Origin of the sequence: Streptomyces sp. NPDC057963 (assembly GCF_042887155.1) — a bacterium.
In the GTDB taxonomy this organism is placed as follows: Bacteria; Actinomycetota; Actinomycetes; order Streptomycetales; family Streptomycetaceae; genus Streptomyces.
Genome location: NZ_JBHVPX010000013.1, coordinates 225,867 through 267,764 on the forward strand (window position 1 = coordinate 225,867; position 41,898 = coordinate 267,764).

At 72.2% G+C, this 41,898-nt stretch carries 39 protein-coding genes and 1 pseudogene (1 of these 40 cut by a window edge); 15 read left to right on the forward strand and 25 right to left on the reverse strand.

Going from position 1 to position 41,898, the window contains the following annotated elements; all coding sequences use genetic code 11:
- A protein-coding gene (locus ACFVT1_RS28555; protein WP_362210111.1) for a 3-hydroxybutyryl-CoA dehydrogenase crosses the window boundary here: on the forward strand, positions 1–297 show its final stretch. Its footprint begins 564 nt before the window's first position; only the last 297 of its 861 coding nucleotides appear in the window; the start codon falls outside the window, past its left edge; its stop codon occupies positions 295–297.
- A 96-nt stretch (positions 298–393) separates the two neighbouring features.
- Here ACFVT1_RS28555 and ACFVT1_RS28560 read toward each other — a convergent pair whose 3' ends face one another.
- The 10 genes from ACFVT1_RS28560 to infC form a co-directional block, all read right to left on the reverse strand.
- Complete coding sequence (locus ACFVT1_RS28560; protein ID WP_362210114.1) at positions 394–924, reverse strand: NUDIX domain-containing protein; 531 nt, start codon at positions 922–924, stop codon at positions 394–396.
- 104 nt (positions 925–1,028) lie between these two features.
- The gene (locus tag ACFVT1_RS28565) at positions 1,029–2,378 is read right to left on the reverse strand and encodes a transcriptional regulator (RefSeq protein ID WP_389800483.1); all 1,350 of its coding nucleotides are present in this window, start codon (positions 2,376–2,378) and stop codon (positions 1,029–1,031) included.
- A 345-nt stretch (positions 2,379–2,723) separates the two neighbouring features.
- Positions 2,724–5,237, reverse strand: coding sequence for a phenylalanine--tRNA ligase subunit beta (gene pheT / locus ACFVT1_RS28570; RefSeq protein WP_389800485.1), 2,514 nt, complete (start codon positions 5,235–5,237; stop codon positions 2,724–2,726).
- A complete protein-coding gene (gene pheS / locus ACFVT1_RS28575; protein ID WP_362210123.1) occupies positions 5,237–6,364 on the reverse strand; it encodes a phenylalanine--tRNA ligase subunit alpha in 1,128 nt (375 codons plus the stop codon). The genes pheT and pheS overlap by 1 nt, the downstream gene beginning before the upstream one ends.
- 145 nt (positions 6,365–6,509) lie before the next feature.
- Positions 6,510–7,679, reverse strand: coding sequence for an ATP-binding protein (locus ACFVT1_RS28580; protein ID WP_389800488.1), 1,170 nt, complete (start codon positions 7,677–7,679; stop codon positions 6,510–6,512).
- A gap of 55 nt (positions 7,680–7,734) precedes the next feature.
- Entirely contained in the window at positions 7,735–7,959 is a 225-nt protein-coding gene (locus ACFVT1_RS28585; protein WP_389800490.1) for a hypothetical protein, read from the reverse strand.
- Between the two features lie 62 nt (positions 7,960–8,021).
- Positions 8,022–8,855, reverse strand: a complete 834-nt coding sequence (locus ACFVT1_RS28590) for a TrmH family RNA methyltransferase (RefSeq protein ID WP_389800492.1) — start codon at positions 8,853–8,855, stop codon at positions 8,022–8,024.
- Positions 8,856–8,980: 125 nt separating this feature from the next.
- On the reverse strand, positions 8,981–9,364 hold the full coding sequence (gene rplT, locus ACFVT1_RS28595) for a 50S ribosomal protein L20 (protein ID WP_018103794.1): 384 nt from the start codon (positions 9,362–9,364) through the stop codon (positions 8,981–8,983).
- Between the two features lie 109 nt (positions 9,365–9,473).
- Positions 9,474–9,668, reverse strand: a complete 195-nt coding sequence (rpmI, locus tag ACFVT1_RS28600) for a 50S ribosomal protein L35 (protein ID WP_072484441.1) — start codon at positions 9,666–9,668, stop codon at positions 9,474–9,476.
- A gap of 121 nt (positions 9,669–9,789) precedes the next feature.
- The gene (gene infC / locus ACFVT1_RS28605) at positions 9,790–10,488 is read right to left on the reverse strand and encodes a translation initiation factor IF-3 (protein WP_389800494.1); all 699 of its coding nucleotides are present in this window, start codon (positions 10,486–10,488) and stop codon (positions 9,790–9,792) included.
- Between the two features lie 345 nt (positions 10,489–10,833).
- On the opposite strand from infC, the gene ACFVT1_RS28610 reads away from it, so the two are divergent.
- Positions 10,834–11,196: a DUF1844 domain-containing protein gene (locus ACFVT1_RS28610; RefSeq protein ID WP_362210136.1), complete on the forward strand. Its 363-nt coding sequence runs from the start codon at positions 10,834–10,836 to the stop codon at positions 11,194–11,196.
- A gap of 118 nt (positions 11,197–11,314) precedes the next feature.
- On the opposite strand, the pseudogene ACFVT1_RS28615 reads toward ACFVT1_RS28610, so the two are convergent.
- Together ACFVT1_RS28615 and ACFVT1_RS28620 are read right to left on the reverse strand one after the other, a co-directional pair.
- Positions 11,315–11,647: pseudogene (locus ACFVT1_RS28615) on the reverse strand (aquaporin); the annotation flags it as partial.
- 7 nt (positions 11,648–11,654) lie between these two features.
- Entirely contained in the window at positions 11,655–12,383 is a 729-nt protein-coding gene (locus ACFVT1_RS28620; RefSeq protein WP_389800496.1) for an SseB family protein, read from the reverse strand.
- Between the two features lie 86 nt (positions 12,384–12,469).
- Between ACFVT1_RS28620 and ACFVT1_RS28625 the strand changes: the two genes are divergently transcribed.
- Positions 12,470–13,381 (forward strand): serine hydrolase, encoded by a 912-nt coding sequence (locus tag ACFVT1_RS28625; protein ID WP_389800497.1) that lies wholly within the window; start codon positions 12,470–12,472, stop codon positions 13,379–13,381.
- Between the two features lie 24 nt (positions 13,382–13,405).
- On the opposite strand, the gene mycP is transcribed toward ACFVT1_RS28625, so the two are convergent.
- Both mycP and ACFVT1_RS28635 read right to left on the reverse strand, forming a co-directional pair.
- Positions 13,406–14,611 (reverse strand): type VII secretion-associated serine protease mycosin, encoded by a 1,206-nt coding sequence (gene mycP / locus ACFVT1_RS28630; RefSeq protein ID WP_389800499.1) that lies wholly within the window; start codon positions 14,609–14,611, stop codon positions 13,406–13,408.
- The gene (locus ACFVT1_RS28635) at positions 14,608–15,522 is read right to left on the reverse strand and encodes a hypothetical protein (protein ID WP_389800597.1); all 915 of its coding nucleotides are present in this window, start codon (positions 15,520–15,522) and stop codon (positions 14,608–14,610) included. The genes mycP and ACFVT1_RS28635 overlap by 4 nt, the downstream gene beginning before the upstream one ends.
- A gap of 657 nt (positions 15,523–16,179) precedes the next feature.
- Between ACFVT1_RS28635 and ACFVT1_RS28640 the strand changes: the two genes are divergently transcribed.
- Positions 16,180–17,382 carry an amino acid deaminase/aldolase gene (locus ACFVT1_RS28640; protein WP_389800501.1) on the forward strand — a complete coding sequence of 401 codons (1,203 nt, stop codon included), beginning with the start codon at positions 16,180–16,182 and terminating at the stop codon, positions 17,380–17,382.
- Positions 17,383–17,679: 297 nt separating this feature from the next.
- Here ACFVT1_RS28640 and ACFVT1_RS28645 read toward each other — a convergent pair whose 3' ends face one another.
- Genes ACFVT1_RS28645 through ACFVT1_RS28655 form a run of 3 tightly spaced genes read right to left on the reverse strand, consistent with a single transcriptional unit; the run spans position 17,680 to position 21,236 of the window.
- The gene (locus ACFVT1_RS28645) at positions 17,680–18,471 is read right to left on the reverse strand and encodes a 3-oxoacyl-ACP reductase (protein ID WP_389800502.1); all 792 of its coding nucleotides are present in this window, start codon (positions 18,469–18,471) and stop codon (positions 17,680–17,682) included.
- A 6-nt stretch (positions 18,472–18,477) separates the two neighbouring features.
- Positions 18,478–19,860 (reverse strand): aldehyde dehydrogenase family protein, encoded by a 1,383-nt coding sequence (locus ACFVT1_RS28650; protein WP_389800504.1) that lies wholly within the window; start codon positions 19,858–19,860, stop codon positions 18,478–18,480.
- Between the two features lie 8 nt (positions 19,861–19,868).
- Positions 19,869–21,236: a glutamine synthetase family protein gene (locus ACFVT1_RS28655; protein WP_389800506.1), complete on the reverse strand. Its 1,368-nt coding sequence runs from the start codon at positions 21,234–21,236 to the stop codon at positions 19,869–19,871.
- 76 nt (positions 21,237–21,312) lie between these two features.
- Between ACFVT1_RS28655 and ACFVT1_RS28660 the strand changes: the two genes are divergently transcribed.
- On the forward strand, positions 21,313–22,041 hold the full coding sequence (locus ACFVT1_RS28660) for a FadR/GntR family transcriptional regulator (protein ID WP_389800507.1): 729 nt from the start codon (positions 21,313–21,315) through the stop codon (positions 22,039–22,041).
- Positions 22,042–22,161: 120 nt separating this feature from the next.
- Complete coding sequence (locus ACFVT1_RS28665; protein WP_389800509.1) at positions 22,162–22,932, forward strand: gamma-glutamyl-gamma-aminobutyrate hydrolase family protein; 771 nt, start codon at positions 22,162–22,164, stop codon at positions 22,930–22,932.
- Positions 22,933–23,081: 149 nt separating this feature from the next.
- On the opposite strand, the gene ACFVT1_RS28670 is transcribed toward ACFVT1_RS28665, so the two are convergent.
- A complete protein-coding gene (locus ACFVT1_RS28670) occupies positions 23,082–24,005 on the reverse strand; it encodes a LysR family transcriptional regulator (protein WP_389800511.1) in 924 nt (307 codons plus the stop codon).
- A 70-nt stretch (positions 24,006–24,075) separates the two neighbouring features.
- On the opposite strand from ACFVT1_RS28670, the gene ACFVT1_RS28675 reads away from it, so the two are divergent.
- Positions 24,076–25,227: a TDT family transporter gene (locus tag ACFVT1_RS28675; RefSeq protein WP_389800513.1), complete on the forward strand. Its 1,152-nt coding sequence runs from the start codon at positions 24,076–24,078 to the stop codon at positions 25,225–25,227.
- Here ACFVT1_RS28675 and ACFVT1_RS28680 read toward each other — a convergent pair.
- The 4 genes from ACFVT1_RS28680 to ACFVT1_RS28695 all read right to left on the reverse strand — a co-directional run bounded on the left by ACFVT1_RS28680 (position 25,166) and on the right by ACFVT1_RS28695 (position 30,296).
- Positions 25,166–25,873, reverse strand: coding sequence for a helical backbone metal receptor (locus ACFVT1_RS28680; RefSeq protein WP_389800515.1), 708 nt, complete (start codon positions 25,871–25,873; stop codon positions 25,166–25,168). The genes ACFVT1_RS28675 and ACFVT1_RS28680 overlap by 62 nt on opposite strands.
- A 15-nt stretch (positions 25,874–25,888) precedes the next feature.
- On the reverse strand, positions 25,889–26,434 hold the full coding sequence (locus tag ACFVT1_RS28685) for a helix-turn-helix domain-containing protein (protein ID WP_389800516.1): 546 nt from the start codon (positions 26,432–26,434) through the stop codon (positions 25,889–25,891).
- 162 nt (positions 26,435–26,596) lie between these two features.
- Positions 26,597–29,230: an ABC transporter permease/substrate binding protein gene (locus ACFVT1_RS28690; RefSeq protein WP_389800518.1), complete on the reverse strand. Its 2,634-nt coding sequence runs from the start codon at positions 29,228–29,230 to the stop codon at positions 26,597–26,599.
- Complete coding sequence (locus ACFVT1_RS28695; RefSeq protein ID WP_389800520.1) at positions 29,223–30,296, reverse strand: glycine betaine/L-proline ABC transporter ATP-binding protein; 1,074 nt, start codon at positions 30,294–30,296, stop codon at positions 29,223–29,225. The genes ACFVT1_RS28690 and ACFVT1_RS28695 overlap by 8 nt, the downstream gene beginning before the upstream one ends.
- Before the next feature lie 470 nt (positions 30,297–30,766).
- Between ACFVT1_RS28695 and ACFVT1_RS28700 the strand changes: the two genes are divergently transcribed.
- Positions 30,767–31,675 (forward strand): 5'-3' exonuclease H3TH domain-containing protein, encoded by a 909-nt coding sequence (locus tag ACFVT1_RS28700; protein ID WP_389800599.1) that lies wholly within the window; start codon positions 30,767–30,769, stop codon positions 31,673–31,675.
- A gap of 73 nt (positions 31,676–31,748) precedes the next feature.
- Positions 31,749–32,591 carry a siderophore-interacting protein gene (locus ACFVT1_RS28705; RefSeq protein WP_389800521.1) on the forward strand — a complete coding sequence of 281 codons (843 nt, stop codon included), beginning with the start codon at positions 31,749–31,751 and terminating at the stop codon, positions 32,589–32,591.
- A 76-nt stretch (positions 32,592–32,667) separates the two neighbouring features.
- Here the strand turns inward: ACFVT1_RS28705 and ACFVT1_RS28710 are convergent, their stop codons facing one another.
- The 3 genes from ACFVT1_RS28710 to ACFVT1_RS28720 all read right to left on the reverse strand — a co-directional run bounded on the left by ACFVT1_RS28710 (position 32,668) and on the right by ACFVT1_RS28720 (position 35,334).
- Positions 32,668–33,447, reverse strand: a complete 780-nt coding sequence (locus tag ACFVT1_RS28710) for an ABC transporter permease (protein ID WP_389800523.1) — start codon at positions 33,445–33,447, stop codon at positions 32,668–32,670.
- Positions 33,444–34,457, reverse strand: coding sequence for an ATP-binding cassette domain-containing protein (locus tag ACFVT1_RS28715; RefSeq protein WP_389800525.1), 1,014 nt, complete (start codon positions 34,455–34,457; stop codon positions 33,444–33,446). Before ACFVT1_RS28715 ends, ACFVT1_RS28710 begins: the two co-directional genes overlap by 4 nt.
- Positions 34,458–34,671: 214 nt before the next feature.
- Positions 34,672–35,334 (reverse strand): PadR family transcriptional regulator, encoded by a 663-nt coding sequence (locus tag ACFVT1_RS28720; protein WP_389800601.1) that lies wholly within the window; start codon positions 35,332–35,334, stop codon positions 34,672–34,674.
- Between the two features lie 191 nt (positions 35,335–35,525).
- Here ACFVT1_RS28720 and ACFVT1_RS28725 point away from each other — a divergent pair, with 191 nt between their 5' ends.
- The 6 genes from ACFVT1_RS28725 (at position 35,526) to ACFVT1_RS28750 (ending at position 41,799) form a co-directional block, all read left to right on the forward strand.
- Positions 35,526–36,110 carry a sigma-70 family RNA polymerase sigma factor gene (locus ACFVT1_RS28725; protein ID WP_389800527.1) on the forward strand — a complete coding sequence of 195 codons (585 nt, stop codon included), beginning with the start codon at positions 35,526–35,528 and terminating at the stop codon, positions 36,108–36,110.
- On the forward strand, positions 36,107–36,871 hold the full coding sequence (locus ACFVT1_RS28730; RefSeq protein ID WP_389800529.1) for an anti-sigma factor domain-containing protein: 765 nt from the start codon (positions 36,107–36,109) through the stop codon (positions 36,869–36,871). Before ACFVT1_RS28725 ends, ACFVT1_RS28730 begins: the two co-directional genes overlap by 4 nt.
- 138 nt (positions 36,872–37,009) lie before the next feature.
- Positions 37,010–38,374 carry a cryptochrome/photolyase family protein gene (locus ACFVT1_RS28735; RefSeq protein WP_389800531.1) on the forward strand — a complete coding sequence of 455 codons (1,365 nt, stop codon included), beginning with the start codon at positions 37,010–37,012 and terminating at the stop codon, positions 38,372–38,374.
- A gap of 161 nt (positions 38,375–38,535) precedes the next feature.
- Entirely contained in the window at positions 38,536–40,071 is a 1,536-nt protein-coding gene (locus ACFVT1_RS28740; protein ID WP_389800603.1) for a molybdopterin-dependent oxidoreductase, read from the forward strand.
- 188 nt (positions 40,072–40,259) lie between these two features.
- Complete coding sequence (locus tag ACFVT1_RS28745) at positions 40,260–41,240, forward strand: ADP-ribosylglycohydrolase family protein (RefSeq protein WP_389800533.1); 981 nt, start codon at positions 40,260–40,262, stop codon at positions 41,238–41,240.
- 115 nt (positions 41,241–41,355) lie between these two features.
- Positions 41,356–41,799: an SPW repeat protein gene (locus ACFVT1_RS28750; RefSeq protein ID WP_389800534.1), complete on the forward strand. Its 444-nt coding sequence runs from the start codon at positions 41,356–41,358 to the stop codon at positions 41,797–41,799.
- The last annotated feature ends 99 nt before the right edge of the window (positions 41,800–41,898 follow it).

A 41,898-nucleotide genomic window follows, 5' to 3' on the forward strand; every position in this document is an offset into this window, starting at 1 on the left:
GGCTTCGTCGTCAACGCGCTGCTCATTCCGTATCTGCTCTCCGCGATCCGGATGTTCGAATCGGGAATCGCCAGCCGCGAGGACATCGACAACGGCATGGAGCTCGGCTGCGCCCACCCGATGGGCCCGCTGAAGCTCTCCGACCTGATCGGTCTGGACACCGTGGCCTCGGTCGCCGATTCGATGTACGCGGAGTTCAAGGAGCCGCTGTACGCCGCTCCCCCGCTGCTCCAGCGGATGGTGGACGCGGGCCGGCTCGGGCGGAAGACGGGGTCGGGGTTCTACCCCTACTCCTGATCCGTCCGCGTGTGCCCGTACGGGGCCGACCGGGGCACCCCCGGTCGGCCCCGTACGCGCTTCAAGCGGTGTCACCCCAGCCGCGAGCGCGCGGTGTCACCCCAGCCGCAAGTGATGGAGCATCATCAGCCCGGCCACCATGCCGGCGGCCGGAACCTCGCCGCGGGCGATCATGTCGGGCACCAGTTTGAGCGGTATCCACTCGCGGCGCGAGGATTCGAAGTCGTCGCCGGGGTGGCCGGTCCAGGTCGCCTCCTCGGACCAGTAGAGGTGGTGCCGGGCGTCGGTGAGACCGTTCGACGGCTCCACGGTCAGCAACGGGCGCAGCGGGCCGGGGCGCCAGCCGGTCTCCTCCTCCATTTCCCGGGCCGCGGCGGCCGCGATGTCCTCGCCGTCCTCGACGACGCCCGCGGCGAGTTCCCAGCCCCAGCTGTCGGTGATGAACCGGTGCCGCCACAGCAGCAGCACCTCGTTGGCCTCGTTGACGACGGTGGCCGCCGCGACGGGGCGGAGCCGGATGAGGTAGTGGTCGAGATGGCGGCCGTCGGGGAGGACCACATCCGCCAGATTGACCCGGAACCAGCGGTTCTCATACACAGTTTGTTCGTTCAGGTTCGCCCATTGCACAGTTCTGCCACCTTCCGACAAGTAGGTGGCAACATCGCAGCAGGAGCGGGACTGGAGGGGAACGTACCGGTACCCGTGGGCCGCGCATGGGCGGGGGTACTCACTCACAGCGGTACGCGCAACGCCCCGTCGATCAGCTCGGCAGCCCGCCCCGCCTCGGCGCAGCCGCTCGCGAGCAGATCCTCGCGCACCGCGCGCAGCCGGTCGCGCAGCCGCTGCGACTCCATGCCCCTGGCCCGCTCCGCCATCTCCACGGCGGTGGCCGCCGCCCGGTCCGCCTCGCCCTGACGCAGCTCGATGCGGGTCAGCATGGCCAGCCGGTGCACCCGGCCCCGGTCGTGCGCCGGGGCCCGTACCGCCGTCGCCGCGTGTTCCCTGGCCCCCGGGAGATCGCCGAGGCTGAGCAGCGCCTCGGCCACCTGCACGTCGACCAGGCCCGGCTGGACGTACCCCGTCTCGTCCGGTTCATGGCCCGGACGGATGCGTTCCGCCTCCGATTCGGCGCGGCGGATGCACTCCAGGGCGCCGGCGGCGTCGCCGATGTGGGCGTACGCCTTGGCCTGCATCGCGTACAGATCGGCGGCCAGGGCGGGAGTGATGTGGTCGCCGGCGGCCCGCAGCGCCGCCTGCGCGAAGGCCACCGACTGCCGGTATTCGGCGAGGAACAGCGACTGGTTGACCAGCAGGGCGATCACATAGCCGCCGAGCCCCCGGTCCCCGCTCGCCTTGGCCAGCCGCAGCGCCTGGTGGAAGTAGCGCTGGGCGAGTCCGTGCGCGTCGGAGTCATAGGCGCAGATGCCCGCGACGGCCACCAACCCGCCCGTCGCGCGGTGCAGTTGGCGCCCCGTGGCGTCGCTGTAGCCACCGCGCAGCAGCGGGGCGGTCTCCGCGTTGAGGAAGCCGACGATGCGGGATCGGGTGGCGATTCCGCCCGCCCTGCGGTACATCAGTTCGTAGTGGGCGCGGGCCGCGCGCAAGGTCACTATGTCGGCGGTGCCGACGCGGATGGTGCCGCTGCGGGAGACGTCGAGGTCCTCGGGCGGGTTCTCCCATTCCCAGACGGGCATCACCGCCGTGGTGCCCGTGACGGCGGCCGAGGCGAGTATGCGCGGGCGCCGCAGTTCGTCGGAGCGCCACAGCGCGGTGGCCCGCTCGACGAATCCGGTGAGCGTGGAGACGGGCACGGCCGCGGTGGTACCGGGTGCCGCCATGCCGATGTCGTCCAGCGAAAGCGGCCTGCTCAGCCGGTTCCCGAGCACTTCGCAGACCAGGTCCGGCACCTGGCCGCGCGGGCGCTGCCCCTTCAACCAGCGGGCCACCGCGGTGTGTTCGTACCGCAGGCGCAGTCCGCGGGAGCGGCCGGCCCGGTTGATGTGCGCGGCGAGGCCGGCCCGGGAGACGCCCGCCTCCTCGATCAGGGCCGCCAGCAGAATGTTGGGCTCCGTTGCCCGCATGTGCCCCTCCGGTGGTTCGGCACGCCGAGGCGTGTCGCACCAGTGGAGCACGATTCACACGGGGTGTGAACGGAATGCCCGAAGCGTCCCGCCGCGCGCTCTGTCGCCGCGGGACGCGGATCGGTTGAATCAGTCGTCTCGCAAGAGGCGGCCGGGTCGTCTGCTCCCCCTCGTACAGTCGGCGACCCGCACCCGCGCCCTGCGTTCCGCCGACCTGCCCGGCACCCCGCGGCGGCGCGAACGGCGCGGGCAACGCCCGGGTGCGGTTCTGTACCGCCCGGCGAGCACGGAGGGGCGTATCCGGAATCGGATACGCCCCTCTTTCACGCGGTGCCGCGCGGGGTGCTACGCGCCCCGCAGCACCGCGCCCGTCCGTTCGGCGGCCAGGGCCACCGCGGCGTCGCGGGCCGCCGACGCCTCGTCGACCGTCAGCGTGCGGTCCGCCGCGCGGAAGCGCAGCGCGTACGCCAGGGACTTGCGGCCCGCACCGATCTGGTCGCCGGTGAAGACGTCGAACAGCCGCAGCGATTCGAGGAGTTCACCCGCGCCCGCGCGCAGCGCCTGCTCCACCTCGGCGGCCGGGACGTTCTCCGCAACGATCAGCGCGACGTCCTGGGTCGCCACCGGGAAGGCGGAGATCCGGGGCGCCCGGAGCGGGCCGTCGACGGCCTGCTCCAGGATGTCGAGCTCGACCTCCATGGCGCAGGTGCGCTCCGGCAGGTGGAGCTCCTTGACGACGCGCGGGTGCAGCTCACCGGCGTGCCCGAAGAGGGTCTCCGCGCCGTTCACCGTGACGTACAGCGCGGCGCAGCGGCCCGGGTGCCAGGGCGCGTGCCGGTCGCTGCGGACGGTCACCTCGACACCCGCCTCGTGGGCGATCGTCCGAGCGGCCTCGATGGAGTCCGCCCAGTCGGCCGGGCGGCCCTTGCCCCACCAGCCGGCCTGCTCGCGGGCGCCCGCGAGGACGACCGCGGCGCGGCGCGGCTGGCGCGGCAGCGTGGTGTCGAGCCCGGCGATCTCCTCGTCGGTGGGACGGCGGTCGACGGGCAGCCGTACGGCCTTCGTCTCGCTGCCGGTCGGCCGGAAGACCAGGCCGGTCTCGAAGAGCGCGAGGTCGTGGCTGCCACGGCCGTCGTTGCGCCGCAGTGCGCCGAGCAGGCCCGGCAGCAGCGTGGTGCGCAGCGCCGGCTCCTCGTCGGAGAGCGGGTTGACGAGATCGACCGTGCGGCGGCGGGCGTCGTCGGCGTCGAGCCCGAGCTGGTCGAGCACGGCGTCGCCGATGAACGGGTAGTTCAGCGCCTCGACGTAGCCGGCCCCGGCGAGCGCCCGGCCGACCCTGCGGTGCAGCCGCTGGCGGTCGGTGAGCCCGCGGCCGGACGGCGGGGTCGGGAGGGTGGACGGGAGGTTCTCGTAACCCTCCAGCCGGATGACCTCTTCGGCGAGGTCGTTCGGCTCGCTGAGGTCGGGGCGCCAGGACGGCACGGTGACGATCAGTTCATCCTGCCCGTAGACGTCGCAGCCGACCTCCTGGAGGCGGCGTACGACGGTCTCGCGGCCGTAGACGACACCGGCCACCCGGTCGGGGTGGTCGGCGGGCATCGCGATGGTACGGGGCGCGGACGGGGCGCTGACCACGGTGACACCGGCCTCGGCGGTGCCTCCGGCGAGCAGGACCAGCAGGTCGACGGTGCGCTGCGCGGCGGCGGCCGCGGCCTGCGGGTCGGAGCCGCGCTCGAAGCGCTTGGACGCCTCGGAGGACAGCTTGTGGCGGCGCGCGGTCCGGGCGATCGAGATCGCGTCGAAGTGCGCGGCCTCGATGACGACCTCGGTGGTGCCGTGCACGCCTTCCTGGACGTCCGCGATCTCGGTGTTGGCCCCGCCCATGACGCCCGCCAGGCCGATCGGCCCGCGGTTGTCGGTGATGACCAGGTCCTCGGCGTCCAGGACGCGGGCCGTGCCGTCGAGGGTGGTGAGCTTCTCGCCCTGCTCGGCGCGGCGCACCCCGATCGCCCCGTCGAGACGGGAGCGGTCGTAGGCGTGCAGCGGCTGGCCGAGCTCCAGCATCACGTAGTTGGTGACGTCGACGGCGAGCGAGATCGGGCGCATCCCGGCCTTCTGCAGCCTGCGCTGCAGCCAGATCGGGGAGCGCGCCTCGGGCTGGAGGCCGACGACGGTGCGCGCGGTGAACCGGTCGCAGCCGATCGGGTCGGCGACCTTGACCGGGTAGCCGTACGCGTTCGGCGCGGGCACGTCGAGGAGCGCCGGGTCGCGCAGCGGCAGCCCGTACGCGATGGCGGTCTCGCGGGCGACGCCGCGCATGGACAGGCAGTAGCCGCGGTCCGGCGTGACGGCGATGTCGAGGACCTCGTCGACGAGCTGGAGCAGCTCGATCGCGTCGGTGCCGGCCTCGTGCTCCGGCGGCAGCACGATGATGCCGTGCGTGCCGTCGTCGCCCATGCCGAGCTCGTCGGTGGAGCAGATCATGCCGTGCGAGGTCTTGCCGTACGTCTTGCGCGCGGCGATCGCGAAGTCGCCGGGCAGGACGGCGCCCGGGAGGACCACGACGACCTTGTCGCCGACGGAGAAGTTGCGCGCTCCGCAGACGATCTCCTGCGGCTCGCCGGTGCCGTTGGCACGGCCGACGTCGACGGTGCAGAAGCGGATGGGCTTCTTGAAGCCCTCCAGTTCCTCGATGGTCAGTACCTGTCCGACGACCAGCGGGCCCTGGAGGCCGGCGCCGATCTGCTCGACGGTCTCGACCTCCAGACCCACGGCGACGAGCTTGGCCTGTACGTCACGGCCGGTCTCCGTCGCCGGCAGGTCGACGTACTCCCGCAGCCAGGAAAGCGGGACGCGCATCAGATCTCCATCCCGAACGGCCGGGTGAACCGGACGTCACCCTCGACCATGTCTCGCATGTCTTCGACGTTGTGGCGGAACATAAGCATCCGTTCGATGCCGAACCCGAAGGCGAATCCGCTGTACTTCTGGGGATCGACGCCGCAGGCGACGAGCACCTTGGGGTTGACCATGCCGCAGCCGCCGAGCTCGATCCAGCCCTCGCTGCCGCAGGTGCGGCAGGGGCGGTCCGGGTTGCCGACGGAGGCGCCGCGGCAGACGTAGCAGACCATGTCCATCTCGGCGGACGGCTCGGTGAACGGGAAGAAGTTCGGCCGGAGCCGGGTCTTCATGTCCGGGCCGAAGAGCGCCTGGACCATGTGGTCGAGGGTGCCCTTGAGGTCGGCCATGGTGAGGCCCTCGTCGACGGCGAGCAGCTCGATCTGGTGGAAGACCGGGGTGTGCGTCGCGTCGAGCTCGTCGGTGCGGTAGACGCGGCCGGGGCAGACGACGTAGACGGGGGGCTCGCGGTCGAGCAGGGTGCGGGCCTGGACCGGCGAGGTGTGCGTACGCAGCACGACACCCGACTCGTCGTTCCCGGCGCCGTCGGCGCCCCGGACGAAGAAGGTGTCCTGCATCTGCCGGGCCGGGTGGTCGGGCACGAAGTTCAGGGCGTCGAAGTTGAACCACTCCGCCTCGGCCTCGGGGCCCTCCGCGACCTCGTAGCCCATGGCCACGAAGACGTCCGCGACGCGCTCCATGAAGGTCGTCAGCGGGTGGCGGGCGCCGGCCGGGGTGCGGTCGTAGGGCAGCGTGACGTCCACCGCCTCCTCGACCAGCACGCGGGCGTCGCGCTCGGCCTCCAGCTCCGCCTGACGGGCGGCGAGGGCCTTGCCCACGGCGCCGCGGGCCTGGCCCACGCGCTTGCCGGCCTCGGCCTTGGCCTGCGGCGGCAGTGCGCCGATCTCCCGGTTGGCGAGCGACAGGGGCGAGGTACCACCGGTGTGCGCGGTCTTCGCCTGGGCGAGCGCGTCGAGGTCTCCCGCGGCGGCGAAGGCGGCGAACGCCTCGTCCCGCATGCGCTCGATCTCTTCCGGTTTCAGTGCCTCGACCTCGACTGGGTCGTACGACTTGTTCGGTGCCGACATCTCTTCCCGTGCTTCCGATTGGCTGATTACTGCTCTGAACCGGGGACACCCCGGACCCCGCGGCCCCGCTCGACGGCTGGAGGACGCAAAGGTGCCAAAGGTCGAGTCTAAGGGTCGCCGGATGTATGGAAGGCCCGCGGGCCGCTCAGACCAGGTAGGCCGGCGCGCTCACGGGCAGGATAAATCGGAATTCCGCGCCGCCGCCGGGGCCGCGACCGACCGTGATCGTACCGCCGTGCGCCTCGACGATGCCCTTGACGATGTAGAGGCCCAGGCCCGTGCCACCGCGCTTGCTCCCCCGCCAGAAACGGGTGAAGACGCGGCCCATCGACTCCTCGGGGATGCCGGGGCCTTCGTCGCTCACGGTGACGGCCGTTCCCTTCTCGTCGCTCTTCGCGGGTACGGATGCGGGTGCGACTTCGATGGTGACGGTTCCCTCGCCGTGGCGCACCGCGTTTTCCAGCAGGTTGCCGAGCACCTGGTCGACCTTGTCCGGGTCGGCCCAGACCGCGGGCAGCGGCTGGCAGGTGCGGACGAGGAAGCGGTCGGGGGTCTGGCCGTTCGCGGTGAGGGCCTGGATGTGGCGTTCGACCGCGGCGGAGAGGTCCACGGGCTGCCGTCGCAGCTCCAGCCGGTCCGAGTCGATCCGGGAGATGTCGAGCAGTTCCGCGATGAGCCGGGTGACGCGGCCCGCGTCGGCGTCCACGGTCTCCAGCATCAGGCGCTTCTGGTCGTCGGTGAACCGCTCCCACTTGGCGAGGAGGGTCGCGGTGAAGCCCTTGACTGAGGTCAGCGGGGAGCGCAGTTCGTGGGCGACGGTGGCGATCAGCTCGGCATGGCTGCGTTCGGTGCGGCGGCGGGCCTCGGTACCGCGCAGCGAGACCACCACCCGGCGTACCGGACCGGTCGGGTGCTCGCGTACGTACCGTGCGGAGACCAGGACCTCGCGGCCGCCGGGCAGCAGCAGATTGCGCTCGGGCTGGCCGACCCGGGTGGCGAGGCCGCCGTACGGATCGGTCAGCGCCCACCAGCGGCGGCCCTTGAGGTCCTCCAGCGGCAGGGCGTGCTCCAGGGGGCGGCCGAGAGCGGCGGCGCGGGGCACTGCGGTGATCCGGGCCGCGGCGGAGTTGAAGCAGATGACCCGGCCGGTCTCGTCGGCGACGACCAGGCCGTCGGGGAGGTCGTCGGCATCGACGGCCGCGTCGACGGCTCCGCCGTCCCGGACGTCGTCCGGTTCGCCCTCCGTGCCGGGGCCCTCACAGGCGCGCACGACGGCCGTGTGCGTCCCGCGCGGCCTGCTCATGCCGACAGCCATATCCCGTACCCCACCTCTCGAACCGGTGCAGTGGGCCCCCGAGTTCGTCACCCTACTAGTCGCCGGTGACGGAGCGACACCCTGCGGGGGCGCACTGCACGCGGTGCGCCGTCCGGCGGGGTACGGACACGGCGTCGGTCGGACGGCGGCCTCGACGCGGTCCCCGGCCGGCCGGGATGCCCTGCAGGAAGCGGAGCAGCGCGAGGAGGGCGGGGGCCCGGATGCCGATGGTGGCGTAAGCGGGCAGCAGGCCGATGCAGCCGGTGGTGACGCCCGTCATTCACGGCGGTGGTGCCTGTCCCGCGACGCCTGGCACGCCCGCCGGGGACTACGGGACAGCTCTCAGGGGCGAGTGCGCTGGGCGCGGGCGGAGGCGTACAGGCACACGGCCGCCGCCGTCGCCAGGTTGAGGCTCTCCGCCTTGCCGTGGATCGGCACCCGCACGACGGCGTCGGCCAGCGCGCGGGTCTCCTCCGGCAGGCCCCAGGCCTCGTTGCCGAAGACCCAGGCGGTCGGCCCGCCCATGGTTCCGGCGTCGAGCTCGTCGTCGAGGTCGTCCTCGCCCGCGCCGTCTGCGGCGAGGATCCGTACGCCCGCGTCCCTCAGCCCCTGCACGGCCTGCTCGACCGGGACACCGACGGCGACCGGCAGGTGGAAGAGCGAGCCGACGGAGGCCCGGACGGACTTGGGGTTGTAGAGGTCCACCGAGGCATCGGTGAGCACGACGGCGTCGGCGCCCGCCGCGTCGGCGCAGCGCAGCACCGTACCGGCGTTCCCGGGGTCGCGTACATGGGCGAGGACGGCGACCAGTTTCGGCTTCGCGGCGAGGATCGCGTCGAACGGCGAGTCGAGGAAGCGGCAGACACCGATCAGTCCCTGCGGGGTGACGGTCTGCGACACATCGGCGAGCACACCGCTGTCCGCGAGGTGCACTCCCGCGCCCGCCGCGTGGGCGGCGTCGACGATGTCGGCGTAGCGCTCGGCCGCCTCGACGGTGGCGAACAGTTCGATCAGCGTCGGCTCTCCGTCGCTGCCGCGGTGTTCGGCGGCCTCGCGCACGGCCTGCGGCCCCTCGGCGATGAACCTGCGCTCCTTGCCGCGGAAGTTGCGCTTGGCCAGCCGCCGGGCGGCGGTGACGCGCGGCGATCGCGGGGAGATCAGTTCGGGGGTGCCCATGGTCGGCGGCGAGCCTCTCTGCGTACGGAGGTGGCGGACGTACGGAACATGTCGTGCAACGCACCGGACCCGCAGACGGCGAGCGCCTGCGGGTCCGGCTCACAAGACACGAAGTGCGACCTGGATCAGGCGGCCTTCGGGGCGTTGACGTCGCTCGGGAGGGCCTTCTGGGCAACCTCGACGAGGGCGGCGAACGCGTTGGCGTCGTTGACCGCGAGCTCGGCCAGGATCTTGCGGTCCACCTCGATGTTGGCGGCCTTCAGACCCTGGATGAGGCGGTTGTACGTCATGCCGTTCTGGCGGGCAGCGGCGTTGATGCGCTGGATCCACAGCTGACGGAAGTCGCCCTTGCGCTTCTTGCGGTCGTTGTAGTTGTAGACGAGGGAGTGGGTGACCTGCTCCTTCGCCTTCCGGTACAGGCGGGAGCGCTGGCCCCGGTAACCGCTGGCCTGCTCGAGGATTGCCCGGCGCTTCTTGTGAGCGTTTACTGCCCGCTTGACGCGTGCCACTTTTTAACTCCTTGTAGCGGGGCCGTGGTTGGACTCACACGGCCCGGAAACGAATTGGTCCCGGTCTGAGTCGAGGTCGCCGCCCACGGGTTCACCGCGGGCCGCTGCCTCACTTGCCGAGAAGCTTCTTGATCTTCTTGGCGTCGGACGGAGCCACTACGACCGTGCCGGTCAGCGAGCGGGTCTTCTTGGACGACTTGTGCTCAAGAAGGTGGCGCTTGCCTGCGCGCTCACGGAGCACCTTGCCGGAGCCGGTGATCTTGAAGCGCTTGCTGGCACCGCTGTGCGTCTTGTTCTTCGGCATCGCGCCGTTCTCTCCTCGTCAGTGGCGCCCCTCCCGGTGCGGGCACCGGGCAGCAGGGGCGTCAGATCTTGGTGGGAATTCCGTGCAGACCCGGGGCCGCCTGGATGGCGGCCCCCTGAGGTCACGCCTCGGAAGGTGTGTCTCCCGGAGCCTCGGGCTGCGCTTCGGCAACCTCGCCCGCGGCTTCGGCGTCGGGGGTGGAACCCTGGCGCCCCGCCTTGCGGGCGGCCTGGGCCTCGCGGGCCTCGGCCATGGCTTCGGTCTTCTTCTTGTGCGGGCCCAGAACCATGATCATGTTCCGGCCGTCCTGCTTCGGGTTGGACTCGATGAAGCCGAGTTCCTCCACGTCCGAAGCGAGACGCTGGAGCAGTCGGAAGCCCAGCTCGGGGCGGGACTGCTCACGACCACGGAACATGATCGTGATCTTGACCTTGTCGCCCTGCTTGAGGAACCGGACGACGTGACCCTTCTTGGTGTCATAGTCGTGCGGGTCGATCTTCGGCCGGAGCTTCATCTCCTTGATGACCGTGTGCGCCTGGTTCTTGCGCGCCTCACGGGCCTTCATGGCCGACTCGTACTTGAACTTCCCGTAGTCCATGAGCTTGCACACGGGCGGACGGGCGGTCGCCGCCACCTCGACCAGGTCGAGGTCGTACTCCTGTGCGAGTTCCAGGGCCTTGGCAAGCGGAACAATCCCGACCTGCTCGCCGCTGGGACCGACAAGTCGCACCTCGGGAACGCGAATCCGGTCGTTGATGCGGGGCTCGGCGCTGATGGATCCTCCTCGGTAGCACCACGCGGCCGCCTGGCGGACAGCCACGTAACGTCTGTTTTCGTCAGACCAACCGCACCGAGCCAAGAAAAATGCCCCGGACGGGACACAGGCGGGGCTCCTGGAACAACCGGAACACCGCCGCGGTCAACCGCGGGGCGTATCGGGCGGCCCCATCGTCCGTACGGAACGATGGTCGCCGCCTGACCGGTGACCCGCTGTCCGTACGGACAGCCAGGTGGGAGATCGGAGCCTCCACTTGTGGGCTGAGCACATAGCTGCCCAGCCGGTCGTTACACAAGGTTAGCAGCTCCCCCGGACGTGCGCTAACCAGGTGTCGCCCGGCCGCTCCCGCAGACGGGCCGGCGCGGGCGGGGGCCTATCGTATGGCGCATGAGTGACGCGACCCCCACCAGTGATTCCCCCGGCTTCGACGACATGGCCCGCGACATCGCGGAGGTGCCCGCGGTCGAGGTGATCGTGACGGTCGCGGTCAATCTGATGAGCGCGGCCGCCGTGAAGCTCGGGCTGACCGAGGACGGCGACGAGCACAAGGACCTCGACGAGGCCCGCAAACTGGTCCACGCGCTGGCCGGTCTGCTGGACGCCAGCACCACCGAGATCAGCTCCTTCCACGCGGCGCCGCTGCGTGACGGCCTGAAGTCGCTGCAGCTGGCGTTCCGCGAGGCGTCGCTCGTACCGGACGAGCCCGGCCAGGGCCCCGGCGAGAAGTACACCGGCCCCGTCTTCGGCTGACCCGCCCCCCTATTTCCTCCCGTCCTGTTCTTCCTGCGGCCGTGAGCCCCGCCCGTCCCGGGCGGGGCTCACGTCGTCGCACCGGACGTCGGACGGTCCCGAGCCGGACCTGCCCCTGGGCCGGGTGCGTCAGCCGGTGCACCAGTGCCGCGAGCACTGCGCCGACCAGCGGGGCGACTAGGAACAGCCAGAACGGGGAGAGCGCCTCACCGCCCGCGAACAGCGCCGGTCCGAGGCTGCGCGCCGGGTTGGCGGAGGTGCCGGTGAGCGGGATGCCGGCCAGATGGACCACGGCGAGGGAGATTCCGATCGGCAGTCCGTCGAAGCCGATGACCGCGACCTCGCGGGCCACCGAGAGCACCACGAAGACCAGCAGGAACGTCAGCATCACTTCGGCGAGAAAGGCGCCGCCCATGTCGATGCGCACCGCCGAGCGGTCGCCGTGGCCATTCGGGTGATCAGCGAGTGAACAGAGCGTCACCGGGTGTGGTCGCATCGGCCGGGAGCAGGGCGAGGTCCAGGCCCTGCACCAGGCGGGCGCGCAGGACGTCGTCGGCCGCCAGCCGTTCGGCGACCCGGCGGGCCGCGTCGCCGGGGTCCGCGCCGGGTGCCAGGACGAGGGCGAGAGTACCGTCGGCCCGGCCGGGGCCGAGGTGGGCGCGGAGCACCGCCGGTTCGGCGGCGACCGCGTCGTGCACCGCCGAGGTGACCGCGGGGTCGTCGAGCGGGTCGGCGCTGGTACGGCCCTCGGCGAGGGCCAGGAGCGCGGAGCCGGTCAGTTCGAACGCGACCGGACCGGCGAGATCCAGGACGACCGTGTCCGCCTTCTCGTGCGCGGCGGCCTGCAGCGCCTGGTGCAGGGGTACGGCGACGGGCCGGGCCTGCGGATCCCAGAGCGCCAGCGCGTCGGTCGAGGTGAAGGCGGGCAGGGCCCGCCGGTCCCCCGCCTGGAGGGTGGGCACGGCCATGTCGCTGGTCTTCTCACGACGCAGCCCGTTCTCGTCCTCCTCCACCTCCCCGAGCACGGCGACGACGGGGACCAGGAGCCGGGTGCCCCGGAGGGCTTCGAGTACCGGGCCGACGGCCGACCGGTCCGCCGCCCAGGCGGCGAGTGCCGCGGCCAGGGCCGGATCGGCCGTGCCGTCGTCGTCGGAGTAACCGGGGTCCGGAATGTTCTTCTGTGCCACACGGCGAGCGTAGTACCTCGGGTTTCCTGCCTTGCGGACAGGTCGGCCCCGGCTGGTTCCCAGGTGCTGTTCCTACCGTCCGGGCCATGCCCCGAAGAAGATTCCGCAATGCCGTCCTGTCCGCGTCCGTGGCGGCCGCGGTCCTGGTGGAGGGTTCGGCCGCGGACGGCGGCGGCCCGGCCGGACCGACGGAGGGTCACGCTCCTCGCGCCGCGGCCTCCGTATCGTCCGTACCGGCCGCCGGGGCCGCCCCGACCCCGGCATCGACGAGTGAGGAGCCGACGGTGGATCTCGACGCGGCGCTGGCCAGGGCGGTGGAGCCGCTGCTGGCCTGCGCGGGTGCGGCGGAGGTGTCGGTCGCGGTGCTGGACACCGGGAGCGGGGCGCGGGCGGTCTACGGCGACGGAGCGTACGACACGGCCAGCATCGTCAAGGTCGGCATACTCGCGGCGCTGCTGCTCGGGGCCCAGGACGAGAAGCGCGCACTCACCGCCGACGAGCGCGCCCGCGCGGCCGCCATGATCGAGCGGAGCGACAACGCCTCCGCCACCGCACTGCTGCGGGCGATCGGCGGGGCAAAAGCGCTCGACGCGGCCCATGGACGCCTGGGCCTGACCGCGACGGCGGCGGCGCACGCGTGGGGCCTGACCCGGACCACGGCGGCGGATCAACTGACCCTGCTGGAGGCGGTGTTCGGCACGGAATCGGAGCTGAGCGAGGAATCCCGTACGTATCTGCGCGGGCTGATGGGGCGGGTCGTGGCCGACCAGCAGTGGGGCGTCTCGGCGGCGGGCAGCGGTTGGGCCCTGAAGAACGGCTGGATGCCCCGGACGACGACGGGGCTGTGGGACATCAACAGCATCGGCCGGGTGACGGCGGACGGCCGCAGCTGTCTGGTGGCGGTGCTCTCGGACGGGCAGCCGACGAAGGAAGCGGGGATCGCGCTCGTCGAGTCGGTGGCCCGAGCGGCGGTAGGCGTGCTCGACGCCGCGCGTTGAGCACGCGGCGAGCGGTGGCCGCGGTCAGCGCCGCAGGCCGACGGGCCGGCCGCTCCGGCCCCGCCACAGCACCACGGCCAGCGCGAGCAGGACCGCTCCGAGGCCGCCCGCGGCGGGGGCGAGCCGGCCCGCGGCGCTGCTCCCGCGCTGCTCGGGGGCGGGGCCGGGCCCGAAGTACCGCTTCCGGTATCCGGCCTCGTCGGACTCGGCGCGCAGACCGGCGGGACGGAGCGCGGCCCCGGCCCTGATCGCCGCGGCGGGGTCGACGATGCCGTAACCGCGGGCGTCGTCGCGGCCGGGCGCCGGGGCGCTGCGGGCGGTGTCCATGAGCAGTTGCTTGATCTGGGCGGGCGCCAGTCCCGGATGTGCGGCGCGGACCAGCGCGACCGCGCCCGAGACGAACGCGGCGGCGGCGGAGGTGCCCCACTCCACGTAGTACTGGCGGTCGGGGGCGGCGACGACGATGTCGACCCCGGGGGCGCTGACGGCGGCGTACCAGCGGCGGGTGGAGAACGCGGCGTGGGTGCCGTACCGGTCGACGGCCGCGACCGCAATCACGCCCGGGTAGGCGGCGGGGTACGAGATGTGGTCGCCTTTCTCGCCCCCGTTGCCCGACGAGGCGACGACGACGGCGCCCTTCTTCAGCGCGTACTGGATGGCGGCGTCCTCACCCGGTTCGGGGTGTGCCGACTTGCTGTCGTCGCCGAGGGAGAGGTTGATGACGTCGGCGCCGTGGTCGGCGGCCCAGCGGATGCCGTCGGCGAGGGCGGTGCCGCGGGACTCGCGGGCTTTGGTACGGGCCGGGTCGGAGGCTTCGAGGATCACCCGGACCGGGAGGATCTTCGCCTCGGGCGCGATGCCCAGAACTCCGTCGTCGTGGCCGTCGCCATGGCCGTGGCCCGCGATGATCCCTGCCATCGCGGTGCCGTGCCGCGCCCAGGACCGGTCACCGCGGCCGGCGCCGAAGCCGATCATGTCCTTGCCGGGCAGCACCTGGCCGGCCAGGTCGGGGAGGTTGCCGTCGACCCCGGTGTCGACGACGGCGACGGTGATTCCCCTGCCCTTGGTGGTCCGCCATGCCTGATCGGTGTGGAGCGCCTGGAGGCCCCACTGCTGGTCCCGGATGGCGTCGGCCCTGGCCGGCGCCGCGGGCAGGAGGGCGAACGCGGTGGCGGCGCAGACCGCGCCCAGGGCTCGGCGGCGGGCGCGGGCGCTGGCGCGGCGGATCATTCCGGCTTCTCCGTGAGGTCGGTGACGGTCCGGCGCAGGCCGCGCTCGATCCGGTCCGCGATTCCCTTGGCCTCGTGGCCGAGTCCGGCCTGGGCCGCGGCCGTCGTGGCGTTCGCGGCCAGGGCCTTTTCGACGGGTTGCGGATCGGTGACCGCACGGCCGTCGGCGAACCCGGAGACGGCGAACACGACGACGGGGGCCTCGGTCAGTACGTGGACGGTCCAGCTGGCGCGCTGCCGGTCGCCGAACCCGGCGGCGACCGTGCCCTTGGCGGGGTACGTACGGGGCATCAGGTCGGCGCGCAGGCCGAGGTGCTGGTCGGCGAAGCGGGTGCTCAGTGCCCTCATGGCCTCGGTGTCGCCCTCGGTGAAGATCAGCCCGACCGTGGTGACGCTGCTGCTGGTGGCGTCCGTGTAGGTGGCGCGGAGCATGCGCTCGCAGCCGACCGGGCCGAGTGTCCTGGCCAGCAGCGGGTCCAGCCCGGTCGCGCAGCCGCTGTCCGGGGCGACGGCGACCCGGGTCCAGACCCGGTCGGCACCGCCGGGACCCGCTCCGTCGCCGCTGAGTGTGCGGGGAAAAAGGGTGTCCACGGGGACGCTGTGCCAGGCGGAGCGGCCCACGGTGTAGGCGCTGTGGGCGGCGGGGTCGGCGGAGGAGTCGCTGGTGAGCCAGGCGCCGGTGGCCGCGCCGCCGATCAGCCCGAGCCCGAGCACGACACAGGCCGCGGCGGTCGCGGTCCGGACGCGGTGGCGGGGCCGGATGGGGCGCAGCCGGGTGGTGGTCTCGACGGGCGTCTCGGGGAGCGGATGGCGGTGCGGGTAGGGGTACGGGGGCGGCTGCTGGTACGCGGGCGGGACGGGCGCCCGGCCGGGTGGTGCCGGGGTCGCGCCCGGACGCGGGGTGAGGTCCACGGCACCGACGGGCCGTCGCCGGGTCGCGGCGGGCGGCTGCTCGGGGCGGGGCGGCACGACGGCCGGTGCGGGCGGGGCAGCAGGCACAGACGCGGGGGCGGGAGCGGGTGCCGCGGGCACGGGTCGGAGCCGGGCCGTGGTCTCCACGGGCGGGACCGCCGACGGGACTTCGGGCGGAACCACGGGCGGGACTTCGGGTGCCGGCGCCGGCCGGGGAGCCGCCACCGGCTTTTGCCCGGTTTCCAGTTGGTGCTTCGGCTCGCGTTTCGGCCCGGTCTCCACTTGGTGCTTCGGCTCGTGCCGCTGAGCGGCGGGAGCGGGCGCGGCGGCCGCAGGCGGCGGGGCCTGCGGACACGGCGGGGCGGACGTGCCCGTGGAGGGTTCGACGGGGTCCTGCACCGGGTCTGCGGGCACCGGTCCTGGCGGGGCCGTGGGGCGGGGCGGGACAGGAGCCCGCTGCGCCTCGGTACTCATCCGCCCCCCTGGTCCTCTTCCGTACCGTGCGCGGATCGACGTCACAGGCAGGCCCGTTGGTTGCCGCGTGCCTGTCACTCTACGGGGTGGAGCGGTCCCGGCGGGAGCGGGCGGCCCGCCCCTGGACGATCTGCGCGGATCATCCCCCTACCCAGCGGTACGGACGTCTGGCAAGCTGCGGCCATGACTGCCCGCGCCGCTGACCGGACCCGCTACGACCGGGCCACCGCCCATCTGGACGCCCCGATCGCCGTCGTCGATCTGGACGCGTTCGATGCCAACGCCGACGATCTGGTGCGCCGGGCCGCCGGGAAGCCGATCCGGGTGGCGAGCAAGTCGGTGCGCTGCCGGGCCCTGTTGGAGCGGGTGCTCGCGCGGCCCGGGTTCGCCGGGATCATGTCCTTCACACTGACCGAGTCGCTGTGGCTGGCCCGGGCCGGTTTCGAGGACGTACTGCTGGCCTATCCGTCGGCCGACCGGTCCGCCTTCGCGGAGCTGGCCGCCGATCCGAAGCTGGCCGCGGCTGTGACGGTGATGGTGGACGACCACGCGCAGCTGGAGCTGATCGACGCGGCGCGGGCCGGCGGCCGCGAGGAGATCCGGGTCTGCCTGGAGCTGGACACCTCGCTGCGGCTGCTCGGCGGCCGGGTCAGGATCGGCGCCCTGCGTTCACCGTTGCGCTCCCCCGCCCAACTGGCCGAACTGGCACGCTCGGTGGCGCGCAGGCCCGGCTTCCGCCTGGTGGGGCTGATGGCGTACGAGGGGCATATCGCCGGGGTGGGGGATTCGGTCGCGGGGCGGCCGCTGCGCTCCCGGGCGATCCGGCTGATGCAGGCCGCGGGCCGCAAGGAGCTGGCGGCCCGGCGGGCCGAGGTGGTACGGGCGGTCCGGGCGGTGGCGCCGGACCTGGAGTTCGTGAACGGCGGCGGCACCGGCAGTGTGCAGCACACGGCGGCGGAGCGCGCGGTGACCGAGATCGCCGCCGGGTCGGGGCTCTATGTGCCACGGCTGTTCGACAACTACACCTCGTTCACGGCGCGTCCGGCGGCACTGTTCGCCCAGCCGGTGGTGCGTCGGCCGGGGGTGGGTGTGGTGACGGTCCTCGGTGGCGGCTATCCGGCGTCCGGGCCCGCGGGTGCGGACCGGCTGCCCGTCCCGTACCTGCCGGAGGGGCTGCGCTACGACCCGCAGGAGGGGCCCGGCGAGGTGCAGACCCCGCTGCTCGGCGCCCCGGCCGACGATCTGCTGATCGGCGACAAGGTGTGGTTCCGGCACGCGAAGGCCGGCGAACTGTGCGAGCGCTTCGACGAGTTGCAGCTGATCGAGGGCGACCGGATCACAGCGACCGTGCCGACGTACCGGGGCGAGGGCCGCACGTTCCTCTGAGCACGGGGAACCGCGGAGGTGTTCGGGGAGCCGCGGAGCCGCCCACGCCACCGCTCGTCCCGCTGTCGTCGATCGGCCGGATCCCCCCTCGGTGACGGTGGCCACGGGGGAGAGCGGCGGTCCGTCGGGCCCCGCGTCGAAGGCGTGGCGCACGACGACCGGCCCGGCCACGGTGAGCGCGACGCCCCGGGTTACCGCCCGGGGCGTCGCGCCGCTCATCCGCCACTCCGGGGTTCCGCCGCCGGCGGAGGCCCGGTCAGGCCCCGTCGGCGTGCGTGCGCGACGTCCCGAAAGGCCCTAGAGGGGTGTGACGTACGCTCCGGAGATCCCTCCGTCGACGAGGAAGTCGGTGGCGTTGACGAACGAGGAGTCGTCGCTCGCGAGGAAGGCGACGGCCGCCGCGATCTCCGTGGCCTCGGCGAACCTGCCGACCGGGATGTGCACGAGCCTGCGGGCCGCGCGCTCCGGGTCCTTGGCGAACAGTTCCTGGAGCAGCGGGGTGTTGACCGGTCCGGGGCACAGTGCGTTGACCCGAATGCCTTCGCGGGCGAACTGCACGCCCAGTTCGCGGGACATGGCGAGGACACCGCCCTTGGAGGCGGTGTACGAGATCTGGCTGGTGGCCGCTCCCATGATCGCGACGAAGGACGCGGTGTTGATGATCGAGCCGCGGCCCTGGCGGCGCATGTAGGGCAGGGCGGCCTTGCAGCAGAGGTAGACGGAGGTGAGGTTGACGTCCTGGACGCGCTTCCACGCCTCCAGGCCGGTGGTGAGGATGGAGTCGTCGTCGGGCGGGGAGATGCCCGCGTTGTTGAAGGCGACGTCGACGGAGCCGTAGGTGTCGAAGGCGGTCCGGAACAGCGCCTCGACCTGTTCGGGGTCGGTGACGTCGACGCGTACGAAGGTGCCGCCGGCCTCCTCGGCCGCGGCCCTGCCCGCCTTCTCGTCGATGTCGCCGCAGACGACGTGGGCACCCTCCGACGCCAGGCGGCGTGCGGTCGCCAGGCCGATGCCGCTGGCGGCCCCGGTGATGACGGCGGTGCGGCCGACGAGGCGGCGGCAGATGTTCTCGCTGTCGGTGGTGGTCATGACGGCTCAGGCCTCCGTGCTGCTGATGAAGACGTTCTTGGTCTCGGTGAATGCGGCGAGCGCGTCGGGGCCGAGTTCACGGCCCAGTCCGGACTGCTTGTAGCCGCCGAAAGGCGTCCAGTAGCGGACGCTGGAGTGGGAGTTGACGGAGAGGTTCCCGGCCCGGACCGCCTGCGAGACGCGCAGCGCGCGGCCCACGTCACGGGTCCAGATCGAGCCGGCGAGGCCGTACTCCGTCGCGTTGGCGAGCCGGACGGCGTCGGCCTCGTCCTCGAAGGGAAGGACGACGGCGACCGGCCCGAAGACCTCTTCGGTGGCGACGGGCGCGTCCGGGCGGAGGTCGGTGAGGACGGTCGGCGGGAACCAGAAGCCGGGCCCTTCGGGCGCCTTGCCCCGGAGGGCGGTCGCGCCCTCCGGGACGTAGCCGCGCACCCGTTCCCGCTGCTCCCGGGAGATCAGCGGGCCCATCATGGTGTTCTCGTCGGACGGGTCGCCCACGACGACCGACTCGACCGCGGGGGCGAGGAGTTCCAGGAAACGGTCGTACGCGGACCGCTGGACCAGGATGCGGGTGCGGGCGCAGCAGTCCTGGCCCGCGTTGTCCAGGAACGCCATGGGCGCGGCGGCCGCGGCGGCCTCGATGTCGGCGTCGGCGAAGACGATGTTGGGGCTCTTGCCGCCGAGTTCGAGGGTGAGCCGCTTCACCCGGTCGGCGCACTTGGCCATGATCCGCTTGCCGACCCGGGTGGAGCCGGTGAAGACGATCTTGGCCACGCCGGGGTGCTCGACCAGGGCGTCGCCGGTCACGCCACCGGCGCCCGGCAGCACCTGGAGGAGATGTTCGGGAAGGCCCGCGTCCAGGGCGATCCGGGCCAGCCGCAGGGCGGTGAGCGGGGTGGTCTCGGCGGGCTTGAGGAGTACGGCATTGCCGGCGGCGAGCGCGGGCGCGAGGCCCCAGGCGGCGATCGGCAGGGGGAAGTTCCACGGGGCGATCACGCCGATGACGCCGAGGGGTTCGAGGAGGGTGACGTCGAGTCCGCCGGGGACCGGGATCTGCCGGCCGGCGAGTCGTTCCACTCCCCCGGCGGCGTAGTCGAGCAGATCGCGGACGTTGGCTGCTTCCCAGCGGGCGTTGCCGAGGGTGTGTCCGGCCTCCTGGACCTCCAGTCGGGCCAGTTGTTCGGCTTCGCCGTCGACGGCGGCGGCGAAGCGGCGCAGCAGCCGGGCGCGGTCGGCGGGGGCGAGGGCGGCCCAGGTGCGCTGGGCCGCCGCGGCCCGGACGACCGCCGTGTCGACCTCGGCGGCGGGGGTGGACGGGACGGTGGCGAGGAGTTCTTCCGTCGCCGGGTTGAGTACGCGGTGTTCCACCGGGTGGTCGGGTGTGGTCACTCAGTGCCTCACAGGCGTTCGAAGGAGCGGCGGAGCTCCCAGTCGGTCACTGCTGCGTCGAAGGCTTCGAGTTCGACGCGGGCCATGTTGCGGTAGTGGGCCACGACGTCGTCGCCGAAGGCCGCCCGCGCGATCTCGCTCCGCTCCCAGAGTTCGGCGGCTTCGCGCAGCGTGGTGGGGACGTGGTCGTAGTCGGCGGTGTAGGCGTTGCTCGCGCAGGGCTCGGGGAGTTCGAGGCCCTTCTCTATGCCGTGGATGCCCGCCGCGACCATTCCGGCGACGGCGAGGTACGGGTTGACGTCGCCGCCGGGCAGCCGGTTCTCGAAGCGCATCGAGCGGCCGTGGCCGACGACGCGGAGCGAGCAGGTCCGGTTGTCGTGGCCCCAGGCGACGGCGGTCGGGGCGAAGGAACCCGGCTGAAAACGTTTGTAGGAGTTGATGTTCGGCGCGTAGAGGAGGGAGAAGTCCCGCAGGGCGGCCAGTTGCCCGGCGAGGAAGTGGCGCATCACCGGGGACATGCCGCCGTCCTCGGCCGCCATGACGCCGCGCCCGGATCCGTCGGTGGTCCGGAGCGAGAGGTGGATGTGGCAGGAGTTGCCCTCGCGCTCGTTGAACTTGGCCATGAAGGTGAGTGCGACCCCCTCCTGGGCGGCGATCTCCTTGGCACCGGTCTTGTAGACGGCGTGCTGGTCGCAGGTGACCAGGGCCTCGTCGTAGCGGAACACGATCTCGTGCTGGCCGGGGTTGCACTCGCCCTTCGCCGACTCGACGGTGAGGCCCGCGGCGGCCATCTCGTTGCGGATGCGGCGCAGCAGCGGCTCGACGCGGCCGGTGCCGAGGACGGAGTAGTCGATGTTGTACTGGTTGGCCGGGGTCAGATCGCGGTAGTTGCGGTCCCAGGCCTGCTCGTAGGTGTCCTTGAAGACGATGAATTCGAGTTCGGTGCCGACGTGGGCGGTGCAGCCGAGCTCGGCCAGGCGTTCCAGCTGGCGGGTCAGGATCCGGCGGGGCGCGGCGGCGACGGGCGAGCCGTCCTCCTGGGCGAGGTCGGCCATGACCATGGCCGTGCCCTCGTTCCAGGGCACCCGGCGCAGGGTGGAGAGGTCGGCGTGCATGGCGAAGTCGCCGTAGCCGCGCTCCCAGGAGGACATCTCGAATCCGTCGACGGTGTTCATGTCGGTGTCGACGGCGAGGAGGTAGTTGCATCCCTCGGTGCCGTGCTCCAGGACCTCGTCGAGGAAGAATCCGGCGGCGAACCGCTTGCCCTGCAGCCGTCCCTGCATGTCGGGGAAGGCGAGGACGACGGTGTCGATCTCACCGCTCGCGACGAGGGCGCGCAGCTCCTCGATCCCCAGCGGTGGTGTTCGGTCTGCCACGGGATACTCCTCCTTCGGTCAGCCGGAAGGCTTAAGGTATGCGAGAGAACCATTAATTGTGAAGGGAAAACGGGCCATGGCCGAGGAAAGCGGGTCCACCGACCGCCTGATGCCCGTACTGCGGCCCGTCCGGGCGGGAAACGGCTTCGAGGAGGCGCTGGAGCAGATCCTCCAGGTGGTCCGGCTCGGGCTGGTGCCCGGCGGCGGGCGGCTGCCGGCCGAGCGCGAGCTGGCCGAGCTGCTGGGGATCAGCCGGGTCACCCTGCGCGAGGTGCTGAAGGTCCTCCAGGACCAGGGCCTGGTGGAGAGCAGGCGCGGACGGTACGGCGGCACGTTCGTGCTGCCCCGCACCGGCAGCCCCGGCGAGGACGAGCTGCGCCGGAAGGTGGAGTCCGTCGACATCGAGGACGTGCTGCGCTTCCGCGAGGTGCTGGAGGCCGGGGCGGCCGGGCTGTGCGCGGCACAGGGACTGACGGACGAGGGTGCGGACCGGCTGCGTACGGCTCTGACGGCGACTCACGAAGCACCTCTGCCCGAGTACCGCAGGCGCGACACCCTGTTCCACCTGACCCTGGCCGAACTCTCCGGCTCCGCGTCGCTGAGCGCGCAGTACGCCGCCGTCCGGGCCACCGTGAACGACCTCCTGGACTGCATACCGCTGCTCGTGCGGAACCTGGAGCATTCGCAGCATCAGCACACGAGTCTCGTCGAGGCGGTTCTCGACGGGGACGCGGAGGCCGCGCGTGCGGTGATGCGCGAGCACTGTGCCGGTACGGCCGCGCTGCTGCGCGGGTTCCTGTCCTGACCGGGGCCACCGGTTCCGCTTCGGTGCGCAACTCCCGGCAACGCAAAGGTAATCTCTGCCACCATTGAAGCCATGGAACCGAGTCCGCCCGAGCGGGCGGCCGACCGGAGGGACCACCCCGTGTCCGAACCTCTCATCGGCGTCTCCACCTATCTGGAGCCCGTGGCCCACTGGGGTGTCTGGGAGCTGCCCGCGGCTCTTCTCCCGGCCGCCTATCCGCGGATGATCCAGCGCTCCGGCGGCCTGGCCGCGCTGCTCCCGCCGGACGACTCCGCCCGTGCCGCGGCCGCGGTGGCCCGGCTGGACGGCCTCGTGATCGCGGGCGGCGCCGATGTGGAACCCGGGCGGTACGGCGCGGAGCGCGACTTCCGGACCGGCCCGCCGGCGCGGGAGCGCGACGCCTGGGAGCTGGCCCTGATCGAGGCCGCGCTGGAGTCGGGCACACCCGTGCTCGGCGTCTGCCGGGGCATGCAGCTGCTCAACGTGGCGCTCGGCGGCACTCTGACCCAGCATCTCGACGGTCACGCCGGCCCGCTGGGCGCGACCGGAGTCCTCGGCGTGCACCCCGTGACACCCGTGCGGGACACGCTCTACGCGTCGATCGTGCCCGAGGAGTCCGCCGTCCCCACCTACCACCACCAGTGCGTGGAGCGGCTCGCGCCGGACCTCGTGGCGTCCGCGCACGCGGCGGACGGCACGATCGAGGCGATCGAACTACCCGGGCCGCGGTGGGTGCTCGGGGTGCAGTGGCACCCGGAGATGGGCGAGGACACCCGGCTGGCGCGGGCACTGGTGTCGGCCTCGACGGCCCGGCTGGTCCCGGCCCGTACACCGTTCGAGGACCTCGCGCCGACGCGGAGGACGGCGGCCGGCGAACGCGCGCGGCCCTGAGGGGCACCCGCGGCTTCGGGAAGCGCACACGGCTTCGGGAAGCACACACAGGACGGAACGCGCGGCCCGCCACGCGTCGCGGCCCCTCGGCCCCCGTCCGCCCCGTCGGCCATCTGCCCCCGCCCCGTCGGCCACCGGCCCCGTTCCGGCTACCTGCCCTGCCCCGTCAGCGACAGCAGATCGCGTGCCGGCCCCGTCGGGCGGTGGCCGGACGGCCAGACCGCCCGCAGCTGCCGCCTCAGCCGCACCCCGGCGACCGGAATCTTGACCAGGCGCCTGGCGGACAGCTCCTCCCCCAGCGCCAGCTCGCTCAGGACGCACGGCCCGGCGCCGCTCTCCGCCGCTCCCTTCACCGCGGTCGTCGAGGAGAGTTCGAGCAGGGGCTGGGCGAGACCGCCGTGCACGGCCAGCGCCGCGTCCAGGACCTGGCGGGTGCCGGAGCCGTGCTCCCGCAGGATCAGCGGGGTCGCGGCCAGCTCCTGCGGGGTCAGGGGCGTACGGCGGCGGGCCCAGGCGTGGGACGGGGCGACCACGACGACCAGCCGGTCGTGGGCGATGACCGTGCCGTCGAGGCCCTCCGGCACGGACAGGCCCTCCACGAAGCCCAGGTCGGCCTCGCCGACGAGCAGCCGCCCCGCGACCGCCGCCGAGTTCCCGGCGAGCAGCGAGACGGCGGTGTCCGGCCGTTCGGCCCGCAGGGCTATCAGCCAGCCCGGCAGCAGGTATTCGGCGATGGTCATGGAGGCGGCGACCCGGAGCCGGGAGTCCCGCCGGTCGCGCAGCGCCTGCGTGCCGGCGTCGAACGCCTCGGCCGCCTCGACGATCCGGCGCGCCCAGTCGGTGACCAGCGCGCCCGCGTCGGTGAGGCGGGAGCCACGCGGCGAACGGTCCAGCAGCGCCAGGCCGAGCCGGCGCTCCATCGACCGGATACGGCTGCTGGCCGCGGGCTGGGTGACGCCGACGTCCCGTGCCGCACGCCCCAGGCTGCCGTGCCGGGCGACCGCGAGCAGCAGCTCCAGGGCACCGAGGTCGGGAACCCGATGGAAGAGAGGGACATGTTCTTCGCCGGTCATAAAGCCAGCTTATGACCTCATAGACACAGCGTCCCTGGTGGGACTCCGCCCGCGCCGCGAGAATCGTGGCATGGCCATCTTTCCGCAGACGCAGCAGTCCCCAGCCCCGTATCCGGCCGCCCTGCGGCTCCCTCAGCTGCGGCACCTCGGCCCCAACTGGTACGCGAGCGTCATGGGCACCGCGATCGTCGCGAGCGCGGGCGCCACGCTGCCCGTGCACGTCCCGGGACTGCGCGGCGCCTGCACGGTGGTGTGGGCACTCGCGGCGATCATGCTCGCCGTGGTGCTCACGGCCCGCACCGGGCACTGGATCGCCCATCGCGACCAGGCACGCACCCATCTGCTCGACCCCGCCGTCGCCCCGTTCTACGGCTGTCTCTCGATGGCCCTGCTGGCGGTCGGCGGCTCGTCGATGGTGGTCGGCCGGGACGTCGTCGGGCACGGGGCGGCCCTGGCCCTGGACGTGGTGCTGTACACGGCCGGCACGGTGATCGGGCTGGCCGCCGCGGTCGCGATCCCGTATCTGATGGTCGTACGCCACCGGGTCGAGCCCGGCACCGCGTCGCCGGTGTGGCTGCTTCCGGTGGTGGCGCCGATGGTCTCCGCGGCGCTCGGTCCGCTGCTGGTGCCGGAGCTCCCGGCCGGCCAGTGGCGGGAGGCGATGCTGCTGGCCTGCTACGCGATGTTCGGTCTGAGCCTGCTCGCCACGCTGGTGATGCTGCCGCTGATCTTCGCCCGGCTCGTCCATCAGGGCCCGCTGCCGCTCGCGCTGACCCCCACGCTGTTCCTGGTCCTCGGCCCGCTGGGCCAGTCGACGACCGCGGTCAATCAGCTCGCCGATGTGGCTCCGGGAGCGATCGGGGAGCCGTACGCCTCGGGCCTGGGGGTGTTCGCCGTGCTGTACGGGGTGCCCGTGATGGGCTTCGCGCTGATGTGGCTGGCACTGGCCGTCGCGCTGGTGGTGCGGGCCGTGCGGAACGGCATGACCTTCAGCATGACGTGGTGGGGCTTCACCTTCCCGGTCGGCACGTGTGTCACGGGCGCCGCCGGCCTGGCCCGGCACACCGGCCTCACGGCGTACACCTGGCTGGCCGTCGCGCTGTACGTGCTGCTGGTGACGGCGTGGGCGGTGGCGGGCTTCCGGACGCTGCGCGGACTGCTCAGCGGAGCGCTGCTCGCAGCGCCGCAGGCGCCTGCGCCAGTGACGGCCCGTACCACGTGAGGAATCGCCCGTCGACGAGTGCGGCGGGCAGTCCGGGAAAGGACTCCGGCCCGTCGTCCGCGGTGAAGCGGTACGGCTCGTCGGGCAGGACGACGAGGTCGGCGCCGGCCGCGTTGAGCGCGTCGAGCGGGATACGGGGATAGCGCTCGGCGTGGTCCGCGTAGACGTTCTCGACGCCGAGCCGGGCCAGCAGGTCCCCCGCGAAGGTGTCGCGGCCCAGCACCATCCAGGGCCTGCGCCAGATCGGCACGACCGCACGGCGCGGGGCGCGGGGCGGCGGGAGCGCGGCCCAGGCGGCCTCGGCCTCGTCCAGCCAGCGGGGCCTGGCCTGCCCGCAGACGACGGCAAGGAGCCGTTCCAGCTCCTCGAAGGCCTGGTCGAGGGTGCGGATCGTGGTGACGAGCACCTCGATCCCCGCGGCCCCGATCGCCGCGAGGTCCGGGGCCCGGTTCTCCTCCTCGTTGGCGACGACGAGATCGGGCCGGAGCGCGGCGATCGCCGCCACATCGGGATTCTTGGTGCCGCCGATACGCGCGGCGGTGAGGCCGGGCGGGTGGGTGCACCAGTCGGTGACACCGGCCAGCGCGCCCGGGGCGGTGACGGCGATGGCCTCGGTGAGCGAGGGCACCAGGGAGACGACTCGCACGGCGGACAGCCCCTCTCAGCGACGCGGGTCGAAGGTGGCGTCGATGTGCTCGGCGACCGCGACGACCAGCAGCCGCGTACCGGGCACCGTGGCCCGCCAGCGGTGCCGCACCCCGCCGGACAGGAACAGCGTGTCGCCCTGTTCCAGCCGGTACGCCTGCCCTTCGGCCTCCACTTCCGCGGCCCCCTGCGCCACGTACATCACCTCGTCGTTGCGGTGCTGGAACTCGCGCCCGAGGTCGAGCTCACCGGTGAACTCCAGCGCGCTGAGCTGATGGCGGCCGCGCACCACCCTGCGCGCCCCGTCGCCCTCGCCCGCCCGCACGACTTCGACGGCGCGTGCCGAGTCCGCCGCGGCGCGCAGCCGTGCCGTGGTGGTCTCCAGGGCTTCGGCGACCCGGTCCAGCGAGCGGGCGCTGGGCCGGGCCCGCTCGTTCTCGATCTGGCTGAGGAACGGCACGGACAGGCCGCTGCGCGTGGCGACCGCGGCCAGTGTGAGCCCCAGGGATCTGCGCTGTCGGCGGACCGCGGCGCCCACGCGGAGTGCTTCCTTCTCGTCCATGTCCGGCTCCCTCCCGGCTCGTCATCCTTCCGGCTGCCAGCACATTACGCACTCGGTTGCGCAAGGTCGGCCGGCGGATGAGCGTCTTCCGGACAGCCGGAAGGGGCGGGCCCGCCACCGGCGGTGCCCACCCCTTCCCGTGTTCCGGGCCCTGCCGAGGCCCTACTGCGGAGCCATCGTGTCCGCGATGCCCGGGTTCTTCTGCATCCAGGCCTTCACGGCCTCTTCCTCATGGCCCGCACCGAGCTTCTGGATCTGGTTCTCCAGGCCGGCGAGCTGGTCCTCGCTCAGCTTGAAGTCCTTGAACCACTTCGTCAGCTGCGGGTAGTTCCGCGGAAAGTCCTTGCTGGCGATGGTGTGCAGCCGGTCGCCGTCGCCGAAGGCCTTCTCCGGGTCCTTCAGCTTGGTCATGCCGAACTCGTTGTACGCCCAGTGCGGCGTCCAGAGCAGCACCGCGATGGGCTCCTTCTTGGCGTACGCCCGCTTCAGCTCGGCCAGCATGCCGGGCGTCGAGGAGTCGACGACCTTGTACTCCTTGTCCAGGCCGTACGTCGGCAGCACGTTCTTCTTGAGGTTCTCCATCGTGGCGGTGCCCGGCTCGATGCCGACGATCCGGCCCTTGAACCGCGACGACTTGCCCTTGAGGTCGGCGAGGGACGTGACGTCCTTCACGTACGAGGGCACCGCGACCTCGATGGACGTCGGGCCGTACCACGAACCGATGTCGGTCAGCCGGGAGCCGTACTTGTCCCAGTAGTTCTTCTGGGTGTACGGCAGCCAGCCGTCGAACTGCACATCGATCTGGCCGCGGGACATCGCGGTGTACATGGGGCCGACCTCGAACTGCTTGAGGTTGACCTTGTAGCCGCGCTGCTCCAGGACCGCCTTCCACAGGTACGTGGCGGCGATGTCCTCCTCCCACGGGAACCAGGCCATCTCGACGGCGCGGTCCCGCTCGTCCTTGCCGCCCGCGCCCTTGGACGCGGGGGCCCCGGCGACGGGCGTCCACTGATCGGCGACGCCCGGGTTGGCCTTCAGCCAGGTGCGGACGGCCTTCTGCTCGTTGCCGGAGCCGGACTTCTGGATCTCGGCCTCAAGGCCGGTGAGCTGGTCCTCGCTCATCTTGAAGTTCTTGAGCCAGCTGCCGACCTCGGGGTTGTCGGCGGAGAAACCCTTGCGGGCCAGGGTGTGGATGCCGTCGCCCTTGCCCCAGAGGTCCTTCGGGTCCTTGAGCTTGGTCAGTTCGAACTGGTTGTACGCCCAGTGCGGCGACCAGAGCGGGACGACGATCGGTTCCTTCTTGGCGTACGCCCGCTTCAGCTCCGCCAGCATCGACGGCGTGGATCCGTCGACGACCTTGTACTCCTTGTCCAGGCCGTAGCCCGGCAGGATCTTGTCCTTGAGCAGGCCCATCTCGCCGGCGCTCGGCTCGATGCCGACGATCCGGCCCTTGAACTGCGAGGACCTGCCCTTGAGGTCGTCCAGGGTCCGGACGTCCTTCACGTAGGAGGGGACGGCCAGTTCCAGCGAGGTGGGGCCGTACCAGGAGCCCATGTCCTCCAGGCGGTCCTGGTACTTCTTCCAGTAGCTGGCGTGGGTGACCGGGAGCCAGGAGTCGGTCTCGAAGTCGATCTGGCCGTTGGCCATACCGGTGTAGAGCGCACCGGCCTCGTACTGCTTGACGTCGACCTCGAAGCCGCGCCGCTCCAGCATCTCCTTCCAGAGGAAGGTGGAGGCGATGCCCTCGTCCCACGGGATGTATCCCATGCTGATCTTCTTGCCCGCGCCGATGTCCGAGGCACCGGCGGTGGTGGCCTTGTCCGCGTCGGAGGAGCCGAAGAGGCCCATGCCGCCCGCGACGAGCGCGAGGACGACGACGCCGACGACCGCGACGACGGGCTGCGGCCGGTGGCTCCAGATCTTCAGCCCGCCGGACATCGACTGCGCCCTGGCGAGCGCGCGGCGGGCGAGCGGGGAGACCTCGCGGCCGAGCGCGCCGGTCATGCGGTCCAGGTACATCGCCACGATGACGATGGAGATGCCCGCCTCGAAGCCGAGGCCGACGTCGACGTTGCCGATGGCGCGGTAGACGGCGCCGCCGAGGCCGCCGCCGCCGACCATGCCGGCGATGACCACCATGGACAGGCCCAGCATGATGACCTGGTTGATGCCCGCCATGATCGTGGGCAGGGCGAGCGGCAGCTGCACCCGCAGCAGGGTGTTGCGCCGGGTGGTGCCGAAGGCCTCGGCCGCCTCCACGAGCTCGCTGTCGACCTGGCGGATGCCGAGCTCGGTCATCCGGACGCCCGGGGGCAGCGAGAAGATGATGGTGGCGATGATGCCGGGCACCACGCCGACGCCGAAGAAGATGACGCCGGGGATCAGATACACCATGGCGGGCATGGTCTGCATGAAGTCCAGGACCGGCCGGGTCACCGCGCTGACCGCCTTGGAACGGGACGCCCAGATGCCCAGCGGTACGGCCAGCACCAACGCGATGATGGTGGCGACGAGCACCAGCGTGAGGGTGTCCATCGCTTCGTCCCACAGCTCGACGGAGTCGACGACCGCGAAGCCGACGAAGGCGAGCACCCCCGCGAGCAGACCCCGCAGCCACCAGGCGATGACGGCGACGATGCCCGCGAAGAGCAGCGGTGCGGGGGCGGAGAGCACGGCGGCTATGCCGTCGAACATGCCGCTGACGATCGAGCTGATCGCGTCGAACAGCCAGGACAGGTGGGTCTGCAGCCAGTCGACCGCGGAGTCGACCCAGTCACCGAGAGGCAGCCTAAACACTGGCCACCTTCTTCGTGCCGGCCGCTCCGGGCCTGACGCCCTGCGGGGCCTCGGTGGGAGTCATCGGCTCGCCGAGGACGGCGAGCAGCCGGGCGCGCGGCACTACGCCGACCAGCTTCCCCTTGGCGTCGGTCACGGCGACCGCGACTCCGCTCCGCGAACAGGGCGTGAAGAGCTCGATGATCGGCGTGGATTCGGTGACGGTGGCCGGAGCCGCCCGGAGGACGTCGGCGGCGTTGCGCAGTTCCTCGCCGTCGTCCGTGGTGGTGCCCATGACGGTGTGCGGCTCGGCCATGATGGCGCCCGCGGTCAGCACCCGGGTGCGGTCGACGTCCTGGGTGAACGAGGCGACGTAGTCGTTGGCCGGGGTGACGAGGATGTCCTCGGCGGTGCCGAGCTGGACGATTCTCCCGTCGCGCATCACGGCGATGCGGTCGCCGAGGCGCATGGCCTCGTTGAGGTCGTGGGTGATGAAGACGATGGTCTTCTTCAGACGCTTCTGCAGTTCGAGCAGCTGGTCCTGCATGTCGCGGCGGATCAGCGGGTCGAGCGCGCTGAAGGACTCGTCCATCAGCAGCAGGTCGGCGTCGGTGGCCAGCGCGCGGGCCAGGCCGACGCGCTGCTGCATGCCGCCGGAGAGCTCGTCGGGCCAGGACTTCTCCCAGCCGGCGAGGCCGGTCAGCTCCAGCGCCTCGGCGGCGCGCTTCTCGCGCTCGGCGCGCGGCACACCCTGCACCTCCAGGCCGTACGCGGCGTTCTCCAGCACGTTCCGGTGGGGGAAGAGCGCGAAGTGCTGGAACACCATGCTGATCTTGGAGGACCGGACGTGGCGCAGCTCGGCGGGGCTCAGGGCGGTCAGGTCCTGGCCGTCGAACAGCACGCGTCCGGCTGTGGGCTCCAGAAGTCCGTTGAGCATGCGCAGCAGCGTGGACTTTCCGGACCCGGACAGACCCATCACGACGAAGATCTGTCCCGGTTCCACGGTGAACGAGGCGTCGATCACCGCTGCGGTCGTTCCGTCGGCGCGCAGCTCGTCGCGGTCGGCGCCGCCTTCGAGCTTCTGCACGGCTTGATCGGGTCGTCTGCCGAACACTTTGTACAAGTGCTCGGCTTGCAGCCTTGACACATACACCTCGCGCGTTGAACCGAAAACGGTCTGCCACCCCCTCCGGCAGACCGTGGAGCGACGCGGGTTCGGCCCGCATGGCACGTGCACTAGTTGAAATTGCTACGTGATCTGCTCCGGCTGCGCGCCTGCCCTCACTTACACGAGCCAAACACAAGAGTGATCCAGGTCACATATGAGCGGAGCCCTCGGCGCCGGCCGTTCGGCGCGCGCATCCGCCGCGGCCGACGCCGGTGAGGCGTCTCAGCGGGCGTCGGCAGAGCGCCGCGGCCGGCGCCGGTGAGGCCGGCCCGGCGGGCATCGCCGCGGTGCGACGGCCGGTGTCGCTGCGGTGCGACGGCCGGTGTCGGTGAGGTGCCACGGCCGGTGTCAGTGGGGTGCGGCATCATCGGGGTGTGACGCGACGCCTGATGCTCCTCGACACCGCCTCCCTCTACTACCGCGCCTACTTCGGGGTCCCCGATTCGGTGCGCGCCCCCGACGGGACACCGGTCAACGCCGTGCGCGGGCTGCTCGACTTCATCGCGCGCCTGGTGCAGGACCACCACCCGGACGACCTGGTCGCCTGCATGGACGCGGACTGGCGCCCGCACTGGCGGGTGGAGCTGATCCCTTCGTACAAGGCGCACCGGGTCGCGGTGGAGACCGGTGAGGGGCTGCCCGACGAGGAGGAGACGCCCGACACCCTGGCCCCGCAGGTACCGGTCATCGAGGACGTGCTCGACGCGCTCGGCATCGCCAGGGTCGGCGTCGCGGGCTACGAGGCCGACGACGTGATCGGCACGCTCACCGGCCTGGCCACCGGCCCCGTGGACATCGTCACCGGCGACCGGGATCTCTACCAGCTGGTCGACGACGCCCGCGGGGTCCGGGTGCTCTACCCGCTGAAGGGGGTCGGCTCGCTCCAGCTGACCGACGAGGCGTGGCTGCGGGAGAAGTACGGGGTGGACGGCTCCGGCTACGCCGATCTGGCCCTGCTGCGCGGCGATCCGAGCGACGGACTGCCCGGCGTCCCGGGCATCGGCGAGAAGACGGCCGCGAAGCTGCTGGACGCCTTCGGTGATCTGGCCGGAATCATGGCCGCCGTCGACGATCCGGCCGCCGCACTGACGCCCTCGCAGCGCAAGCGGCTCGACGGGGCGCGGGACTACGTGGCCGTCGCGCCGAAGGTGGTCCGCGTCGCCGGTGACGTACCCCTGCCGGGGTTCGACCCCGCGCTGCCCTCCGAGCCGCGCGACCCCGTCGCACTCGAAGCCCTCGCGAAGCAGTGGGGGCTGGGCGGTGCGCTGCAACGGCTGCTCTCCGCGCTGCGCGCTTGACTCCGGCCCTCCCCAGCGCCCGGCCGAGATGCTAACTTAGGTAAGCCTAAGCAATCGGAGCAGGGAGAACCTCGTGGCAGAACGACCGGCACGGCAGGCACCGAAGGCGCAGGGAGCCCACGTCCTGCGCACCGAGCAGATCACTCCGCACATGGTCCGCGTGGTGCTCGGCGGTGACGGTCTCGCCGACTTCGGGCTCGCCGGGTTCACCGACCATTACGTCAAGCTCTGCTTCGCCCCCGAGGGCGCCGACTACGCGCACCCGTTCGACATGGCACGCATCCGCGAGGAGCGGCCCCGGGAGCTGTGGCCCACCACCCGGACGTACACGGTGCGTTCCTGGGATCCGGTCGCCCGGGAGCTGGCCATCGACTTCGTGGTCCACGGCGACGAGGGCCTCGCAGGCCCCTGGGCCCTGCGGGCGGCCCCGGGCGATCAGGTGACGTTCCTCGGCCCGGGCGGGGGCTACGGCCCGGACGCCTCGGCGGACTGGCACCTGCTGGCCGGCGACGAGAGCGCCCTGCCCGCCATCGCGGCGGCCCTGGAGCAGATGCCGGCGGGCGCGGTGGTGCACGCGTTCGTCGAGGTGGCGGACGCGGCGGAGGAGCAGAAGATCGTGACGCCCGACGGCGTCGAGGTGACCTGGCTGCACCGCGGGGAGCGCCCGGTCGGCGAGGCGCTGACCGCCGCGGTGAAGGAGCTGGAGTTCCCGGCGGGCGAGGTCCGGGCGTTCGTCCACGGCGAGGCGGGCTTCGTGAAGGAGATCCGCCGCCACCTGCGCCTGGACCGCGAGATCCCGCTCCCCCAGCTGTCGATCTCGGGCTACTGGCGGCTCGGCCAGAACGACGACGCCTGGCGCTCGGCCAAGCGCGAGTGGAACGCCCAGGTGGAGCGCGAGCAGGAGAAGGCCGCGTAGCACCGGCCCGCCTCCGTACACCGGCGCTTCCGTACGCCCCCGGCCCGGCCGGGGGCGTACGCGTACGGGCCGGAGGTCAGACGGACTTCTGGTACGAGCGGAACGTACGGGTCGACAGCCAGACCGCCGCCACCGCGAGGACCAGCAGCGCTCCCCCGCGACTGAGCACGAGCCCCCGTGCGGGATCGGCGGTCAGCGCCGAACGGCCCGCCACCATCGCCCAGTTGACCGGATTGAAGTCGGCGATGTGCCGCATCCAGGACGGCATCTGACTCGGCGCCATGAAGGAGGAGGAGAGGAAGGTCAGCGGCAGCAGCAGAAAGGTGTTGATCCCGATGATCGACTCGCGCCGGCGGACCAGCATGCCGAGGGCGTTGGAGAGCGCGCCGAAGACCGTACCGAGCAGGACCGACGCGACGACCAGGATCAGCAGCCCGGTCGCACCGCCGGGGTAGTCGGCCCCGGCGGCCCGGCCGAGCAGCACGATGACGACGGACTGCACGGCGGTGCTGATGCCGTTCTGCACGACGTTGGCGTTCATCAGCGCGTTGCGGCTGACCGGTGTCGTGAGGAAGCGGTTGAGCGTGCCGCGCTCGATCTCCTCCAGGGTGCCCATACCGGCCCACATGCTCGATCCGAGGGCGCTCATCACCACGATGCCGGGGATCAGGTAGTCCAGATAGGACGTGGTGCCGAAGCCGCCGAGCTCGACGACCTTCTTGAAGAGGTTGCCGAACAGGAACAGCCAGATGACCGGCTGGACCAGGGAGATGACCAGGAAGACCGGCTGGCGGAGGATCTCCATGAGGTGACGCTGAGTCATATACCAGGTCTGGGCGAGTACTTGGCGGCTCATCGGGTGCCTCCCGCGGGGGCGAGGGCAGAAGGTCGCCGGGCGTCCGCGGCTTCCGCCTCGGAGAAACGGCGTCCGGCATGGCGCAGATACACGTCGTCGAGGGAGGGGCGGGCCACCGTGGCGGAGGCAACCGCCGCACCGGCCCGGTCCAGGGCGGCGAGCAGGACGGGGACGGCAGCGGCGCCGTCCTCGGCGCGCACGCTCACCCGTCGGCCGTCGACCAGCACCTCGTGCACTCCCGGCAGTCCGGTGAGCACGGTGTCGACCGCCCTCGCGTCGCCGTCGGCACGCAGCTCCATGTGGACGGCGTCGCCCCGGAGTTCACCCTTGAGGCCGTCGGGAGCGCCCTCGACGACGATCCGGCCGCGGTCGACGATCGCGATGCGTTCGGCGAGCCGGTCGGCCTCCTCCAGATAGTGCGTCGTGAGGACGATCGTCAGCCCCTCGTCGCCGGCCAGCCGGGAGATCTCGCCCCACATGGCCGTGCGGGCTTCGGGGTCGAGGCCGGTGGTGGGTTCGTCCAGGAAGAGCACCTCGGGGCGGTGGACGAGGCCGAGCGCCACGTCGAGACGTCGCTGCATTCCGCCGGAGTACCCCTTGACCGGGCGCTTCCCGGCGTCGGCGAGATCGAAGCGGTCCAGCAGCTCGTCGGCCCGGCGCCGGACGGCGGCGCCCCGCATTCCGTACAGCCTGCCCTGGAGCAGGAGGTTCTCGCGGCCGGTGGCGACCGGGTCGGCGCCGGACTTCTGGGCGACGACGCCGATCGCGCGGCGGACCCGGTCGGGATGGCGCAGGACGTCGTGTCCGGCGACGCTCGCGGTGCCCGAGTCGGGGCGGGCCAGAGTGGTGAGGATCTTGACGGTGGTGGACTTTCCGGCGCCGTTGGAGCCGAGGAGTCCGAAGACCGTACCGGCGTCGACGTCGAGGTCCATGCCGCGCAGCGCGGTGACGTCGCCGGGGTAGGTCTTGATCAGTTGTCGCGCCGTCACTGCGGGCGCACGGGTGCTCATGGCAGAGCTCTCCTGTGGTCGGCGGGGTGCTCGGGTACACCGAGCACGCGTGCATGCCGAGCCGATCCGCGTGAAGAGCGCCGGGCTATCCTGGGTGTGCCGCACCTCGATCGCCCGGCTCGCCTTCACGGCATGACCGGTCCGGGGTTCGAGACCCCGGCGGTCGCTGCTCCAACAGCTCCCGCCGGGGTCCTGCTCTCTCTTCGGTCCTGTGCTACGCCTTCCGCTCCGGGTTCAGGACGATTTCCTGCTCGTCCAAGTCCTGCCAGTCCTGCGGGACTTCACCGGTTTCATGGAAGGACTTCCACTCCTCGATGCCGCCGATCGTGGCGTCGGCGAGTTCCCTGTGGAAGCTCTTGATCCACTCCAGCTGTGCGTCGATCATGTGGAGCTGGTATTCGGTCTCGACGACGAAGATGCGGGGGAGCCTTCCCCCCAACTGGCCGAGGACCCCCCGCAGCGCCGCGGCCTGGACCTCCAGGGCCGCCTTCCGGGTCTCCATCAGCTCCGCCACTTCCTCCGGCGGCAGCACCGGCAGAAGCGAGAGCGCCGTCTCGAAGACCGGGTACTCGGCGGCCGGAACGGCGAGCAGATCGGAGAGCCAGTCGACCATCTCCGCCCGCCCGGCCTCCGTGATGCCGTAGAGCGTGCGCTCGGGGCGGTTGCCCTGCCGCTGCACGCCCGCGACCTCGACGTAACCGTGCTTCTCCAGGTTCTGGACGACGGTGTACAGCGAACCGAAATTGATCTTGACGCTGTATTCCTTGCCGCGCCTGCGAAGCGTCTGGGCGATCTCGTACGGATGCATGGAACGCTCGGCGAGCAGCACCATGACCGTCAGCGCCAGCGGATTGGTGAGCTTGCGCCGCTTCGCCATCGCCTTCGCCACCCTTCGACCTCGCCACCGAATACTCGTGGGCGAACATATCGCGTTCACCCGGACGCGTCAACCGCGATGTATCGCGTAATTCGTGGGGCATGGAAATATCTGGCGCACCGACCAATCCGTACCGCCGTCGAGTCCGGATCACTTCGGAGGACCGATGCGCGATCAGGAAGGAAGCCCGCGTGAAGGAAGCCGTGCACATCAGCCGAGCCCCCTCGGCGGGGCCCGATCTCCAGGAGCTTCTGAGGATGGTCGCCCGGGGCGACCAGGACGCCTTCACCAAGGTGTACGACACGGTCAGCGGGCCTGTCCTCGGGCTGGTGCGGAGCGTGCTGCGCGATCCCGCCCAGTCGGAGGAGGTCGCGCAGGAGGTACTGGTCGAGGTGTGGCGGACCGCCCCCCGCTTCCGGGCTGACCGCGGCAGCGCGATGAACTGGGTGCTGACACTGGCCCATCGCCGCGCCGTGGACCGGGTGCGTTCGGCCGAGGCGTCCGCGGCGCGTGAGCACAGCGCGGCGCTGCTGGACCGTACGCCCGCGTTCGACGAGGTCACCGAGCAGGTCGAGAGCCGGCTGGAACGCGAACAGGTCCGCCGCTGCATGCGGACGCTCTCCGAGCTGCAACGGCAGTCCGTCGACCTCGCCTACTACCGGGGTCTGACGTATCGCGAGGTGTCGGAGCTGCTCTCCGTACCGCTCGGGACGGTCAAGACACGGCTGCGCGACGGACTGATCCGGCTGCGCGACTGCCTCGGGGTGGGCGCGTGAGCAACGCCGGACTGCACACGCTGACCGGGGCCTACGCCCTGCACGCCCTGCCGGAGGCCGAGCGGCGGGACTTCGAACGGCATCTCGGCGACTGCGCGGCCTGCGCCGTGGAGGTGCGCGAGCTGTCGGAGACCGCCACCCGGCTCGGACTCGCGGTGGCGGGGGCCCCGCCGCGCGCGCTGCGCGACCGGGTGCTGTGGGAGATCACGACCGTGCGTCAGGAGTCCCCGGCGCACGGCCGGCCGTCCCGCGCCGGGAGCGGCACGGGACGGACCGGCCGGTGGCCGGGATTCGCCCTCGCGGCGTGTCTGGCGGCCGCGGCGGGCTTCGGCGGCATCGCCGTGTGGCAGAACCAGGAGGCCCGGACCGCCCGGCAGGACGCCCGCGCAGCACAACGGCAGAACGCGGAGCTGGCCCAGGTCCTGGCGGCACCCGACGCCCGTGCCGGATCGCGCACGCTCGGGAACGGGGCGAAGGGCACCGTGGTCGTTTCGAAGCAGGAGGACCGCGCCGTCTTCCTGGCGTCGGGGATGCGGGAACCGCCCGGCGGCAAGGTGTACCAGCTGTGGTTCGACGACGGCGGCACCATGCGCTCCGCGGGCGTCATAGCGGCGGCGGACACCTCGCCGGCGCCGCACGCGACGCTGCTGGACGGTCCCGTCGGCAGCGCCACCGGCGTAGGCATCACCATGGAACCGGCCGGCGGATCCGCACAGCCGACGTCCGCCCCGATGGCCCTGCTGGACTTCCCGGGCGCCTGACCCAACCCGCCCCGGCCCGAGCGCCTGACCCAACCCGTCCCGGCCCGAGCACCTTCCGGGCCCCCCGCCCCCACGCCCGACCCGACCTCCCGTCCCCGGCCCGGCCACCGCCCCGCGCGGCCCGAAAGGTTCTCGACCATGACCGTTTCGGTGGCACTGTTCACCTCCGACCTACGGCTGCACGACAGCCCCGTGCTGCATTCCGCGGTGCGCGACGCGGACCACGTCGTCCCCCTGTTTGTACGGGACACCGGCATCCGCCGAACCGGGTTCGAGGCGCCCAACCGGCAGGCGTTCCTCGCCGACTGCCTGGCCGATCTGGACGCGCAGCTGCGCCGGCGCGGCGGCCGGCTGGTGGTCCGCGACGAGGAGGTCGTGGCCGGTGCCCGCGCCGTGGTCGCGGAGACCGGCGCGCACAGCCTGCACATCGCGGGCGGAGTGAGCGGGTACGCGCTGCGCCGTGAGGAGCGCCTGCGCTCGGCCCTGGCAGCCGTCGGCTGCACCCTGCATGTCCATGACGCCGTTGTCACCGCGCTCGCACCGGGCGCGGTCGTCCCCTCGGGCCGTGATCACTACGCGGTGTTCACCCCCTATTTCCGCCGCTGGGAGGCGGCGGGGGTGAGGGGCACGCTCGCCGCTCCGCGCGCGGTGCGGCTGCCGCCGGGTGTGGCGTCCGGGCCGCTGCCGCGTCGGGAGGAGGTGGCCGGGACCTCCCCCGGGCTCGCCGCGGGCGGCGAGAGCGCCGGACGCCGACTGCTGTCGGCGTGGCTGGACGGTCCCCTGGCCGACTACGGGAACTCCCACGACGACCTGGCCGGTGACGCGACGTCCAGACTCTCCCCGTACCTCCACTTCGGCTGCCTCTCGGCGGCCGAAGTGATCCACCGGGCGCGGCGCGAGGGGACGCCCGGCGCCGACGCGTTCGTCCGCCAGCTGGCGTGGCGGGACTTCCATCACCAGGTGCTCGCCGCCAGGCCGGACGCCGCCTGGGACGACTACCGTCCGCGCCGGGACCGCTGGCGGACCGACGAGGACGAGGCCGAGGCGTGGCGCGCGGGGCGCACCGGCTATCCGCTGGTCGACGCGGCGATGCGGCAGCTGGCGCACGAGGGCTGGATGCACAACCGGGGCCGGATGGTGGTGGCGAGCTTCCTCACCAAGACGCTGTACGTGGACTGGCGGGTGGGCGCCCGGCACTTCCTGAATCTGCTGGTGGACGGCGACCTGGCGAACAACCAGCTCAACTGGCAGTGGATGGCGGGTACCGGGACCGACACCCGGCCCAACCGGGTCCTGAATCCGGTGGTCCAGGGCAGGAGATTCGATCCGCGGGGCGACTACGTGCGCCGCTGGGTTCCCGAACTGGCCGGCCTGGAGGGCCGCGCCGTCCACGAGCCGTGGACGCTTCCCGGCCCGGAACGGGCCGGGCTGGACTACCCGGAGCCGCTCGTGGATCTCACCGAGGCCCGTGCCCGTTTCGAGCGGGCCCGGAGTCTCGGCTGACCGGAGGCGGCATGGATCCGATCGGGTGACGGACCAATCCTCGGGCCGCCCGGCAACGAATCCCCCGTGTGACGAAAGACCGGAACGACTCGCACCGGCCCGGAGCCTCCCCGGCCCGGCGGTCCCGCCGGACACGCGCCGCTCTCGCCGCGCTCGGCGGTCTGATCGCCGGATTCTGCGCCCTCGCCGTGGCCGAACTGGCGGCGGCGGTCGTACGTCCCGAGGCGGGCCCGGTCGCGGCGGTGGGGAGCGCGGTCGTCGACCGCACTCCCTCGGCCGTGAGGGACTTCGCCGTACGGAACTTCGGCACGGACGACAAACGGGTGCTCCAGCTCGGGATCCTGGTTCTCCTGGCCCTCTTCGCCCTGGGGATCGGAATGCTGGCGTTGCGGCACCGGCGGCTCGGTTCCGCCGCCGTCCTGGTCTTCGGTCTGGTCGGGGCGGTGTCGGCGGTGGGGCGTCCGGAAGGCGCACCGGCCGACGCGCTGCCTTCCGTGGTGGGTGCCGCCGTGGCCGCCGGCGCGCTGTACCTCCTGGTCGGACGGCTCACACCGGCTCACCGCCCCTCTCCCGCGGCCGGAGAGGGGAACGGCGAGCCGTACGGCGCCTTCGACCGCCGCGGTTTCGTGGTCGCGGCGACGGCGACGGCGGCGGTCTCGGCGGGCGCGGGTTTCCTGGGACGGCGGCTCACGTCCTCCGTCCAGGCCGGGGCCACCGCCTCGCGGCACGACCTGATCCTCCCTGCGCCCCGGTCCGCCGCACCGGCCGTCCCGGCGGGCGCCGATCTGAGGATCCGGGGTCTGAGCCCCTTCATCACCCCGAACAAGGACTTCTACCGGGTGGACACGGCTCTGGTCGTGCCACGCGTCGATGCCGGCGCGTGGCGGCTGAGGATCCACGGCAAGGGAGTGGCGCGGCCCGTCACCGTCGGCCTCCACGACCTGCTGCGCAGGGAGGTGGTCGAGCGCGACATCACGCTGGCCTGCGTGTCCAACGAGGTCGGTGGCCCTTACGTCGGCAACGCCAGATGGCTCGGTGTGCGGCTGGCGGATCTGTTGCGCGAGGCCGGAGTACGCCCTCCGTCGAAGGGCGGCCCCGCCGACCAGATCGTGGCGCGTTCCGTCGACGGCATGACGATCGGCACCCCGGTCGAGGCGGTCATGGACGGGCGCGACGCGATGCTCGCTTTCGGCATGAACGGCGAGCCGCTGCCCTTCGAGCACGGTTTCCCGGTCCGGATGGTCGTTCCCGGCCTGTACGGATACGTGTCGGCCTGCAAGTGGATCAAGGACATCGAGCTCACCACGTTCGATGCGTACGACGCCTACTGGGTCGAGCGGTCCTGGTCCCAGCAGGCGCCGGTCAAGACCGAGTCGCGGATCGACACGCCCCGTCCGTTCGCCTCGCCGAAGGCCGGCACCGTACCGGTGGCCGGGGTGGCCTGGGCCCAGCACCGCGGCATCTCCCGCGTCGAGGTCCGGGTGAACGGCGGAGAGTGGCACACGGCCCGGCTGGCCGCCGCTGACACCCGGGACACCTGGCGCCAGTGGGTGTGGGAGTGGCCCGCCACGTCCGGCGACCACACCCTTGAGGTCCGCGCCACCGACGGAACCGGCGCCACCCAGACCGGCGTTCGCGTCGGCACCGTGCCCGACGGTGCGACCGGCTGGCACTCGGTGGCGGTCCACGTGCCCTGAACCGGGCCTCCCCGACCGCGCCACCCGCTCCGCAGACCGCTCCACGGCCCGCCCCACGGAGCACGCATCACCCAACCCGCATGCCATCACTCCGAGTGATCGATTCAGCACCTTCCAGGGACGGGAGAACACCATGACGACGGTGAACCGCTTGTGCGGAAGGCGAACGCCCTTCGTACACTGCCCGGATGAAGCATCCGGGCAGCGCGGACCGGCGGGACCGGGTGGCGGGGGCCGTCGTCGGATCAGCGGTCGGTGACGCGCTGGGGGCGCCGTTCGAGTTCGGCCCCGCCGGTGTGTACACGACCCGCTTCCCGGACGGCGTCGGCACCATGTGCGGGGGCGGCGGCTGGGATCCGGGCGAGGCCACGGACGACACCCAGATGGCGGTTCTGGTCGCGGAATCCCTGCTGGAGCGGGGCGGCCTCGACCTCCCCGACCTGTTCGGCCGGTTTCGCCGATGGGCGGCGGGCGGACCGAAGGACATCGGGCTGCAGACCGAGGACGTACTGACGAGCGGTGAGCCCTGGGACCTCGCGGCGGCGCTGCACTTCCAGGTCAGCGGGCGCGCGGCGGGCAACGGTTCACTGATGCGCGCCGCCACGCCGGCCGTGTACTTCGCGCGGGCGGGCCGGGAGGCGACGATGGGCGCCGCCCGCCGCATCGCCGCGCTGACGCATGGCGACCGGGCCGCCTGGGAGGGCACCGCCGTGCTGCACGAGCTGCTCCGGGTGGCGCTGGACGGCGGCGATCCGCTCGCCGCCGTGGCGGGCGTCCTGGGCCTCGTGCACGAAGATCACCGCGCGCGCTGGGCCGCCGTCCTCGCACCCGACTGGCATCCGGATTCCGCCACGGAGTTCAACGGTGCGGTGTGGCCGTGCCTGGGCACCGCCCTGTGGGCGCTGCGGACCACACGTACGTACGAGGACGCACTGGCCGCGGCGGTGGACGCGGGCGGGGACACCGACACGGTCGCGGCGGTGACCGGCGGCCTGGCCGGGGCGGTGTACGGCTGCGGCGCCATTCCGGCGCGCTGGACGGATCCCCTGCACGTGCCGCTGCCGGGATACGGGAACCGCGTGCTGCGGACGCCCTGCCTGGTGGCCCTGGCCGAGCGGCTGGACAGCGCCTCGCGCGCGGCGGTCCCCCGCACCCTTCATTCGCCCTGAGGATATTGATCCACCCTAAAACTCCACATAAGGGTGATATAAGCGCACAATGACATTGAGGCCGCTCCTCATGCGAAGCGGCGCCAGGTCTGCAGGAGCGAAGGAGACGAACCCCATGTCAAACCTCTCGCACACCGGCCGTGACATGGCCAGTCACCCCGATGTTTCCGAAATGCGCGACCGCTACGACCGAATGCTCGGGGGCCGTGACGTGGCCCTCGTGGACGCACCGGTCTTCCTGGTCGGTCTCTACTGCGCCATCTCGCCCTGGGTGCTCCACTTCACGACGAGCCAGCCCACCCTCGTGGCGCACAACCTGATCATGGGTATCGCCATCGCCGCGCTGGGTCTCGGGTTCACCGTCATGCCGCAGCGGATGTACGGCCTGAGCTGGGCCATCTGCGCCATGGGTGCCTGGATGATCATCTCGACGTGGGTCGTCGGCAGCAGCCCGAGCCTCGGCGTCATCCTCAACAACGTCATCATCGGCGGACTGACCCTGCTGCTGGGGCTGGTCTGCGCGGCCGTGTCGATGAAGAGCGGCAAGCGCTCGGCCTGAGACACACCGCCCGATACAGGGACCGTCGGGCGGCCCCCGCGGGGCGGGGCGGGCGCCCGGGGGGGGGGGGGGGGGGCCGCCCGACCCCCAGCGGGGGCC

Bases quoted from the DNA above. Each gene is read 5' to 3' on its own strand.
- ACFVT1_RS28565 (WP_389800483.1), bottom strand. From the start codon at position 2,378: ATGCGGGCAACGGAGCCCAACATTCTGCTGGCGGCCCTGATCGAGGAG.
- pheT (WP_389800485.1), bottom strand. From the start codon at position 5,237: ATGCGCGTCCCGCTTTCCTGGCTGCGGGAGTACGTCGACCTGCCGGCG.
- pheS (WP_362210123.1), bottom strand. From the start codon at position 6,364: ATGTCGGCACCGAACAAGTCGTACGACCCAGTCGAGGTCGAGGCACTG.
- ACFVT1_RS28580 (WP_389800488.1), bottom strand. From the start codon at position 7,679: ATGGCTGTCGGCATGAGCAGGCCGCGCGGGACGCACACGGCCGTCGTG.
- ACFVT1_RS28585 (WP_389800490.1), bottom strand. From the start codon at position 7,959: ATGACGGGCGTCACCACCGGCTGCATCGGCCTGCTGCCCGCTTACGCC.
- ACFVT1_RS28590 (WP_389800492.1), bottom strand. From the start codon at position 8,855: ATGGGCACCCCCGAACTGATCTCCCCGCGATCGCCGCGCGTCACCGCC.
- rpmI (WP_072484441.1), bottom strand. From the start codon at position 9,668: ATGCCGAAGAACAAGACGCACAGCGGTGCCAGCAAGCGCTTCAAGATC.
- ACFVT1_RS28610 (WP_362210136.1), top strand. From the start codon at position 10,834: ATGAGTGACGCGACCCCCACCAGTGATTCCCCCGGCTTCGACGACATG.
- ACFVT1_RS28625 (WP_389800497.1), top strand. From the start codon at position 12,470: ATGCCCCGAAGAAGATTCCGCAATGCCGTCCTGTCCGCGTCCGTGGCG.
- mycP (WP_389800499.1), bottom strand. From the start codon at position 14,611: ATGATCCGCCGCGCCAGCGCCCGCGCCCGCCGCCGAGCCCTGGGCGCG.
- ACFVT1_RS28640 (WP_389800501.1), top strand. From the start codon at position 16,180: ATGACTGCCCGCGCCGCTGACCGGACCCGCTACGACCGGGCCACCGCC.
- ACFVT1_RS28645 (WP_389800502.1), bottom strand. From the start codon at position 18,471: ATGACCACCACCGACAGCGAGAACATCTGCCGCCGCCTCGTCGGCCGC.
- ACFVT1_RS28660 (WP_389800507.1), top strand. From the start codon at position 21,313: ATGGCCGAGGAAAGCGGGTCCACCGACCGCCTGATGCCCGTACTGCGG.
- ACFVT1_RS28670 (WP_389800511.1), bottom strand. From the start codon at position 24,005: ATGACCGGCGAAGAACATGTCCCTCTCTTCCATCGGGTTCCCGACCTC.
- ACFVT1_RS28675 (WP_389800513.1), top strand. From the start codon at position 24,076: ATGGCCATCTTTCCGCAGACGCAGCAGTCCCCAGCCCCGTATCCGGCC.
- ACFVT1_RS28685 (WP_389800516.1), bottom strand. From the start codon at position 26,434: ATGGACGAGAAGGAAGCACTCCGCGTGGGCGCCGCGGTCCGCCGACAG.
- ACFVT1_RS28700 (WP_389800599.1), top strand. From the start codon at position 30,767: ATGCTCCTCGACACCGCCTCCCTCTACTACCGCGCCTACTTCGGGGTC.
- ACFVT1_RS28710 (WP_389800523.1), bottom strand. From the start codon at position 33,447: ATGAGCCGCCAAGTACTCGCCCAGACCTGGTATATGACTCAGCGTCAC.
- ACFVT1_RS28715 (WP_389800525.1), bottom strand. From the start codon at position 34,457: ATGAGCACCCGTGCGCCCGCAGTGACGGCGCGACAACTGATCAAGACC.
- ACFVT1_RS28720 (WP_389800601.1), bottom strand. From the start codon at position 35,334: ATGGCGAAGCGGCGCAAGCTCACCAATCCGCTGGCGCTGACGGTCATG.
- ACFVT1_RS28735 (WP_389800531.1), top strand. From the start codon at position 37,010: ATGACCGTTTCGGTGGCACTGTTCACCTCCGACCTACGGCTGCACGAC.
- ACFVT1_RS28745 (WP_389800533.1), top strand. From the start codon at position 40,260: ATGAAGCATCCGGGCAGCGCGGACCGGCGGGACCGGGTGGCGGGGGCC.
- ACFVT1_RS28750 (WP_389800534.1), top strand. From the start codon at position 41,356: ATGTCAAACCTCTCGCACACCGGCCGTGACATGGCCAGTCACCCCGAT.